This window comes from Microbacterium sp. SA156 (assembly GCF_049065455.1).
Classification (GTDB): domain Bacteria; phylum Actinomycetota; class Actinomycetes; order Actinomycetales; family Microbacteriaceae; genus Microbacterium; species Microbacterium barkeri.
The window spans coordinates 1-41,596 of record NZ_JBAKGU010000021.1 but is presented as its reverse complement, the minus strand read 5'-3'; the positions used below and the strand labels follow the sequence as shown (position 1 = coordinate 41,596).

Here is a 41,596-nt window from a genome sequence, read left to right as displayed (position 1 = left end):
ACCTCCGCCGCCGCAGCCGACGCCACCGCCCGCCGGAAACCCGTCAACGTCTCCCGCACATTCGACAGCACCCACCGCTCCTCCACCGTCGCATCCCACGACAGCGGATCCACAAACCGCGGCTTCCTGCTCGTCACACCCCCATCATCAACCCCACCACCGACATTCGAACGGGCTGGCGGAAGAGGTGATCCCGAGAATCCGACCAGCATGTCGGGGTGCCTCGGCGGCTCGTAGGAGGCCCCAGCCGCGCTCGGTCAGCGGCGAGGCGGCGAGGCGTCGAGAAACGGGAACGGGCCGCGGCAGGACTGCCCGGCCGCCTGGTCACTCCGCCGGCAGCGTCACCGTCGGCAGCGGCATCGGCGTGACCGGCGTATGGGTCTGCGACGGCGATGGCGACGGGGTGGACGGCTCGCTCGTCTCGGGGGATGGCGCCGGCTCGCTCGTCTCTGGGGATGGCGCGGGCGCGGTCGGCGGCGGGCTCGTCGCGGGCGGCTGCGTCGTGGGAGGCGGTGTCGTCGCGGGCGGCTGCGTGGGCGGCTGCGTCGTGGGAGGCGGCGTCGTCGCGGGCGGCTGCGTGGGCGGCGGGCTCGTCGGAGGCGGCGTCGTCGCGGGGGGCTGGGTCGTCGGCGGCGGTGTCGTCGGCGGCGTGCTCGGCTTCGGCGTCTCGCTCGGCTTCTCCGAGGGCTGCGGGTTCTCCGACGGCTTCGGCGGCTCGCTCGACTGCGGGCTCTCGGCGGGCTGCGGGTTCTGCGATGCGCGCGGATCAGGAGCCCACGGCGTGATGTCGACCGGCTCGCCGGCCCCGTCGAGGTAGCGACGCGGGTCGACCGGGACGCCGTTCACGTGCACCTCGAAATGGAGGTGGTTCCCGAAGCTGCGACCGGTGTTGCCCACGAGCCCGATGGGATCGCCCGCCTCGACCCAGTCGCCCTCCTCGACCACGCGGCTCCCGTGCGTCATGTGCCCGTAGAGCGTGCGCACGCCGTTGACGTGCTGGATCATGACCGCGACGCCGTAGCCGTAGTGGCTCTCGCTCGAGAGCACGACGATGCCAGGAGCGGCCGCGCCGATGGGCGTGCCGCCCGGCGCCGCGATGTCCATGCCCATGTGGCGACCGTTGCGTGCCCCGAACTGGTCGGTGAGCACGGGGTTCGCGATCGGCCACAGGAAGGTGTCGAGGGACGCGAGCTTGCCGTCGTCCCCGAGGCGCGAGAGGTCGACGTCGATGCCCGCGGCGATCGCCGCGCGGATGAGCTTCTCGCGCGCCTCGCGCCGCAGCTTCGTCACCTCGTCGACGGTCGTCGCGCCGTAGTCGCTTCCGGCGAGCGCGGGCACCTCGATCGCGCCGGCCTCGGCGAACGCCGCCGCCTCATCCGAGAGGCCCGCGGTCGGCGACTCGGGGCGCTCGAGGTCGTCGGACACCTCGCCGTCGTCGACCGCGATCGAGACCGCCGCGACCGGCTCGCTCTCGGGCGGCGCGCCGGCCGCCGCGAGGGCGCCGGCTCCGGTGGCCGCGGCGACGAGGGCCGCCACGATGACGCTCGCGTGCGCGGCGCGCGTCGAGCGCACCCGCGTCGCGGATGCGTCGTTCGACTCGCCGTCGGAAGTGTCCTGCTGCATGTTTCCCCCGCGCCTATACTGACCGGTTCTCGTCGCAGACGGAAGACCCGCGGCGAGATCGGCCGTGCGGGGTGCCCGCGCACCTCCTTCAGCTGCGGGCCATCCGATGCGAGGATGGCCCGCATGAGGCGGGTCAGGGTGGTCGTCGAGGGCGTCGTCCAGGGCGTCGGATTCCGGTGGAGCACGGCGCGTCAGGCGGAGCGCAGGGATGTCGTCGGCTGGGTCCGCAACGTGGGCGCGGATCGCGTGGAGGCCGAGCTCGAGGGCGGCTCCGACGCCGTCGACGCGGTCGTCGACTGGATGCGGCAGGGGCCGACCGGCTCCCGCGTGGACGACATCGCGATCGAGGAGATCGCCCCGACGGGCGCGACCGCGTTCGAGCTGCGCCCCTCCGTCTGAGCTACTCGACGAACGTGACGTCGACCTGGATCTCGGCGGCGATCCGCTCGAGGTCGGCGACGACGTCGGCGAGATCGACGTCGTCGGGCACCCGCAGCTCCGCCGTCGCCTCGAACAGGCGCCCGCCCGCCATGGCCGCGTCGCGCGCCTCGGTCGCCATCGACTCGATGCTCAGCGACCGGGCGCGCAGGGCAGAGGAGATCTCGCGCACGATGCCCGGACGATCGTGCCCCAGCACCTGGAGCGTGACGCTGCGGCCGCGCGGCGCGTGCACCTCCTCGGCGGCGCGCACGACCACCGTGAGCAGCCCTTCGAGGCCCTTCAGTCCCTCGCGGAGCGCGTCGACGCGCTCGGGCGGCACCGAGACCTGGATCACGCCCGCGAACGTGCCGTCGAGCTCGGCGAGCCGGCTGTTCTCCCAGTTGGCGCCGTGGGCGTCGACGACGTCGGCGAGGGCCGCCACGAGGCCCGCGCGGTCGTCTCCGATGACGGTGAGGACGAGCGATGTCACGCTCCCCACCCTACTGAGCGGCCCCGCCGCGCGCAGTCCCCGCTAGCGCGCGTCGCGACGAGCTTCAACCCCACGACAGGGCGCCCTCCGACGTGCGACCGTGAGGAGATGAACCACAGGTGGCAGCAGCTCGACGCCGAGTTCCGACGCGAATGGACGGGGCACCCCGTCGACGAGATCGAACCGCACGCGCGGAAGATGGTCGACCGGCTCAGCCCCGGGGTCTCGTCGGAGCTCGCGCGCGCCTACGCGATCTCGGTCTCGGAGGGCCGCCCGTTCGGCCTAGAGTGAGCCCCGCTCAGCTCACCACGGAAGCGGGCGCTCCGGCCCGCGCTCGCTGTCGTCGGGGAGGTCGGGCAGCTCGTACCCGCCGGCCCTTATGCAGAGCCACCGCAGCTGGCCATCCGATTCGGGGTGCGCGCGCCACGTTCGCCAGACGCCCTGCCCCACCCGGACGATCGTCCCGGGGCCGACGTCGACGACGTCGTCGTCGAGCCCCATCTGACCGCGCCCCTCGAGGAACACGTAGACCTCCTCGACGCGCGCATGGCGGTGCCAGTAGCCCGCCTGCTCCCCGGGCTCCAGCGCGTTCGCCGTGAGCCCGATGTACTGCATCGCGAGCTCGAAGTCGACCACGCGCCGTCCGTCGCGCGAGCTGTCGGGGCGGAAGCCGCCGAAGTGGTCGCGCCACTGGTCGAGGCCGCCGATCTCGCTCACCTGGTAGTCGCTCATGCCGCCACTCTAAGAGCGTCCGGGCGCATGGGGCTCTGCCCGCGCGCCGTTATCCAGCCGTGATGTATCAGATCCGGCGCTGACCTCTCCTCCCCTGTGACGGGAGGCGCCGGCGAGCGCGCGCCTCCCGGATGTCCACGGCGAGGCGCAGCGGGGAGACGCGATGTATTCCGGTATCGGGGAGCAGGGACCCACATCCGCCACGAGGACACCCGGCTCGCGCATGCGCCGTGGCGGAGGACACCGGTGACCGTGCTCGAGCGGGCGCTCGTCCTCGCGCCGAGCAGCCGTCTCGTCTCCCCCTCGCGGGCGAGCCGCGAAGCCGCTCCCGCGATCCGCACGCCGCGCATGGCCCCCTCGCTCGAGCGGAGACGGCGCCTCGAGCGCCGCCACACGGCGCGCGTGCTGCTCTCCGACGCCGGCGTCGTGGCCCTCGCGGCGCTCGTCGCCGGAGCCGTCTCCTCGACCGGCCCGTCGGCCGCCGCGACGCTCGCCGCACGCGGCACCCTCGCGCCGTCCTCCGCGGTCGTCGCCCCCGCGCTCCCCGTGCTCTTCGCGGTCGCGCTCGGCCTCTTCTGGTGGATCGGCCTCGCCATCGCGGCACCGCGGAGCGTCCACGACACCCGCGGACGCGAGCTCGCGCGGGTCGCCGCCGTCACGCTCGACGTCTTCGGGCTCCTCGGCCTCGGCCTGGTCGTGACCGGCGCCCCCGCGATCTGCGCGCAGCTGTTCGTCGCGGCGCCGATCGGGCTCGCCGGCCTCCTCGCCGCGCGCACCATCTGGCGACGCCGGCTCACGGCCGAGCGCGCCGCGGGCCTGCGTGTCTCGCGCGCCCTCGTCACCGGCCGCCCCTCCGACGTCGCGCGCGTGTCGTCGACGATCACCGGCAGCGACGCCTCGGGGTACCGCGTCGTCGGCGCCGTGGAGTTCGACGAGGCGCCGCGCACGCAGGCGGCCGCGATGCACATCGCGCAGGAGGCGGCTCGACGCGACGCGGACGCCGTGATCGTCGCGAGCACGGCCGCCTCGGACGCCGACTTCGTGAAGCGCCTCGGCTGGTGCCTCGAGGGCACGGCCGCCGAGCTCATCGTCGCGAACGGCGTTATGGACGTCGCGCGGGCCCGGATGTCGCTGGACGCGGTGGGCGGGCTCCCCCTCGTCCGCCTCCGGATGCCGGAGTACGACGGCGGCGCCCTCGTCCTCAAACGGGCGTTCGACATCGTCGTCTCGACGGTCGCGCTCGCGGGCATCGCGCTGATCACCCCCGTCATCGCGCTCGCGATCGCTCTCGACTCCCCGGGCCCTGTCTTCTTCACGCAGGAGCGCGTGGGGCGCGACGGGCGCACGTTCCGGCTCGTGAAGTTCCGGTCGATGCGAACGACCGCGGAGGCCGAGCTCGCGCAGCTGCGCGCGCAGAACGAGGGCGCCGGCCCACTGTTCAAGCTGCGCCGCGATCCGCGCGTCACGCGCGTCGGCCGCTTCCTGCGGCACTACTCGCTCGACGAGCTGCCGCAGTTCTGGAACGTGCTCGTCGGCGACATGAGCGTCGTCGGGCCGCGCCCGCCGCTTCCGAGCGAGGTCCTCGCGTACGACGACGCGACCGTGCGGCGGCTCTACGTGAAGCCCGGGATCACGGGTCCCTGGCAGATCGGCGGGCGCAGCGACCTGTCCTGGCAGGAGAGCGTCCGGATCGACCTCGGCTATGTCGAGAACTGGTCGCTCCAGGACGACATCTCGATCATGTGGCGCACCGTCAGGGTGATGGTCCGCCCGAAAGGAGCGTACTGATGTCCGTCATCCTCCCCGGCCACGCGCTGCCGGTCCCCTCGTTCGCCCGCGCCGCAGCGCTCAGCCGGCCGGCGGCGGCCGAGCAGGGCATCGGGCTCGGCGAAGCCCGCATCGTGGACGGCGTCCCCGTGCAGTCGCTCACCATGGCCGCCCTCGTCGACGCGATCGTCGCCATGACGCGCACGACGGGCGTCGACGTCCTCGTCGGCGTGAACGCGCACGTCGTGAACCTCGCGCGCCACGACGCGACGCTGCGCCGATTCCTCGCGACGACGACGATGAACTACGCCGACGGGCAGTCCGTCGTCTGGGCGACGCGCCTGCTGGGCGCGGCGCTGCCCGAGAGGGTCGCGACCACGGATCTCGCGGCTCCGCTGCTCGCGGCCGCCGCGCGCGACCGGCTGCCCGTGTACTTCTTCGGCGCACGCCCGGGAGTGGCTGCGGCCGCGGCCGAGCGGATGGCGCAGGAGCTGCCGGGTCTCGCGATCCGCACGAGCCACGGGTACATCCCCAACGAGGAGTCGGATGCGCTCATCCGCGACATCCGCGAGCACGGCACCCGGATCCTCTTCGTCGGGCTCGGCGATCCCGTGCAGGAGCGCTGGGTCGAGCGGCACCGCGATCAGCTGCCGCCGGTCGTCCTGACCTGCGGCGGGCTCTTCGACTGGCTGAGCGGCACGCATCGCCGGGCGCCGCAGTGGATGATCCGCGCCGGTCTCGAGTGGCTGTGGCGGCTGGGCCTCGAGCCGCGTCGGCTCGCGCGCCGCTATCTCGCGGGGAACCCCGCATTCGTCGCCGCCGTCGTCCGCCAGCGTCTCGCCGAGGCCTCGCGACGCCCGACCCGCATCGCGCACCACCGGGCAGCATGAGCACCGTCGCCGCATCCGACCGCGCCGCCCTCGCCCGGGGCAGCGCGCTGAGCTTCGCCGGGTCCGCGGCGAGCGCCGTCCTCGGACTCGCGCTCGTCGTGCTGCTCGGCCGGCTGCTCGGCGACGTCGGTGCGGGGATCGTGCTGCAGGTGATCGCGCTCTTCACGATCGCACTCGGGTTCGCCCGGTGGGGCGCCGACTCCGCCGCGCTGTGGATCCTGCCCCGCCTCGCCGACGGCGAGCGCGGCGCCATCCGCCCCGCGCTCGCGCACCTCATCGCCGTCGCGGGGCTCGGCGGAGCGGTCGGCGCGGTCGCGCTGACCCTCGGCGCCGCGCTTCTCGACGGCCCCGTGGCCGCGGCGCTTCCCGCGGCCGCATGGTGTCTCCCTCTCGCGGCGATGATGCTGACCGCGCTCGCCGGGGAGCGAGCGCTCGGCGGGGTCGGCCCCTACGTCGCGATCGGCGGCGTCGGGCTCCCGGCGCTGCGGCCGGCGGCCGTCGCCCTCGCCGTCGCCGCAGGGGGCGGCGTGGTCGCCGCGAGCTTCGCGTGGGCCGCGCCCGCGGCCCTCGCCCTCGCGGCGGCCCTGCTCGTCCTCCGCCGCCGGGTCGACGCGCTCGGCGTCGAGCCGATGACCGCGAGCGCGTTCCGGTCGTCCGGTCTTCCGCGGCGCCTGCGCCGCTACGCGCTCCCCCGTGTCGTGTCGGAGTTCCTGTCGCAGCTGCTCATCTGGCTCGACGTGCTCATCGTCGGCGCCATCGCCGGCCCGGCCGCTGCGGGGGTCTACGGCGCCGCCACGCGGATCGCGTCCGCCGGATCACTCGTGGACTCCGCCATCCGCGTGGTCGTCTCGCCCGTCTTCAGCCGCCTGCTGCACCGTCGCGACCACGCGGCCCTCGCCGACCTCTTCCGCGCCGCGACGACCTGGCTCGTGCTCTTCAGCGCACCGCTCTACCTGCTCCTGGCCGTGTTCTCGCCGCTCGCCCTGTCGCTGCTCGGGCCATCCTTCGAGGAGGGCGCGGTCGCGCTCGCCGCCCTCTGCCTCGGGTCGATCGTGACCTTCCTCGCCGGCAGCGTCCACTCGGTGCTCCTCATGAGCGGCCGCAGCGGTCTCGCCGCGACGAACAAGGCGATCGCAGTCACGGCTGACGTGGTGCTCCTGCTCGTGCTCGTCCCGCTCTGGGGCGTCACCGGCGCCGCCGTCGCGTGGGCCGCGGCCTGCCTCCTCGACGCGATCCTCGCGACCATCCAGGTGCACCGCGTCCTCGCGCTGACCCTGCCGCTCGCGGCGGGGGTGCGCCCGCTGCTCATCGCGCTCTCGACCGTGGGGGCTGCCGCCCTCGGCGCCCGGCTGCTGCTCGGCTCGACCTGGCTCGGCCTCGCGGTCGCCGCCGTCGTCGGCGGCGGCGCCCTTCTCACCTGGGCGCGGTTCGCCCCGCGCTCCCTTCACCTCGACGCCTTCGCCGATCTCGCTCGGATCCGGCGGAGCACCACAGGAGACCCCTCATGAGTCCATATCGCTCCCGGCTGTCCGCGACCGTGGCCGGCTCGGTCGCCGGCGCCGCCACCCTGCTCGTCGCGATCGGCGCCGCGCTCCTCGCGGGCGCCGTCGCGAACGCCGACCCCGGTGACGAGGCGGCTCCGCCCTCTCCGACGCCCACGGCATCCGCGACCCCGACGCCCACCGCATCCGCGACGCCGGTCGCGACCGAGGAGCCAGAGCCACCGCGGCGCGACCGCCCGGCTCCGCCCGCGACGACCCGTCCTGCTCCCGAGCCGGATCGCGACGAGCATGCGGAGGGGCGAGGCCGCTTCGGCGACCGGGATCTCGAGAAGGGTCCGGCCGAGGAGCTCGTGGAGGAGGTGCTCACCCCGCCCGACGCGGAGGATGCGGCCCGCCCCGGCGATCTCGAGGCGCTCCTCGCCGACGTGACCGCCGGCGCCTACCGCGCCGAGCTCGAGGCCCAGTGGCTTGAGCTCTCGGCGAACGGATGGTCGTACGTCGGGGAGTCCCAGGTCGTCGGGCTCGAGATCCTCGCGCTCGACGAGGAGGCCGAGCCGGCCACCGCGCAGGTGAAGGCCTGCATCGACGCGAGCGGCCTCGAGCTCGTCGACGCCGACGGCGAGCGGATCGGCTCCGAGAAGGACACCCACCCGCGGGCCGCCCACCTCTTCGACCTCGTCTACGAGGACGGCACGTGGCGCGTCCTCTCCCGCTCGTTCCCCGACGACCCCGCGTGCTGAAGAAGGGCCCGCTCATGACACTCCGCACCCGCCTCGCGGCGGTCGCCGCGATCGCCCTCATCGCGACGCTGGCCGCTCCGATCCCCGCGACGGCCGCCGATCCGACGCTGCCCGCCCCCGACGGGCGCACCGAGGCGACGGCCGCGGCCTCCTGCTGGGAGGTCGCGCAGGTCGACCCCGACGCCCCGAGCGGCGTCTACTGGCTCGCGACCGCCGCCATGGGCTCCGCGCAGCAGTTCTACTGCGACCAGGAGACGGATGGCGGCGGCTGGGTCCTCGTGGGGCGCGGACGCCAGGGATGGTCCGAGTCCATCCTCGGCTCCGGGACGCCCGCGCAGGTGCGCGAGCCCGCGACGGGCACCGCGGCGTTCACGCCCCGGCAGCTGCCCGGCGCCCTCATCGACCAGCTCAACAACGACCAGCCGATCGGCGCCCTCGCCGACGGCATCCGCCTCGTCCGCGCCGCGAACGCGGCCGGGACGTCCTGGCAGGACACGCGCTTCCGTCTCACCAGCCCGCGCGACGAGTGGACGTGGGAGTTCAACAACCAGCAGCGCGTGGGGTCGTTCCGGATCGGCAACCGCAACGGGACCGGCGGGACGACGAGCAACTTCGGGAACGACAACGGGCTCATCCGCGTGCGCACCATCACCGGCTCCGCCGAGGGCTGGGCGATGGGATTCGGGTACGGCTCCGACATCAAGGGCGCACCCGACGGCACGAGCTACCTGTGGTCGCCGAGCACGAACGCGGGCTACGCCCGGCCGTTCACGCAGGTCTTCATCCGACCGAAGCTCCTGAGCGCGGATGTCTTCGCACCGGTCCCGGCCGGCGGAACGCCCGCGACGGCCGGCACGGCGGTCGCGGAGGCCTTCGCGCAGACCCAGCCGTGGGGTGTCGCCGGCCTCGGCGCCGGCCCATCGACCCTCGAGGGCAGCAACGAGGTGTCGGCCTTCACCGAGAACGTCGACCGCGTCTTCGTGGGCGGCAACTTCACGAAGGTGCAGCGCTCGGCCGGCGGCTCGGGCGCGGTCGAGCAGGCGTATCTCGCGGCGTTCGAGCGCGACACGGGCACCTGGATCTCGACCTTCCGCCCGGTGTTCGACAACCAGGTGAAGGCCCTCGCGCCGCTCCCGGGCGGGCGCATCGCCGTCGGCGGCTACTTCTCGACCGTGAACGGCGAGAGTCACCCCGGCCTCGTCGTGCTCGACGCGACGACGGGCGCGGTGGACGCCTCGTTCACGGGCGCCCTGCTGAACTTCCTCTCCGGCGGCGTGCCCGTCGTGCGCACCCTCGATGTGCAGGGCGACTGGCTGTACGTGGGCGGGTCCTTCACGCACGCCAAGGCCGCGACCGGCGCTCAGGTCTATGCGCGCAACACGGTGCGGTTCTCGATCGCGAGCAGCGTGCCGGACGCGTGGAACCCCGAGTTCAACGGAACCGTCATCAGCCTCGACGCCTCGGCTCACGGCGACCGCGTGTACGCGGCCGGGTTCTTCAGCCAGTCGAAGGGGCGCCCCGCCGACAAGGCCGCTGTGCTGTCGACCGCCGATGAGTCGCTCACGCCGTGGCCGGTCGTGTTCTCCAATCGCACGAGCGGCCGCCAGGGCTACCAGCAGGCCGTGCTCGAGGTCGGAGATCGCGTCTGGCTCGGCGGCTCCGAGCACTCGCTCATGAGCTACCGCCGCGACACGATGGAGATGGCGAGCTCGAACATCACGCTCGCCGGCGGGGACTTCCAGGCGATCGCGTCCGACGGCGAGACCGTGTACGCCGGCTGCCACTGCTTCGGCACGAACTACGAGGGCGCGACCGTGTGGCCCGGCATCGGGACGGCGTGGACCGGCGCGCACGCGATCTACGGCAGCGGCGCCTGGAGCGCCGAGAGCGGCGAGTACCTCGAGTCGTTCAACGGCATCCTCAACACGCGCGCCGGCGCCGGCGCCTGGGCCCTCTTCGTCGACTCGCGCGGCACGCTCTGGCAGGGCGGCGACTACAGCTACTCGACCCGCGCGGGCTATGTGCGCCAGTGGTCAGGCGGCTTCGTGCGCCACGCCCCCTCCGACGTCACGAGCCCGTCGACGCCGGGCGCGTTCAAGGCCGTCAGGACGGCCGAGGGCGTGAACCTCACGTGGACGGCGGCGACGGACGACCGAGCCGTGACCGCCTACCAGGTGCTGCGGGCCGATCGCGTGGTGGCGACCGTCGGCGGGACGTCGGCGGCTCTCCCTCCCGCTCCCGACGGCACGCTCTACGCCGTGCGCGCCGTGGACGCAGCCGGGAACCGCTCGGCGAGCACCCCGGCCGTCCCCGCCGAGGCTGCTCCCGGGCCCGATCCGGCCTCGCCGACGCTCATCGACGCCGGCTCGACCTGGGCGACCCTCTGGTCGACCGCCGCGCCGCCGTCCGACTGGGCTGCTCCCGAGTTCGACGACGGCTCCTGGCTCAGCGGCGCGGCTCCCGTCGGCTGGGGGACGTCGGACATCGCGACCGCCCTCGACACGTCGCTGTCGCCTCGCCCGCTCACGAGCTACCACCGGCACGACATCGACCTCCCGGGCGGCGCGGTCGCGCTGCGCTTCTCGGTCCGGGTCGACGACGGGGTCGTCGTCTACGTCAACGGGACGGAAGTGCTCCGCAGGAACATCGACCCCGGCCCGGTCACCGCGAGCACCTACGCCAACACGGCGGTCTCGGGCACGACGGCGATGGCGCAGCCGTACGTGGCGGAGATCCCCGCGACCGCCTTCCGCACGGGGGCCAACACGATCGCGGTCGAGGTCCACTCCAACTACCGGACCGCGAACAGCCACAGCTTCGAGATGACGGTGACGGCGCCATGAACGCCCAGACGGCGTCGGCGCGGCCCGCGCGCGCCCTCCGCACCTCCCGCACCGCGCTCGCGCAGGCGCAGAAGAGCGGCGCCGGGGTCCCCGCGTACACGCGCTGGATCAATCGCCGCCTCGCGCGCGGCGTCGCAGCCGCTGCCGTGAGGATCGGGATGACGCCGAACGCGGTCACGCTGCTCAGCGCCGCGATGTCGGCGGCGGGCATCGCCGTGATCGCGGCCGCCCCGCCGTCCGCTGGCTCGGGCGTCGCCGCCGCCGTGCTCCTGGCGGCGGGATACGTCCTCGACTCCGCGGACGGCCAGGTCGCCCGGCTCAGCGGGGCGTCGAGCCCGGCCGGCGAATGGCTCGATCACGTCGTCGACGCGATCCGCTCCCCGGCGATCCACCTGGGCGTCGCGGTCGGATGCTTCGTGCACCGCCCTCAGGACGTCTGGCTGATGGGAGTCGCGCTCGGCTTCGCGCTCCTGACGTCGGGCCAGTTCATGAGCCAGATCCTCGCGGAGCAGCTCGCGTCGCGTCACGGCCGCTCGGTCTCGGAGCCGAGCGGCGTCGCCAAGTCGGTCGCGCTCATCCCGACCGACCCCGGCACGCTGTGCTGGGCCTTCGCGCTGTGGGGAGCGCACGCGGCCTTCGCCGCGGTCTACGTCCTCCTCTTCATCGCGAACCTCATCCACGCGGGCATCTCGATGCGCCGCAAGCACCGCCGTCTGAGGTGACGGCTTCACCGGGGGAAGCACGATGTCCGACACCGCACACACCACCACACTCGGTCTCGATCACTACGCTCGCGTGCTGCGCAGGCAGTGGCGCCTCGTCGTCGCCGCGATCGCGATCGGGGCGATCGCCGCGATCGCCTACCTGCTCGTCGCCCCGCAGCGCATCACGGCGACGACCGATGTCAACCTCTCCGTCATCACGACGGATCCCTTCAATCCGCAGCGCGCGGCGTCGGGTCTGCTGGACGACGCCACCGAGGCCGCGATCGCCCGCTCCTACGTCGTGGCCGAGCGCGCGGCGGCCCTGCTCGGCGACGCCGACGCGACGCGCGAGATCCACGACACCGTCGACGTCACGATCTCGGAGGGCGGCACGATCGCCCACGTCTCCGCGACGGCCGCGACGCGCGCGCTCGCGATCGAGCGTGCGGACTCCGTCGCGGCCGCCTACCTCGCCTACCGCAGCGAGCAGGCCGAGAGCCGGCTCGACGTCATGGTCTCGGGGCTCAGCACGCGCATCGACGAGCTCGACGCGCAGCTGGCCGAGGCGAACGCGGCGATCGCGGATGCGGGATCCGGCGCCGCGCAGGCGCAGGCGACGAGCGACCGGGAGCAGATCCTCCTCGAGCTCGAGGGCCTGCTGTCGCAGCGGAATGCGCTGCAGAGCGTCGACACCTCGGGCGGCAGCGTGCTGACGGGAGCCGCCGACAACCCGATCGACTCGGCACCGCCGCGCTACACGACGGCCGCGACCGGGATCGGGATCGGCGCGATCGTCGGCATCCTGCTGGCCTTCCTCCGCGAGCCCTTCGACGGGCGCCTGCGCAGCGGAGCCGAGATCACGCGCGCGCTCGGCGCGCGCGTGCTCGCCACGCTCCGCACGCCGCACCCGCGGACGCCCCTCGAGGCGCCCGACGCCGAGGCGATGCGCATCGCACGCGAGCGCATGCTCGCGGACCTCCCCGCCGGGGCGCGGGCGGTCGCGGTGCTCGACGACACGTCGTCGGAGGGGGCCGTCGCGACGGGGCTGGCGATGGCGACCGCGCAGAGCGGGTTCGCCGTGCGGCTCGTGCTCCCCCATCCTTCCGAGCGGCGCCTCGCGGTCCTCCGGTCGGCCGGAGCGGCGCCCCGGGCCGCCGTGCCCGGGCTCAGCGTCCGCTTCGGGCGCGCGGACCTGCACGGCGAGGCGCGCACCGCCGAGGCGCGGGTCGCCGTCGAGTCCGCGCCCGAGGGGACGCTCGTCATGCTCGCGGTCCCGGTCTCGGCCGGCACGGCCGACCTGCTCGCCGCGCTGCGCCTGGCCGACGCGGTGGTTGTCGTGCTGCAGGAGGGCGCGAGCCGCCGCACCACAGCCGCCGCCCTGCGCGACGAGTCCGCGACCGCGGGGGTGCCCCTCATCGGCGCCGTCGTCGTCCCCCGCGAGCGGCGGCGATCACGGCGCCGCGCAGGCCGACGGGAGGTCGCGCCCGCGACCGACGAGACGCCCGCTCGCGAGGAGTACGCCGATGCGGTCTGACACGGCGTTCGCCCCGGCTCCCGCGCGGCCGACCGCTGCGGAGGCTCGCGGCGACCTGCCTCGCTGGCCGATCACCTCGATGTTCGCGGCGTTCCCCCTCTGGTGGGCGCTCGGGATGGCCGAGATGGCGTGGATCCCGCTCGCCGCGGCCATGGCGGTGCTCCTGATCCGCCGCGGCGACGTCCGCGCGCCGCGGGGCTTCGGGATCTGGCTGCTGTTCCTCGCGCTCGTCGCCGTGTCGGTGATCGGGATCGACACCCCCGGCCGGCTCATCGGGTTCGTCTACCGCGCCCTGCAGTACCTCTCGATCACGATCGCCTTCCTCTACGTCTACAACGCGCGCCGCACGATCACGCTCGACTGGCTGCTCGGCATGCTCACGCTGTTCTGGCTCTTCGTCGTGGCAGGCGGGTGGCTCGGCGTGATCGCCCCCGAGTTCTCCTTCCGGACCCCGCTCGGCTACGTGCTCCCCCGCGGCCTCCAGAGCAACGAGCTCGTGGGCGAGATGGTCGTGCGGCGGGCGACGCAGTGGAACCCGGACGCCTGGACGGTCCTCGATCCGCGCCCGGCCGCACCCTTCCTCTATACGAACGGCTGGGGCAACGCGTACTCGATGCTCCTCCCGCTCGTCATCTCGCACGTGGCGCGCATCCCCCGGGACCTCCGGTTCCTCGGCCTCCTCGTCGCGATCCCGCTCTCGTTCGTCCCCGCGTTCCTCACCCTCAATCGCGGGATGTTCATCGGGCTCGGCGTCGCGGCGGTCTACGGGGGCCTCATCCTCCTCGCCTCCGGTCGCGTCCGCGCCGTCGCGGGCCTCGCTGCGGCGTGCGCCGTGGGCCTCGCCGCGGCCGCTGTGCTCGACGTCGGAGACCGGCTCCTCGGGCGCGTCGAGTCGAGCTCGTCGACCGAGGACCGTGCGGACCTCTACCACGAGACGCTCGTGCGGACCCTCCAGTCCCCGGTCTTCGGCTACGGGGCGCCGCGCCCGTCGTGGACGGAGGGCGCGCCGTCCGCGGGCACGCAGGGTCACGTGTGGATGGTGATGTTCTCGCACGGCCTGCCCGCGCTCGCGGTCTTCCTCCTCGCCCTCCTCTGGCTCGCGTGGTCGACGCGCCATGTGCGCAGGCGGATGACCGCTGTCCACGTCGTGCAGGTGGTGCTCCTCGTCGAGGTCTTCTACTACGGCGTGCTCCCGCACGGGCTCGTGCTGGCCCTCCTCCCCGCGGCCGCCGCCCTTCCCCACGACACAGCTCTCGAGAGGCCGTCCTCATGAACCCCCGCGTCACCGTCGTCATCGCCACCCGCGACCGCCCCGAGCTCCTGCGGCGGGCCGTGCGCTCCGTGCTCGCTCAGGACACGCCGCACCCGCTCGAGATCGTCGTGGTCTTCGACGGATGCGCGGTCGATCCGCTCGCCGACCTCCCGCGCGGTCGCCACCTCGTGCGGACGATCGCGAACGACCGGACTCCTGGACTCGCGGGCGGTCGGAACACGGGGATCCTCGCGGCCGAGGCGCCGCTCATCGCCTTCTGCGACGACGACGACGAATGGGCGCCCGGGAAGCTCGAGGCGCAGCTGCCGCTCCTCGAGGACCCCGACGTCGTCATCGCCGCCACCGGCATCCGCATCCTCTCGACGGGAGGCGCGCACGACCGGCTCCCGCCCGAGCGGGTCGCGCTCGCGGACCTCCTCCGCTCGCGCATCACCGAGCTGCACCCGTCCTCCTTCCTCCTGCGCACGGCCGATGCGCGAGGGCGCCTGGGTCTCGTCGACGAGGAGCTGCCCGCGTGCTACGGCGAGGACTACGACCTGCTGCTGCGCGCGGCCAAGATCGGCCGCATCGCCGCGGTCGCGGCGCCGCTGACGATCGTCCACTGGGACCGGCCGTCGTACTTCAGCGAGCGCTGGCGCGGCATCGCCGACGGCCTCAGCTACCTGCTCGACAAGCACCCCGAGTTCGCTCGATCCGCGCGCGGCCGCGCGCGGATCGAGGGTCAGATCGCCTTCGCGCACGGGGCGCTCGGCGCGCTCGCCCCCGCCCGGCGATGGGCTCGGGCGGCCATCCGCCACGACCTCCTGCAGCCGCGCGCGTACCTCGCGATGTGCGTCGGCCTCCACCTCGTCTCGGGCGGGCGCGTCGTCTCGGCCCTGAATGCGCGCGGACGGGGGATGTGACATGCCGCGGCTCTCCGTGCTCATGCCGGCGTTCGACGCGGCGCCGACGATCGACCGCGCCGTGCGGTCGACGCTGCGCGACCTGCCCGCCGACGCCGAGCTGGTCGTGCAGGACGACGGATCGTCCGACGGCACGCTCGCGGCGCTCGAGCGCATCGACGATCCGCGCCTGCGCGTGCTGACGGGCCCGAATCGCGGCGTCGCCCGGGCGCTGAACGCCCTGCTGGATGCCTCAGCGAGCGAGTTCGTCGCGCGGATGGACGCCGACGACGTCGTCCTCCCCGGCCGCTTCCGCCGGCAGCTGCGGGCGCTGAAGGCCGCGGACGCCGTCTTCACGACCGTCGCCTCCTGGCACGGAGCCGGGGTGCCCCGCCCGCCCTGGCCGTCCGGCATCGGGACCGCGTCCTTCCCGTTCCATCTCCTCCTGACGAACCCCGTCGCCCACTCCACCATGGCCGCTCGGCGCTCCGCGGTCGAGGCCGTTCGCGGCTACCGCGTCGTCCCGAGCGAGGACTACGACCTGTGGCTGCGGCTCGCCTCGTCGGGTGCTCGTCTGCGTCGCCTCGCGGCCCCGTCCCTTCTCTACCGCGTGCACCCGGGGCAGGTCACGTCCGCCGAGGGCTGGCGCCTGCGGTCGTGGAACGACGAGCGCACGCAGGCCGCCTTCGCGGAGCTGTCGGCTCGCGTGCTCGGCGCCCCGCTCCCGCGCCTCACGGCCCTCGCGGTCGCTCCGCTGCCCGCGGAGGAGAAGGCCGCGTGCCTCGACGAGTTCGAGCGGCGGTTCCGCTGTGCGGCGTCGCGGCTCCGGCCGGCGGATCGCGCCGCGGTGCTGCGGCGCCTCGCGCGGCGCGCGGCCTGGTGCCGTGAGCGGATCCGCGCCGCCGCGGACGAGCGAGCGGAGGCCGCGTCATGAGCGCCGCGCGCGATCGCCTCCGCGCGGCGCTCCGGGCCGACCGGGCGGCGAACGCGCGGTACCCGAAGAGCCGGTTCGTGCTCGGCTGGCTGCGCCGCTGCCAGCGCTGGCAGGGCAGCCGTCGGCCCCTCGGCCGCGCGATCTACCTCGCGCACGCCGCGGGATACAAGCTCGTGACGGAGTGGATCATGGGCATCGAGATCCCCCCGACGACCCGCGTCGAACCCGGACTCCGACTGCGTCACGGCATCGGCGTCGTCGTGAACCCCGCGACCGTGATCGGCCGCAACGTGATGCTCCGCCACGGTGTGACGCTCGGCAATCGCCGCACGCCGCATGACTGCCCCGTGATCGAGGACGACGTCGAGATCGGGGTCGGAGCCGTCGTCATCGGCGCGATCACGGTCGGCCGGGGCGCGCGGATCGGCCCCTACGCCGTGGTCGTCAAGGACGTGCCGGCCGGCGGCGTCGTGCGCTCGCCGCGGTCCGAGCTCGTTACCGAGTCGTGATGTATCAGCCGCCGCGGTCCGCGCTCTTCCCCAGTATGCGATCCGTTGAGAGCTCACGGGCACTGCCGCCGTCTGGGGCGGTCCGCGCGGTGCCCGTGGCCCCCGGCCGAGCGGCCCCAGACCCCGATGCCGATGCCGAACCCCCGGCGACGTCCGCATCGGTCGCCTCGGCCGTCCCGGCCGAGCCATGGGAGAGATCCGAGCTCTCTCCCATCGCCCCGGTGGTGCGCCCCCTGCGCCACCGGGGCACCTCCCGCCGTCCCGCCCGCGGGAAGGCGCCCGCATGACGCGCATCGGCTACGCGGCCGGCGCGTTCGACCTCTTCCACGTCGGCCACCTCAACCTCCTCCGCCACGCCAAGGAGAACTGCGACGTCCTCATCGCGGGCGTCGTGAGCGACGAGATGCTCCGCGCCGTGAAGGGCATCCGCTCGGTCGTGCCCACCGCCGAGCGCGCGGAGATCGTCCGGAGCATCCGGTACGTCGACGACGTCCACGTCGAGACGGTGCCGGACAAGCTCGATGTGTGGCGCGAGGTCGGCTTCACCCACTTCTTCAAGGGCGACGACTGGCGGGGCACCGAGAAGGGCCTCCGCCTCGAGCGCGAGTTCGGCGCCGTCGGCGTCGAGGTCGTGTACTTCCCCTACACCGCGCACACCTCGAGCACCGCGCTGCGGCGCGCGCTCGACGCCCTCGCGCCGGCCCTTCCCGTCGCGCGGTGACTCAGAAGCCCGAGCCGTAGCAGACGAAGGGCGCGACGTGCCCGGTCTGGGCCGTCGCCCGCATGAGCGCCTCGGCAGGGTCGAGCCCGCCGACGAGCCCCTCGTGCATCGCGCCCAGCAGCTCGCAGGCGACGTCGTCGGCCACGGTCACGGGGGCCGCGATGACGCAGTGCGACCCCGCGTGCAGCCACGCCCTCGCCATCCCGACCGCCTCCTCGCCCCACAGCGCCGATGAGCGGCCGAGCTCGCACGCCGACAGCACGACGACCGCAGGCGGGCGCGCGATCGCGTCGATGTCGTAGCCGAACAGCGTGCCGTCCGCGAGCTCGAATCCGGACAGGAGCGGCGAATCCGGCGAGTGCCGCCCGTGCGCGACGACGTGGAGCACATCGACGCCCTCCGCGAGAGCCGTCGCGTGCTCGATCCGCGACGCGTCGCCCGTGAGAATGCGCGCAGGGCCCCCGGCGCGCCGCCAGGCCCGCGCACCCGTGTCCGCCTCCTCGTCGCCGCGCGCGACGCCCGGACCCACGACGAACCCGGCCGAGGAGAGCGGCACCGAGCCGCGCGTGGCGACCCAGCGCGATGCCGAGCGGACGTGCGTCACGACCCGGCCGCGCAGCGCCGGCAGCATGCCCCACGGCGTTCCGCGCAGCTCGCCCGGCGCCGTCACGACGATCCTCCTCGGGTCTCCCGCGGCGCGCACGGCCTCCTCGACGAGTGCGCGCGACAGGCACGACAGCCGGGCCTCGAGCGACTCGCGGATGAGCCGGCTTCCGGGCCCCGTGCGCGTCGCCGCGGCCGCGTTGAGCTCGCTGTACAGACCGCGGCGGAGGTCGCGCACGCGCCCCCACGGGATGTCGATGAGCGAGGGCGCTCCGCGCCCGGGCACGACGAGGCACGTGAGCCGGCCCCGGACGTACACGTACGTGAGGAGGGCGGTGTCGCCGTCGAGCGCCGACCGCAGCTCGTCGAGGGAGACCACGGGAGGGCCGTCGGTCGAGGCCGTCGCGACCCACTGACGCTCGCTGATCCGCTGGCGCAGGGACGCCACGCGCGGGTCGGCGACCCAGTCCGACGAGGCGAGCTCGGCGCGCAGCGCACGCAGCTGCGCGAGGTCGGCCGCGTGCTCGGCGTCCTGCGGAGGGCGCACGGGTGAGACCTGCTGGCTGAAGTGGCGCGTGTACTCCGACCAGCGGAAGACCGTGTCGGGGCGGCCGGAGCGCACGCTCGCGGCGAGGCCCTCGATGAAGATCCCCGATCCGTGCACGGCCGTCGACGAGAGCACCTCGAGCGACCCGAACGACCGCTGCCAGGCCGACACCTCGTGGAGGCCCGCCTCGGCGTGCCGGCGGGCGTCCGCGTCGCGCCCGAGGGCCGCCGAGCGGGCGGCCCTCGCCTCGTGGGCGAGCACGCGGACGGACAGCGGGTCGTCGGGATGCAGGCGGGCCGCGCGCGAAGGCGGCCGCCCCGTGCGCGCGAGGGCCGCATCGAGCACGTAGCGGAGCGCGCGGGCCTCGACGCGGAACCCGAAGCGCGACAGCCGCCGCGCGACGCGCGCGCACTCCTCCTCGAGCGCCGAGGGGACGGGCTTCGCCGACGTGCGGTCGGCCGTGGGCGCGAGGAGCGCCCGCAGCCGGACGCCCTCCGCTCGCACCTCCCAGGACGAGCTGCCGAGCCCGCGGAAGCGCCGACTGGCGCGGAGCGCGACCCGGGCGGCGCGACCCGGCTCGTAGCCGAGCAGGGTCTGCGCGAGCTGGAGCTCGGCCTCGCCGCGCGCCTGCTGCATGCGCGCCCGGCCGAACGCCTGGGCGACCTGCTCGAGCAGAGCGGCCGACTCGCGCAGCTGACCCGATTCCCGGAGGACCTCGGCGCGATCGAGGTCGGAGATCGCCGCGGCGACGGCGGAGTCGCGCGCGATCTCCGCGCGCGCGACGGTCATCTCGCTGAGCGCGAGCACGAGGTCCCCCGCGAGGAGCGCCGTGTACCCGAGATTGTGGCGGGCCTGCGCTTCGCCGCCGCGGTCGCCGAGGTCCGCGAAGAGCGCGGCCGCCGCCCGGAACGCGTCGGCGCTCTCGCCGAGCCGTCGGCGCTGCAGAAGCGCGACGCCGCGATTCAGGACGACGTTGGCGCGCGAGGCGGGGCTGTCGATGAGCGCGACGGCCCGTTCGAAGAGCGGGAGGGCGGCGTCGACGTCGCCCCGGTGCAGGAGCAGCGTCGCCAGCTGACCGGAGATGATGCCGCGGGTCTCCTCCGGCAGCATCGGGAAGCGCAGGGCGGTGCGGCAGAGCAGCTCCGCCCCGTCCGGATCGCCGAGCTGCCCGAGCGCGTAGGCCAGCGACGCGCTGATCCGCGCGCGCAGGACATCGTCGTCGGCGGCCTCGAGGGCGCGCACGAGAAGCCGCCTCGCGGTGCGCAGCCGCTTCGCGTTGGCGGCGTCGACTCCCCGGCGGAGGAGCTCCTCGACGGGAAGCTCCGGGCGCGAGGCCACGTCATCCCCCTGACCGGTCCCGGGCGGCGAGCAGCTCGAGCGCGGCCGCCGTGGCCGCGCGGCTCTCGGCGCATGCATCGCCCGCCGCGCGGATGCCGGCCGCGGGCCATCCGAGCTGCGCGGCGATCGTCGCGGCGGCGAACGGGGCAGCGAACGACGTGCCGCTCCACACGGCGAAGCTCCCGAGGTAGCACTCGGGCGCGATCGTCTCCCGGCGCCGCTCGAAGCGGTCATCGCGCGACGACGCCTGCCGCCCGCCCTCGAACGCCGGCATCGTGCTCACCACCGCGGCGCCCGGTGCGTACACGCGCACCCACGGCCCCACGTTAGAGAAGAGCGCGACAGCGGCACCGCTCGGGTTCAGCGCGCCGACCGACACGTGCTCCGCCCCGTCATCGGGCTCGATGCCGTTGTCGCCGCCCGGCCACGGCCAGAGCGACGCAGGGAACGGCGGTCGGTCGATCGCGTCGTTGCCCGCGGAGCACACGACCGCGCAGCCGAGCTCGCGCGCCCTGCGCAGGAGCTCGAAGAGCACGGTCGAGAAGAGCCCGTCCTCCGGAGTCTCGTGGTAGTAGCCGAGCGACAGGCTGAGCACGTCGATCGCCCGTCCGCCCTCCCGCCCCGCGCGGTACCGCGCGAGCAGCTCGACGAGCCCCGCGAGGGTGTCGAGGAGAGCGCTCTCGTCGACGACGCCGAGGGCGTTCGCGACCCGCACGGAGAGGATGTCGGCCTCCGGGGCGACCTGCCGGACGATCCCGGCGATGAAGGTGCCGTGCCCGGCGACCGGATCGATCTCCCCGTCCAGCTGGCCGTAGAGGTCGGGGAACCGCTCGGGGTCGGCGTCGTCCGTGAGTCCGAGCGGCGCTCCGTCGAGCTCGACGCGCCGCGTGACGATGTCGTCGGGCAGCCAGTCGTGCGCGCCGCACCCCGTGTCGAGGATCGCGACGACGGGTCGCCGTCGCCCGCGCGGCGGCTTCCCCGCGCGCGTGGGCCCCGCGCCGAGGCGCGCGACGGGCTGCCGCCCGCCGTGCCCCGCCTCGGCGTACTGGTCAGCGCCATGCGGGTTGGTGCGCGTGAACGGGTTCGTCCGCGTGAAGGGATTCGTGCGCGTGAACGGATTGACGCCGACGGGGTCGATCGCGACGACGTGGTCGAGCGCGACGTCGCGCAGTCGGCCTCGAGAGAGGCGTCGCGCCCGCTGCAGGACGCGCCACGCGTCGGGCGGCACGGGCGCCTCCCCCCGCGACGGCCCGTCGGGCGCGACGAGCTGCGCGCGCAGCATCCCGAGGCCCGGCAGCAGCGGGGTCGGCTCCTCCGCCTCGCCGAGCGCGTCGCCGCGCAGCGATTCGGGGACGACCTGCCACCCGAACGACGCAGCGGCCTCGCGGACGAGGCGGAGTCCGTCGACCGCCTCCGCGTCGTCGTCGCGTCGCGCGATCAGGAGCCGGTCGGGAACGTACGCGGTCGGGAACGCGCGCACGCCGTCGACGGGCTCGACCGCCGGGTCGAGGACCCGCCCGACCGGGATCGATCCCGCGGCGCGATCACGCCACGACCATCCGTCGGGCTGGGATGTGGTCCGGCTGTCGTCGGGCATCGCGCACCTCCCCGGGCACTCGGCCAGGGGAGCACCGCTTGCGCGTATTCTGCCCCAGAACCGCCGTCACGGGAAGATCGACCTCACATGTCGAACCAGGGGGTCGCGACCTCCCGGAGACCCTCCTCCTGCCGCACGACCATCCGCACCTGCGCGCGCCCCGCGGCCACGCCCTCGAACGAGAAGCGGCCGTCGCCGACCGTGTCGGCGGCCCACTCGGCGTCGTCCTGCGCGAGGCGCGCCGCGAGCACCGCAGGACGGGACCATCCGTCGATCCGGCGCGCGCCGCCATCCGTCGGCGACACGTGCAGCAGCACCTCGGCGTCGTCGTCCGCGAACTGGAGCGTGCGGCGCTCGTCGCCCGCCCGCACGGCGGCCTGCGCGCCGTCGACGAGCGAGAGCAGCGCGAACTCGCGCGAGAGGTCGTCGACGGCCACGGCCGCGATCATGCGGTCGGCGAGTCCTGCGGGGACGGGGTCGGCCTGCTCCCAGGACGCGCGCAGCGCGTCGAGGAGCTCGCGGTCCTCTGCTCCCCCGACGTGGTCGTTCACGATCGCCCCTCGTCTCGTATATCGGGATTCAATCTGGCTCGAAGCTTAGCGAGGCAGCGCTGCCTCGTGGGCCCGATGCTTCCCACCGGCATGCGCAGATCGGCGGCGATCTGGGCGTAGTCCGGTCGGTCCTCGAAGGCGACGATCCGCAGCAGCCGCTGGCACCGCTCATCGAGCGCGCGCACGGCCAGCCACAGGCGGTCGGCCGTGTCGGCCTCGGCGACGTCGTCCTCGGCCGCGCGGCGCGACGGGAGCCGCGCCTCGAGCAGGTCGTCGTCGGTCGGATCGGCGCGACGGTCCGCGCGCGCGACGCGCCATGCCTCGCGGCGCGCGGTCACGCGCAGCCATCCGGAGACCGCGTCGGCGCTCGCGATCGTGTCGTGCTTGCGGACGAGCGTGAGCCACGTCGTCTGGATGACGTCCTCCGCCGCCGCCCGACGCAGGCCGTACGCGCGGACGACGTGCCACAGCACGGGGGTCATGATGCGCACCAGCTCGTCGATCGCCTGCGGGTCGCCGTTGCGCCAGCGCGCGAAGTGCGCGGCCGCCTGCTCCCAGCGCGCCGCGCCGTGGGCGTCGGCGACGTCGTCCGCATCATCCGCGGGCGACAGGGAGAGATCGTCCATGTCAGACACATTGTGTCCATACCTGCGACGAGGCGTGCAACACGCGGCGTGATACGTGATGCAGTCGATACCGAGGCGCTGCCCAGGCGGCGCTCAGCGCGCCTGCCCGGGCAGCGGCGCCTCGGCGGAGCGCGGCGACCTCAGCACGAGGACGACGACGATCGCCACGAGGATGACCGCGCTCAGCGCGAGCGGGAACGGCAGGAGCGCGTCGAGCAGGACGAGCACGGCGCCCACGGGCACCACCGTGTTCACGACGCGGTCGGCATGCGCGCGGATGGCGATCCACCAGATGCCGAGGACGAACAGCGCGATCGGGATGGTCACCGTGGAGGCAGCGGCGGGCCCCGTGAGCTCGCTGTGGTGGGTCAGCGCGTCGATCTCGACCTCGACGCCGGCCGAGAACGCCCCCGCCGCCGCGAAGACGACGTAGTGCACGTACCCGTAGCGGATCGACTGCGCGAGCGATCCGATCGCGGAGTGGTGCGGCGGCCAGAAGTAGATCCACCAGAGCGCGGCCGTCACGACGAGGGTCAGCACGGCGATCGCGATGAGCGGAGCCAGCGCGTCGGCGTCCTCGAGGGCCTCGATGATGGCGTTGGCCGACGCGAGCAGGCTCTCGCCGAGCAGGATGAGCGTGAAGAGCCCGTACCGCTCGGTGATGTGGTGCGGATGCCACGGGGTGTTCGCTCCGCGCTCGGCGATGATCGGGACGGCGAGCTCGAGCACGACGCCGATGAGGAAGGCCACGAGGAACGCGCCCTCGGGCACGAGCAGAGTGAGCAGCCAGTACACCTGCACGACCGCGATGCCGAGCGCGTACATGAGCGTCGTGCGCCGGGCGCGGCCGGCGCCCCGCGACGCGCGCAGCCACTGCGCCACCATCGCGACGCGCATGATGACGTAGCCGACGACGGGGATCGTGAAGTCGCCGTGGAAGGCGGGGCCCACCCCGGCCGCGAGCACGAGCACGCCGCCCATCTGCACGATCGTGAGCACGCGGTACAGCCAGTCGTCGGCGTCGAACGACGTCGCGAACCACGTGAAGTTCATCCACGCCCACCAGATGGCGAAGAAGACGAGCAGGTACGACACGACGCCGTCGAGCACGTGCGCCTCGACGAGGGCGTGGTGCAGGTTGACCGCCGCCGTGCTCACGGCGATCACGAACACGAGGTCGAAGAACAGCTCGAGGGAGGTCGCCGCCCGATGGGGCTCGCGCGGGTCGCGCGGGCGCATGGGGACCATCCGCAGACGGCCGAGCGCGGAGTGCGGTGCGTTCACACGCGACAGACTACGCGCGGGTCAGAGCTCGCTCCCCGGCACGGCGAAGGTGTCGCACGCGCGCTCTCCGCGCTCGTACCCGGTCTGGAACCACCGCATGCGCTGCTCGCTCGAGCCGTGGCTCCAGCTGTCGGGGTTGACGACGCCGCCGGACTCCTGCTGGATGTGGTCGTCGCCCACCGCGGAGGCGGCGTCCATCGCGTCGGCGAGCTGCCCGCGGGTGGGCGCCTCGAGGTACGGGACGCCGTTCTCGTCGACCTGCTCGGTCATCGCGCCCACCCAGGCGCCCGCGAAGCAGTCGGCCTGCAGCTCGGTGCGCACGCCGTCGCTCTCGGGCCCGGTTCCGCCGCCCTGATGCTCCTGCAGCACGCCCGTGAGGTTCTGCACATGGTGCCCGTACTCGTGTGCGAGCACGTACAGCTGCGCGAGGTCGCCCGCCTGCGCGTCGTAGCGCTCGCGCAGCAGGGAGAAGAACGTCGGGTCGATGTAGACCGTCTCGTCGGGCGGACAGTAGAACGGCCCCGTCGCGTTCGACGCGGTGCCGCACGAGGTCTCGGTCTGCCCGTCCACGATGATGAGCTCGGGCTCGCGGTACCCCTCGAGGGCGCCGGCCCAGAACTGGTCGAGCGCGAGCGATCCGGCCGCGAGCCGGCAGTCGTCGTTCTCGTTCGCGTCCTGGCCCGTCTCGCAGTCCGAGATCGCCGTCTCCTGGCCGGAGCCGCCGGGCGCGCCGGCGTCGGGCGACAGCAGCCCGAGCACCGACCCGAAGTCGCCGCCCGTGAGCAGCCCGACGACGAGCACGCCGAGCAGGCCGAGGCCGCCGATCCCGCCGCCCGCGATCGCCGCGGTCCGTCCTCGACGCCGTGCGCCGTGCCCGCTCACATCCGCGTTCTCGTTGAACGTCATGACGCCCACGGTACCGCTCCCGACCGGCGTCCTCACGGCCTGCTCGCCTACCCTGGATCCGTGCCCGCCAAGATCCTCCTCTACTACCTCTTCACGCCGATCGCCGACCCCGAGGCCATCCGCCTGTGGCAGCGCGACCTGTGCGAGCTGCTCGGGCTGCGGGGCCGGATCCTCCTGTCGGAGCACGGCATCAACGGCACGGTCGGCGGCGATATGCAGGCGCTCAAGCGCTACGTCCGCAAGACGAAGGACTACGCGCCCTTCAAGGGCATCGACTTCAAGTGGTCGTCGGGGTCGGGCCTCGACGCGGAGGGCCGCAGCCTCGACTTCCCGCGGATGTCGGTCAAGGTGCGCGACGAGATCGTGTCGTTCGGCGCGCCCGGCGAGCTGCGAGTCGACGAGAACGGCGTCGTGGGCGGCGGCACGCACCTCACACCGGGTGCGCTGCACAAGCTCGTCGAGGAGCGCGGCGACGAGGTGGTGTTCTTCGACGGCCGCAACGCGTTCGAGGCGGCGATCGGCCGCTTCCGGAACGCCGTCGTGCCGGATGTCGCCACGACGCGCGACTTCATCGCGGAGCTCGACTCGGGGCGCTACGACGACCTCAAGGGGCGGCCCGTCGTGACCTACTGCACGGGCGGCATCCGGTGCGAGGTGCTCTCGAGCCTCATGACGGCGCGCGGCTTCGGCGAGGTGTACCAGCTCGACGGCGGCATCGTCCGCTACGGAGAGACCTTCGGCAACGCGGGCCTGTGGGAGGGATCGCTCTACGTCTTCGACGGCCGCGAGTCGATGACGTTCGGCGACGGCGCGGCGGTGATCTCGCGCTGCGCGGCGTGCGAGAGCCCCACCGACCGGATGGTCGACTGCGTCGACGAGACCTGCCAGGTCCGCGTCGTCCTGTGCGCGGGCTGCGGCGACGTGCACCCGTGCGGGCGCCACGCGGCCGTCGCCGCGTAGCGCCCGCCGGGGCGGATGGCTCCGCGCTGCCTCAGGACAGGCGCGCGAGCAGGGCGCGCGCGACGGATGCGGACGACTGCGGGTTCTGACCCGTCACGAGCGCGCCGTCCTCGACGACGTGATCGGCCCACGGCTCGGCGGCGTCGACCGCGATGCCGCCGTCGCGCAGCGTCGACTCGAGCAGCCACGGCGCCTTCGGAGCGAGCCCGCCCTGGCGCTCCTCCTCGTCGGTGAACGCCGCGACGGTGCGCCCCGCCGCCGCGAGCGCGCCGTCCGACCGCTTCGCCGCGAGCAGCGCCGCGACGCCGTGGCAGACCAGCGCGAGGGGCGTTCCGGCGTCGAGCGCCCGCACGATCAGGGCGCCGGAGGCGGCGTCGCGCGCGAGGTCCTCCATGGGTCCGTGCCCGCCGGGGTAGAACACGGCGTCGAACGCGCCGGGGTCGACCTCCGCGAGCACGAGCGGGCGCTGCAGGCCGGGGATCGCGGCGAGCGCGGCCCGCGCCTCCTCATCGTCCGCGATCGATCCCTCGTCGACGACGGGGACGACGCCACCCGGGGTCGCGACGGCGACATCGTGGCCGGCCCCGACGAGCAGGCGGTACGGCGCGAGCAGCTCCTCGGCCCAGTATCCGGTCGGATGCGCGGTGCCGTCGGAGAGGGTCCAGGTGCGGGCTCCGGTGACGACGAACAGGACGGTGGACATGGCTACTCCTTCTCGATGGGACGGCCCGAGCGGGCCGGCACCGAGGACAACGCATGGAGACCGCGACTCTTCCGATATCTTCGCGATGTGAGCCATAGATCCTCTGATGGACTGGACGACCTCGCCCTGTGGCGCACCTTCCTCGCGGTGCACACGGCCGGATCCCTCTCGGGCGCCGCGCGCACGCTCGGCCTCACGCAGCCGGCCGTCACGGCGCAGCTGCAGACCCTCGAGCGGCGCCTGGGCGAGCGCCTCTTCGCCCGCGGGGCCCGCGGCGTCACGCCGACGCCCCGGGCCGAGGCGCTCGCCGCCCGGCTCGCGGAGCCGTTCGGCGCGCTCGCCACCGCGCTGTCCGGTGCCGACGCGGGAGGTGCGACGTCGCACGCGCCCGTGCGCGTGGGCGGGCCGGCCGAGCTCCTCGCCGAGATCGCGGCGCCCGCTCTCGCGCCGCTCGTCGCCGACGGCGTGCGGCTGCAGCTCGTGCCCGGGCTGAGCGGCGCGCTCGTCGACGGCCTCCGCGCGGGCGTGCTCGACCTCGTCGTGGCGTCCGAGCGCCCTCGCGGACGCGCGGTCGTCGCGGCGCCGCTCGCCGACGAGGCGTTCGTCCTCGTCGCGTCGCCCGCGTTCGCGCGCGCCCGCGGGCTCGCACGCGGCGCGGTCGTGCCCGATGCCCTCGCCGACGTGCCGCTGCTCGCCTATGCGCACGACGTGCCCATCCTGCGCCGGTACTGGCGGCACGTGTTCGGAACGCGACTCGAGCGCGAGCCCGCGCTCACGCTCCCCGACCTGCGCGCGCTCCGCGCGGCCGCGATCGCCGGCGCCGGCGTGACCGCGCTCCCCGAGCATCTCTGCCGCGCGGCGCTCGCGGGCGGCGAGCTCGTGGACCTCCGGCCGTCCGACGACCCGCCCCGCAACACCCTCCATCTCGTGCGGCGACCCGGCGCCCCGGCGGGCCCGCACGTCGAGCGCGTGCGCGACGCGCTGTCGCACGCCGTCACATCCGCCCTCGCGTGAACGGAGCGGTCTCGCGCGCCCGCTAGCGTTGTCTGCATGCACGATCCCACCCCCACGGAAGTTCTCGACGCCGTCGGGCGACTGGAAGCGGAGCAGGAGATCCCCGAGCAGATGCGCGCCGACGTGCGCCTGCTGGGCTCCCTCCTCGGCCAGGTGCTTCGCGAGAGCGGCTCGGCCGGCCTGTTCGACGACGTCGAGCGCCTGCGCGTCGCGACCATCCACGCGTACACGGACCCCAGCCCCGAGGCCTTCGACCGGGCCGTCCGGATCGCCGACTCGTTCTCGATCCAGCGGGCAGACGAGGTCGCACGGGCGTTCACGTGCTACTTCCACCTCGTGAACCTCGCCGAGGAGCACCACCGCGTGCGCGTGCTCCGCGAGCGCGACGGCCAGCCCGAGCGCGACCCGCGCGGCACGATCGCCGGCGCGTTCGCCGAGCTCGCCGGCGAGATCGGCGAGGACGCGGCGCGCGAGCGCCTGCAGGCGCTGCGCTTCCACCCCGTCTTCACGGCCCACCCGACCGAGGCCCGCCGCCGCGCGGTCTCGACGAGCATCCGCCGTCTGTCGGCCCTCGTCGACGAGCTGGGCGCCGCACCCGAGGGCGGCTCGGCCGCGCAGCGCACGCAGCGCCTCATGCTCGAGGAGATCGACACCCTGTGGCGCACCGCGCCCATCCGCCCCGAGAAGCCGTCGCCGACCGACGAGGTGCGCGCGGTCATGGCGGTCTTCGACGACACGCTCTTCACGGCCGTCCCCGAGATGTACCGCCGCGTCGACGACGCCATCCACGGCGGCGTCGACGGCGACCGGCCGCCCGTCGTGCGCCCGTTCGTCCGCGTGGGCAGCTGGGTCGGCGGCGACCGCGACGGCAACCCGTTCGTCACGGCCAAGGTGAGCCGCAAGGCCGCCGCGATCGCGAGCGAGCACGTGCTCCTCGGCCTCGAGCGCGCCGCGCAGCGCGTGGGCCGCGGGCTCACGCTCGACGCGACCTCCACGCCGCCGAGCGACGAGCTGCTCGCGCTCTGGGAGCGCCTGCGCAGCGCCGACGAGGACGCCGCCGCCGACATCGCCAAGCGCTCCCCCAACGAGCCGCACCGGCGCATCCTGCTCCTCATCGCACGCCGCATCACGGCGACCCGCACGCGCGACGCCGACCTGGCCTACCGCGACCCCGAGCACCTGCTCGCCGACCTGCGGATCGTGCAGACGTCGCTGGCCGACGCGGGCGCCGCGCGTCAGGCGTACGGCACCCTGCAGCACCTCATCTGGCAGGTGGAGACCTACGGCTTCCACCTCGCCGAGCTCGAGGTGCGCCAGCACTCGGCCGTGCACGCGAAGGTCCTCGCCGAGCTCGACGCGGGCGGCCCGCGCAGCGAGCTGGCCGAGGAGGTCCTCGAGGTCTTCCGCGCGATCGCGTTCATCCAGGAGCGCTTCGGGCCGCGCGCGGCCGGCCGCTACATCGTGTCGTTCACGCAGTCCGCCGACGACCTGGCGAACGTGCACCGCCTCGCGCGCTACGCGGTCGGCGACGCGGGGCCCGCGCCCGTGCTCGACGTCATCCCCCTCTTCGAGACGTTCGCCGACCTGCAGGCCGCGCCGCGCATCCTCGCCGAGATCGTCGAGCACCCCGAGTTCGCGTCGCGCCTCGACGCGACCGGCCGCCGCCTCGAGGTCATGCTCGGCTACTCCGACTCGTCGAAGGACGTCGGCCCCGTCGCGGCGAACCTCGCCCTGTACGAGGCGCAGGCGGCGATCGCCGCGTGGGCGCAGGAGAACCGCATCGAGCTCACGCTCTTCCACGGCCGCGGCGGCGCCCTCGGCCGCGGCGGCGGCCCCGCGAACAGCGCGATCCTCGCGCAGCCGCCGCACTCGGTCGACGGCCGCTTCAAGCTGACCGAGCAGGGCGAGGTCATCTTCGCCCGCTACGGCGACCCCGACATCGCGATGCGCCACATCGACCAGGTCGCCGCGGCCATCCTCACGGCGGGCGCGCCCTCGAACGAGGACCGCAACCGCACGGCCGCCGAGCGGTACGCCGACATCGCGCAGGTCATGGAGACGACCTCGCGCGCGCGGTTCTTCGACCTCGTGAAGGCCCCGGGCTTCGCGCCGTGGTTCGCCACCGTGACACCCATGGAGGAGATCGGGCTGCTCGCGCTCGGCTCGCGCCCGGCCCGCCGCGGGCTCTCGGTCGAGTCGCTCGAGGACCTCCGCGCCATCCCGTGGGTGTTCGCGTGGACGCAGGCGCGCATCAACCTCGCCGGATGGTTCGGGCTCGGCACCGCGCTCGAGTCGGTCGGCGACGAGGAGCGGCTGCGGGCCGCCTACGCCGAGTGGCCGCTCTTCCGCACGATGATCGACAACGTCGCGATGAGCCTCGCGAAGGCAGACGACCGCATCGCCCGCCAGTACCTCGCCCTCGGCGACCGCGACGACCTCGCCGCGCTCGTCATGGACGAGATGGCGCTCACGCGCTCGTGGGTCGTGCGGATCGTGGGCGGCGACGGGCTCCTCGCGAACAAGCCCGTGCTCCAGCGCGCGGTCAAGCTCCGCAGCCCGTACGTCGACGCGCTCTCGCTTCTGCAGCTGCGCGCCCTCCGCGCGCTGCGCGAGACGCCGGCGGGTGGGAACGCCGACCCCGAGCAGCAGCGCCTCCTGCTCCTGTCGGTCTCGGGCGTCGCAGCCGGTCTGCAGAACACCGGCTGATCCCGCCCGCTCTCCCCTGCGTGTCTCACTCGGCGCGGGAATGCCGGCGGCATTCCCGCGCCGAGTGAGACACGCACAGGGGGGCGTCTATTCTGAGCGGATGGCGAGGAGGGCGATGCGGGCCACCATGAAGGACGTGGCGGCGCTCGCCGGAGTGTCGCCGAAGACCGTCTCCAACGTCGTGACGGGCACGGTCTTCGTCCGCCCCGAGACGACCGAGCGGGTCGAGAGGGCGATGGCCGAGCTCGACTTCGTGCCCAACCTCAGTGCGCGCGGCCTCCGCAACGGCCGCTCGGGCACGATCGCGGTCGCGCTGCCGGATCTCGCGACCGCGTTCTCGGCCGAGCTGCTCGACAGCATCCTCGACGTCGCCCACGAGCGCGGCTTCGCGGTGCAGATCGAGGAGACGGCCGCCGAGCCCGGCCGCGAGTACGAGCTCATCTCGCGCGCCCGCGCGCACCTCATCGACGGGCTCATCCTCAACCCGATCCGCCTCGAGGACAGCGCGGTCGAGCACGCCGATCACCTGCCGCCCGTCGTGCTCATCGGCGAGGTCGAGCAGCACGTCACCGACCGCGTGTTCGTCGACAGCCTCGCGGCCTCGCGCGAGGTCACCCGCCACCTCCTCGAGCGCGGCGCGCGCCGGATCGCGGCCGTCGGGGGCGACGACGCGTCGGAGATCGCGACCGCCACGAGCCGGCTGCGGCTCGCCGGCTACCGCGAGGCGCTCGCAGACGCGGGGATCCCCCTCGATCCCGCGCTCGAGGTCAACCGCTTCCCCTGGACCATGGCGGCGGGCGCGGCCGGCATCGACGAGCTCGTCGCGCGCGGGACCCCGTTCGACGCCGTCGTCGCGTTCACCGACTCGATCGCGATCGGCGCGCTGCACGCCCTGCACGCGCACGGGCTCCGCGTCCCCGACGACGTGCTCGTCGCGGGGTTCGACGACGTCGAGCCCGCGCGCTTCGCGACCCCCGCCCTGACGACCATCCGCTTCGACCGAGGCGCCTTCGCGCGGGAGGCCGTCACGCTGCTCGAGAGCCGGATGTCCGACCGGTCGCAGGCGCCGCGCGCCGTGCAGGTCGCTCACGAGCTCATCGTCCGCGCGAGCACCGACCGCTCGTGAGCGGCTCGCCTCCGCGCGCCCCTTGCGCATCCATTACATCGATGTAATGATGGCGTCGTCTCTGTCAGACGGTCACGAAGGAGTGGCGATGGCATCACCACAGGTCCACATCACGCGGCGCCAGCTCTTCGCGGGCGCCGCGGCTCTCGCGGGGACGGCGCTCATCGCCGGCTGCACCCCGGCGAGCGCCGCCCGCGGCGCGCAGCAGCTGCAGTTCTGGCACCTGCTCTCCGGCGGCGACGGCGTGACGATGTCGGGCCTCCTCGACGGCGTCAACGCCGCGCAGGAGGAGTACCGCATCCGCCCCACCGTCCTCGCGTGGGGCTCGCCGTACTACACCAAGCTCGCGATGGCGGCGACGGGCGGGCGCGCGCCCGAGGTCGCGGTCATGCACGCCACGCGCGTGGCGGGCTACGCGCCGGGCGGCCTGCTCGACCCGTGGGACGTCGACCGGCTCGCCGAGCTCGGCGTCGACGAGAGCACCTTCCCCGCGCCGATCTGGGAGAAGGGCTTCGCGGGCGGCGAGCTCTACAGCGTCGCGCTCGACGCGCACCCGTTCATCCTCATGTTCAACACCGACATCTGCGACGCCGCCGGCGTGCTCGACAGCGACGGGCGGCTCCTGCCGACGTCGTCGCCCGAGGAGTTCCTCGAGCTCACGCGGGCCGTGGCCGGATCGTCGGAGAGCCACGGCCTCTCGTACGGGTACCTCGGCGATGGCGCTCAGATGTGGCGTCTCTTCTACACCCTCTACACGCAGCACGGGCTCGCGATGGAGCTGCCCGAGGGCGGGAAGAGCGTGCTCGACCAGGACGCGGCCGTCGAGTCGCTCACGCTCATGCAGAGCCTGCTGGACGGCGAGATCGCCGCCCCGCAGAACGACTACCAGTCGGCCGTCGCCGAGTTCGCGACGGGCCGCAGCGGCATGTTCCTCACGGGCGTGTGGGAGCTGCGGACCATGCAGAACGCGGGCATCCCGTTCGACGCGACGACCATCCCCACGCTCTACGGCACCGACTCCGTGTACGCCGACTCGCACTCGTTCGTGCTGCCGCACCAGACGAGCCCCGACCCCGTCAAGCGCGACCTCACGTACCGGTTCGTCGCCGACATCCTCAAGGGCTCGTTCGACTGGGCGGGGGCGGGCCACATCCCGGCCTACCTGCCGATCACGGAGTCGCCCGACTACGCCGATCTCGTCCCCCAGGCGCACTACGCGAATGCGGCAGAGAACGTCGCGTACGACCCGCCCGCGTGGTTCACCGGCTCTGGCTCGAACTTCCAGGGCGACTTCGGCGCGTCCGTGCAGGACGTGCTCCTCAGCGGCGGCGACCCCGCCGCCGCCATCGCGGCCTTCCAGGCGCGCGTCGACAGCATGCTCTCCAAGCCGAACCCGGCCGACCCCGAGGGGACGTGGCAGTCATGACGACCGCAGCTCCCACCACCCGCACGATCGTCACCGGCGGCGCGCAGCGCGGCGGACGCCGTCACGTCGGAGCCCAGCGCAGCGAGCAGCTCGTGAGCTGGGTCTTCCTCGCGCCGTTCCTCATCGCGTTCGCGCTCTTCCTCGTGTGGCCGATCCTCCACGGCATCTACCTGAGCTTCACGAACCAGTCCCTGACCGGCGCGGGCGGCGACCTCGTCGGCTTCGCGAACTACGCCGAGGCCCTCGCCGACCCCGTCATGTGGCGCTCGCTCGGGAACACCCTCTGGTTCACGGTGCTCTCGACCGTTCCCCTCGTCGTCATCGCGCTCGTCATGGCGGTGCTCGTCGACCGCGGCATCCCCGGCCAGTGGCTGTGGCGGCTGTCGTTCTTCATGCCGTTCCTCCTCGCCTCGACCGTCATCTCGCAGATCTGGGTGTGGATCTTCAACCCGCAGATCGGCGCGGCCAACAACATCCTCGAGGCGCTCGGGCTCGCCCCCATCGCGTGGCTGCAGAACCCCGACACGAACATGATCGCGATCGTCATCGCGACCGTATGGTGGACGGTCGGGTTCAACTTCCTGCTCTACCTCGCGGCCCTCCAGAACATCCCCGCCCAGCAGTACGAGGCCGCGTCGCTCGACGGCGCGGGGCCGTGGCGCCAGCTCTGGTCGATCACGATCCCGCAGCTCGGGCCCGCGACGGTCCTCATCGTGATGCTGCAGATCCTCGCGTCGCTCAAGCTGTTCGACCAGGCGTACCAGATGCTCGGCGGCGTCGCGAGCGACACCACGCGCTCCATCGTGCAGTACATGTACGAGGCCGGCTTCGTCGGCTACCGCTTCGGCTACTCGGCAGCCATCTCCTACGTGTTCTTCGCGCTCATCGTCATCATCGGCGTCGCCCAGGCGGCGATCATGTCCCGTGGTGCCGCCGCCGCGCGCAGGAAGGAGCAGCGATGACCACCGTCACGCAGACCCTCGTCACCCCGTCCACCGCGCGCCGCGCCGAGCGCAAGCCCGGGGCGCGGCGGTTCGGCCCGCTGCGGATCGTCGCGTTCGCGGTGCTCCTGCTCCTCGCGATCGGATGGCTGCTGCCGTTCCTGTGGGCGGTCGCGACCGCGTTCAAGACCGAGACCGACGCCGCATCGGGCGACCCCTCGTGGATCGGGCCGAGCGGCCCCACGACCGACGCGTTCACGGCCATCCTCTCGCAGGGCAACGTGTGGATCTGGGCCTTCAACAGCCTCTGGACGTCGGCCGCCGTGACGGCCATCACGCTCGCGATCTCCGCGATGGCCGCCTACGCGTTCTCGCGGCTCGACTTCACCGGGCGGCGCTGGCTCTACGTGGCCGTCATCGCCGCGATCGTCGTGCCGCCGCAGGCGCTCATCATCCCGCTGTTCTACGAGATGCTCGCGTTCAACATGATCGACACGCACTGGGGCCTCATCCTGCCGCAGGTCGTCGCCCCGGCGATGGTGTTCATCCTCAAGCAGTTCTTCGACGCCGTGCCGATCGAGCTCGAGGACGCCGCCCGCGTGGACGGCGCGAGCCGCTTCCGCGTGTTCTGGTCGATCGTGCTCCCGCTGTCGCGGCCCATCCTCGCGTCGGTCGCGATCTTCGTGTTCATCGGCGCGTGGAACAACTTCCTCTGGCCGTTCCTCGTCATCAACGACACGACGCTCATGACGCTGCCGGTCGGCCTGCAGACCGTCATCAGCGCCTACGGCGTGCAGTACGCGCAGGTGATGGCGCAGGCCGTGCTCGCCGCGCTGCCGCTCATCATCGTGTTCCTCATCTTCCAGAAGCAGATCGTCAAGGGCGTCGCGACCACCGGCTTCGGCGGCCAGTGACACCCGGAACCAGGAGAGAAATGACCCGCGCCCGCATCACCATCGACCGCGACTTCACGATCGCCGACGTGCCGCGCCGGCTCTTCGGATCGTTCGTCGAGCACATGGGACGCTGCGTCTACACCGGCATCTTCGAGCCCGGCCACCCGCAGGCCGACGAGCGGGGCTTCCGGCGCGACGTGCTGCAGCTCGTGAAGGAGCTGGGGCCGACCGTCGTCCGCTACCCCGGAGGCAACTTCGTCTCGGGCTACCTGTGGGAGGACGGCGTCGGGCCGGTCGACCAGCGCCCGCGCCGGCTGGACGGCGCATGGCACACGATCGAGACCAACGCCTTCGGCCTGCACGAGTTCGTCGAGTGGGCGGAAGAGGCGGGCGTCGAGGTCATGGAGGCCGTGAACCTCGGCACGCGCGGCGTCGAGGAGGCGCGCGCGCTCGTCGAGTACGCGAACCACCCCGGCGGCACCTACTGGTCGGACCTGCGCCGCCGCAACGGCGCAGCCGACCCGTTCGACATCCGCCTGTGGTGCCTCGGCAACGAGCTCGACGGGCCGTGGCAGATCGGCCACAAGACCGCGCACGAGTACGGCCGCCTCGCGCAGGAGACGGCGAAGGCGATGCGCCTGGTCGACCCGACGATCGAGCTCGTCGCGGTGGGATCGTCGAACCGGCAGATGCCGACCTTCGGCACGTGGGAGCACACCGTGCTCACGCACGCGTACGAGGAGGTCGACTACATCTCGATGCACGCGTACTACCAGGAGCGCGACGGCGACGCCGCGTCGTTCCTGGCCGAGGGCGTCGACATGGACGCGTTCATCGACGGCGTGATCGCGACGATCGACGCCGTGAAGGCCGCGGGCAAGCACCGCAAGCAGGTCGACATCTCGTTCGACGAGTGGAACGTCTGGGACCAGGACCGGTACAACGACCACGAGGCGCGCGAGATCGAGGCGGCGGGATGGCGCGAGCACCCGCGCCTCATCGAGGACACGTACGACGTCGCCGACGCCGTCGTCGTCGGCACCCTGCTGCACAGTCTGCTGCGCCACGGCGACCGCGTGCGCATCGCCAACCAGGCCCAGCTCGTCAACGTCATCGCGCCGATCCGCTCGGAGGAGGGCGGGCCCGCGTGGCGCCAGTCGATCTTCTGGCCGTTCGCGCGGATGGCGCGTCTCGCGCAGGGGCGGATCCTGCGGCTCGCGGTCGACTCGTCGCAGACGAGCACGCGCAAGTTCGGCGACGTCGACGCGATCGACGCGGCCGCGACGTGGGACGAGGCGAGCGGGACGATCGCGCTGTTCGTCGCGAACCGCTCGCTCGAGGAGGCCGGCGACGTCACGGTCGACCTGCGCGGGCTCGCAGCCACGGCCATCCGCTCGGCCGAGGTGCTGACCGTGCCCGAGGGCGGCGACCGGCGCTCCGCGAACGTCGCCGACGATCAGGACCGCGTGGGGCTCGTCCCCCTGCGCGACGCGGGCATCGCCGACGGCGCCGTGCGCGCCACCCTGCCGCCGATGTCGTGGGCGGTCATCGTCCTCGACGCCGCGACGGCCTGATCCGACGCGTCACCCGCGGTCGAGCCACGCCAGGATGCGCTCGGCCGCGGGGGCGCCGTCGCGGATCATCGTCTCGTGCCCGTGGCCGGGGATCTCGATCGAGGTCGCGTCGGGCACGAGCTCCGCGACGCGGCGCACCCACACGGGCGGGCAGACGACGTCGTTCGCGCCCCGCACGACGAGCGTGCGCGAGCGGATCCTCTCGTACGCGTCCTCGGGGCGATGCGACAGCATCGCCTTCATCTTGCGCCGCAGGTTCGGGCCGGCCCGCAGGTACTCCCTCGCACCGAGCACGAGCACCTTGAGGCTCTCGCCGAGGAGGTCGCGCCCGAGCCGCAGCAGCTGGGGGACGGCGCGGCGCGCCTCGGAGTCGACGGTCGGGGCGACGAGGACCACCGGCCCCGCGAGATCCGGGTGGCGGGCCGCGATCTCGGCGACGACCTGCGTGCCCATCGAGTGCCCGATGAGGACCGGGCGCTCGAGACGGCGATCGCGGATGAACGCCGCGATGAGGTCGGCGACGCGCTCGATCGACGGCGTCCGCGGCGGCTCGGGCGCCTCCCCGTATCCGGGCTGGTCGATCGCGATCGCCCGCCCGCGCTCGGCGAGGTGGACGGCGACGTCGGCGAAGACGCGGCGGCCCATGCCGATCCCGTGCACGAGGAGGAAGACGGGCTCGCCCGCTCCGCGCTCCTCGGCGACGAGGGTCGCGCCCTGCCACGTGAAGCGCGAGATGCGGCCGTCCTCCGGCGCCCCCGCCAGCTCGTCGATCACGTCATCCGCGGCCTCCGCCGCGTCCTCGAGCGCACCCATCCTCTCAGCCTACGATCGCGCGGACCCCCCGCCCCGCAGCGCGCGTAACCTGGAAGGCATGACGACTTCCGCCACCAACGAGATCACCATGTTCGGCGCCGAGTGGTGCCGCGACTGCCGCCGCACCAAGGCGCAGCTCGATGAGCTCGGCGTCGCGTACACGTACGTCGACCTCGAGGCCGAGCCCGCGGCCGCCGAGGTCGCCAAGGAGATCTCGGGACGCACGAACATCCCGGTCGTGGTCTACCCCGACGCGACCCACCACGTCGAGCCGTCGAACGCCGACGTCGAGGCGAAGCTCAAGGAGCTCGCCCTCATCTGAGGCCCTCGCGCGATCAGGCGTCGTGGAGGTGCTTCTGGCCGTGGCCGAGCACCTTCACGACGACGCCGCGGCGCGAGAGCTCGGCGATCGTGCGCACCTCCTCCGCCGCGTCGCGGCCCAGCGCGTGCACGCTCGCGACGACGACGACATCGCCCGACTTCAGGCGCGAGAAGAGGCGCTGCAGGCGCTCCTCCCATGATTCGAGGATGTCGGGCGCGGGGTGCCGGAAGCCCTCGATCGGCACGCCGAAGCGCGTGAGGTCCTCGCGCTGCTGGATCACCGACGGCATGTCGTCGCGCTGCACGACGAGGCCCACGAGACGCGATCCCGCAGGACGCGCCTGCCACCATCCGCCGTCCCGCTGGAGCTCGACGAAGCACTTCGGGCACTCCGAAGCCTGATGGATCTCGGTCTCGGCGGTGTCTGCGTGGCTCATGGTGCTCCTCCACGTCCATTGTGCCGTGCCCGCGGTGCGGATGCCCACCCCCGGCGCGCCGGTCAGCCGCCGACGCACGCGACGGCGGGCTCGGAGCTCGTCCCGCTCGCGCGCCGGAGCACCACCTCGACGCACGTCTCGCCGTCCGCGGCCGGCACGGTCACCGTCGGCTCGACGGTCCGCTCGTAGTCCGGCTCGCCGGCGACGCTCGCGATGGTCCAGAGGTAGCTGTCGCCCTCCTCCGGCTCGGGGTTCGTCCAGGTGAACACGACCTCGTCGCCCCGCACGGCGCCCTGGAGGTCGGCAACGGACGGGACGGCGACGATCGGGTCCTGCGGCGCGACCGTCTGCGCCGGCGTGTCCTCCGGCTCGGGCTCGGCGAGCAGCGCGGGCAGCCCGAAGCCGATGACGGCGACCGCGGCGAGCGCGATCACGCCGACCGACACCCACCATCCCCACCGACCCCGCCGCGGCGCCTCGGCCGCGATCTCGCGGCGCGGGATGGTCGACTCGGGAGCCGACGCGGGCACGGGAGGGCGGATGACCGTGGCGTCGTCGGGATGGATGCTGCGGGCCCCGCGCACGACGGTCGCCTCGTCCTGCGCGCCCCGGCGGATGGTCTCTGCCGCCGCCGGGCGCGGCGACGTCGCCACGTCGGCGGCGTCGGGGGCGATGCTCATGACGGCGCGGACGCGCGTGAGGCCGCCGTCCTCGTCCTCGTCGCGGTCGCCCCTGGCGCCCTCGTCGATGATGTCGATCGGCGTGACCGCGTGCGCGAGCTCGATCTGCACCTTCTGCAGAGCGCGCGCGAAGGCCAGCGCACTCGTGTGGCGGTCGGCCGGATCCTTGGCCATCGCGCGCTCGAGCACGCTCTGGAGCGCCTCCGGCACGTCCGGTCGATCGAGCGACGGCAGCGGCATCCGCTCGATCCGGTCGATGAGGTCGGCGCTCGCGTTGCTCTGGCCCGCGACCTCGAACGGCGAGCGGCCCGCGAGCAGCGTGTAGACGGTCGCGCCGAGCTGGTACACGTCGGAGCGCGGGCCGCTGCGCGCGACGTCGCCGAACGACTCGGGCGGCGACCAGGGGATCGACATGCCGGTCGTCTCGGTCGGCCCGTGCGCGGTCGCGGCGATGCCGAAGTCGGTGAGCGCGGGCCGCCCGTACTCGGTCACGAGGATGTTCGCGGGCTTGATGTCGCGGTGGAGCACGCCCGCGCGGTGCGCGGTCTCGACGGCCGCGGCGATCGGGATGCCCACGCGCAGCGCCTCCGCGACCGAGAACGGCTCGCGTCGGTACCGCACCTGCAGGTTCGCGCCGGGGCAGTACTCCATGACGAGGTAGGGCCGACCGTCGTCGGAGACGCCGGCCTGCAGGATCGTGACGATCGCGGGATGGCTCGAGAGCATCGCCATGGTGTTCGCCTCGGCGGTGAACTGGCCTGCGGTCGCGCCCATCCGATCGGGCAGGAGGACCTTGATCGCGACCTGGCGACGCGGGAGCTCCTGCTCGTACCGGTACACGTCGGCGAAGCCGCCCGACCCGAGCAGCTCGATGCACTGGAAGCCCGGGATGCGCGGCGGAGGGGCGGGCGGCCGGCGCTGGTTCACGGCAGGTCCTCGAACGCGAAGGAGACGCCGTCGCCGAGATCGACGACGTCGCCCGTCACGACCACCGTGTGCTCGCCCGGGTGGAGCTGCACGGGCTCCTCCCCGCCGCGCAGGAGCGTCGTGCCGTTCGTCGAGTGGAGGTCGACGACGACGACGCTGTCGGCGTCGGGGATGACCTCGACATGACTGCGCGAGATGTCGAGCGACGGGCTCTCGACCGAGACGAGGTGCGGCAGCTCGGCGCCGGTCGATCGGGTCGCGCGCGGACGGCGCCCGATCACGATCGGACGATCGAGCGCGACGACCTCGCCGCTCGAGAGGCGGATGCGGGCGCGTGCCGTCCGCGTGGGAGCGGCCGAGCGCTCGCCGCGCGGGATGGTCGTGCCGTCATGGTCCCCGCGCAGGCCCCGGAGGTCGGCGGCCGAGATCGTCGCGCCGTCGTGGTCGCCGAGCCCGTCTCCCGTCGGGGCGATCGTGTCGGCCGCCGCCTCGCGCTGATCGCCGGCCGTCATGCCCGTCGACCCCCCACCGGCTCGCGCGGCCGCGTGTCGGCGTCGATGTCGCGGGTGCCCGTGTCTCCGTCGTGCCATGCGACGTGCACGGCGTCGACGACGATCACGGAGACGTTGTCGCGGCCGCCGCGTGCGACGGCCGCCTCGACCAGTCGGCTCGCCGCCGCCTGCGGGTCGTCCTCGGCGCTCAGGATGGCCGCGATCTGATCGCGCCCGACCTCGCGCGGCAGGCCATCCGAGCAGATGAGCAGGCGGTCGCCGCGGCTCGCCGGAAGCATCCAGAAGTCCACCCGCTCGCTGCTGCCCGCTCCCAGGGCGCGCGTGATGACGTTGCGGCGCGGGTCGCGCTCGGCGTCGGCCTCGGCGAGGCGCCCCGAGTCGACGAGCTCCTGCACGAGCGAGTGGTCGACGCTGATCTGCTCGAGGCGGTCGCCCGCGAGCCGGTAGGTGCGCGAGTCGCCGATGTTGAGCGCGAGCCAGTAGCCCGCTCCGCGCACGTCGACGATGACGACCCCCGACAGGGTCGTCCCCGCGCCCGTCTCGCGGGAGGACGAGAACGCGTCGATGCGCCGGCGGGCGGCCTCGACGGCCTCGCGCACCTCGTCGACCGTGAGGTGATCGCGCCCGACGAGGTCCGCGAACGCGGCCACCGCCATCCGCGATGCCACCTCGCCCGCGTCGTGCCCGCCCATCCCGTCTGCGACGAGGAACACCGGGGCGGACGCGAGCAGCGCGTCCTCGTTGATCGCCCGGCGGCGACCGGTGTCCGTTGCGGCGCCGACCGCGACCGTGATCGGCGCGGTCATGCGGGCGCCCCGTAGGTCGCCGTCCGGTCGCCCATCTCGAGCACGTCGCCCTCGACGAGCGGCGTGCGCTCTCCGGGCACGACGTCGATGCGGTCGCCGCCGCGCACGATGACGACGCCGTTGGTCGAGTGGCGGTCGGTGATCCACGCGCCGTCGCCGTCGACGTCGAGCGCGAAGTGCGTCTTCGACAGCGAGAGGCTCTCGTCGCGCACGGCGACGGTCTCCCCCTCCCCCGAGGGGTTCCGGCCGAAGAGCGTGAAGCCGTCGACCGTGTGCACGGCGCCGTCGTCCCACACGAGCGTCGCGGTCGGCCGCGGCGGCTCGCGGCGCACGACGATCGTGTCATCGAGAAGGGGGTCGTATCCGTCGGGCGCGTCGCCTCCCGGCACGATCGTGTCGTCGGAGACCTCCTCCGCCGGGGCCGGGGCGGGCGCGGGGGCCGGGGCCCGTGCGGGCGCCGGGGCCGGGGCGGGCGCGGGGGCCGGGGTGGGCGCGGGCGCCGGCGGGTCCTGCGTGATGCCGGGAACGTACGCGATCACGCCGAGAGGGGCGCTCGGCTCCGAGCGTGGTGGCGGGGGCGGCGTCGCGGGCGCGGGAGGAGCCACTGGAGCGGAACCGCCCCCCACGCGCGGGGGTGCGGGTTTCGAGGTTCTGCCATCCGACCCACCGAGGCGTCCCGTATCCCTGCCATTGCTGGAAGAGCAGCACGATCGACTGGAGGAGTGGGTAGACGGTGAAG

General features: G+C 73.7%; 39 protein-coding genes. 23 read left to right on the top strand and 16 right to left on the bottom strand.

Annotation, left to right across the window (positions count from 1 at the left end; translation table 11 throughout):
- Positions 1-324 precede the first annotated feature (324 nt).
- Entirely contained in the window at positions 325-1,623 is a 1,299-nt protein-coding gene (locus ACOWU6_RS15620) for a M23 family metallopeptidase (protein ID WP_421076250.1), read from the bottom strand.
- A 123-nt stretch (positions 1,624-1,746) separates the two neighbouring features.
- Between ACOWU6_RS15620 and ACOWU6_RS15615 the strand changes: the two genes are divergently transcribed.
- Positions 1,747-2,022 (top strand): acylphosphatase, encoded by a 276-nt coding sequence (locus tag ACOWU6_RS15615; RefSeq protein ID WP_421076249.1) that lies wholly within the window; start codon positions 1,747-1,749, stop codon positions 2,020-2,022.
- A 1-nt stretch (position 2,023) separates the two neighbouring features.
- Here the strand turns inward: ACOWU6_RS15615 and ACOWU6_RS15610 are convergent, their stop codons facing one another.
- Positions 2,024-2,533: a glycine cleavage system protein R gene (locus ACOWU6_RS15610; RefSeq protein ID WP_324012726.1), complete on the bottom strand. Its 510-nt coding sequence runs from the start codon at positions 2,531-2,533 to the stop codon at positions 2,024-2,026.
- A 108-nt stretch (positions 2,534-2,641) separates the two neighbouring features.
- Between ACOWU6_RS15610 and ACOWU6_RS15605 the strand changes: the two genes are divergently transcribed.
- Positions 2,642-2,824: a hypothetical protein gene (locus ACOWU6_RS15605; protein ID WP_271174693.1), complete on the top strand. Its 183-nt coding sequence runs from the start codon at positions 2,642-2,644 to the stop codon at positions 2,822-2,824.
- 12 nt (positions 2,825-2,836) lie between these two features.
- Here the strand turns inward: ACOWU6_RS15605 and ACOWU6_RS15600 are convergent, their stop codons facing one another.
- On the bottom strand, positions 2,837-3,265 hold the full coding sequence (locus tag ACOWU6_RS15600; protein ID WP_282980465.1) for a cupin domain-containing protein: 429 nt from the start codon (positions 3,263-3,265) through the stop codon (positions 2,837-2,839).
- A gap of 246 nt (positions 3,266-3,511) precedes the next feature.
- Between ACOWU6_RS15600 and ACOWU6_RS15595 the strand changes: the two genes are divergently transcribed.
- The 12 genes from ACOWU6_RS15595 to ACOWU6_RS15540 all read left to right on the top strand — a co-directional run bounded on the left by ACOWU6_RS15595 (position 3,512) and on the right by ACOWU6_RS15540 (position 17,563).
- Positions 3,512-5,053, top strand: a complete 1,542-nt coding sequence (locus ACOWU6_RS15595; RefSeq protein WP_421076248.1) for a sugar transferase — start codon at positions 3,512-3,514, stop codon at positions 5,051-5,053.
- Positions 5,053-5,922 (top strand): WecB/TagA/CpsF family glycosyltransferase, encoded by an 870-nt coding sequence (locus ACOWU6_RS15590; RefSeq protein WP_421076247.1) that lies wholly within the window; start codon positions 5,053-5,055, stop codon positions 5,920-5,922. The genes ACOWU6_RS15595 and ACOWU6_RS15590 overlap by 1 nt, the downstream gene beginning before the upstream one ends.
- Positions 5,919-7,430: a lipopolysaccharide biosynthesis protein gene (locus tag ACOWU6_RS15585; protein WP_421076246.1), complete on the top strand. Its 1,512-nt coding sequence runs from the start codon at positions 5,919-5,921 to the stop codon at positions 7,428-7,430. The genes ACOWU6_RS15590 and ACOWU6_RS15585 overlap by 4 nt, the downstream gene beginning before the upstream one ends.
- Positions 7,427-8,164, top strand: a complete 738-nt coding sequence (locus ACOWU6_RS15580; protein WP_282980472.1) for a hypothetical protein — start codon at positions 7,427-7,429, stop codon at positions 8,162-8,164. The genes ACOWU6_RS15585 and ACOWU6_RS15580 overlap by 4 nt, the downstream gene beginning before the upstream one ends.
- A 14-nt stretch (positions 8,165-8,178) precedes the next feature.
- Positions 8,179-11,007: a fibrinogen-like YCDxxxxGGGW domain-containing protein gene (locus ACOWU6_RS15575; protein WP_421076245.1), complete on the top strand. Its 2,829-nt coding sequence runs from the start codon at positions 8,179-8,181 to the stop codon at positions 11,005-11,007.
- Positions 11,004-11,729, top strand: a complete 726-nt coding sequence (locus tag ACOWU6_RS15570) for a CDP-alcohol phosphatidyltransferase family protein (RefSeq protein WP_282980476.1) — start codon at positions 11,004-11,006, stop codon at positions 11,727-11,729. Before ACOWU6_RS15575 ends, ACOWU6_RS15570 begins: the two co-directional genes overlap by 4 nt.
- Before the next feature lie 22 nt (positions 11,730-11,751).
- On the top strand, positions 11,752-13,245 hold the full coding sequence (locus ACOWU6_RS15565; RefSeq protein WP_421076244.1) for a hypothetical protein: 1,494 nt from the start codon (positions 11,752-11,754) through the stop codon (positions 13,243-13,245).
- Positions 13,235-14,518 carry an O-antigen ligase family protein gene (locus tag ACOWU6_RS15560; RefSeq protein WP_421076243.1) on the top strand — a complete coding sequence of 428 codons (1,284 nt, stop codon included), beginning with the start codon at positions 13,235-13,237 and terminating at the stop codon, positions 14,516-14,518. The genes ACOWU6_RS15565 and ACOWU6_RS15560 overlap by 11 nt, the downstream gene beginning before the upstream one ends.
- A complete protein-coding gene (locus ACOWU6_RS15555; protein ID WP_421076242.1) occupies positions 14,515-15,420 on the top strand; it encodes a glycosyltransferase family 2 protein in 906 nt (301 codons plus the stop codon). Before ACOWU6_RS15560 ends, ACOWU6_RS15555 begins: the two co-directional genes overlap by 4 nt.
- A 1-nt stretch (position 15,421) precedes the next feature.
- Positions 15,422-16,333, top strand: coding sequence for a glycosyltransferase family 2 protein (locus tag ACOWU6_RS15550; protein ID WP_421076241.1), 912 nt, complete (start codon positions 15,422-15,424; stop codon positions 16,331-16,333).
- Entirely contained in the window at positions 16,330-16,842 is a 513-nt protein-coding gene (locus ACOWU6_RS15545) for a serine acetyltransferase (RefSeq protein WP_421076240.1), read from the top strand. The genes ACOWU6_RS15550 and ACOWU6_RS15545 overlap by 4 nt, the downstream gene beginning before the upstream one ends.
- 283 nt (positions 16,843-17,125) lie before the next feature.
- A complete protein-coding gene (locus ACOWU6_RS15540; RefSeq protein ID WP_271174706.1) occupies positions 17,126-17,563 on the top strand; it encodes an adenylyltransferase/cytidyltransferase family protein in 438 nt (145 codons plus the stop codon).
- Position 17,564: 1 nt separating this feature from the next.
- On the opposite strand, the gene ACOWU6_RS15535 is transcribed toward ACOWU6_RS15540, so the two are convergent.
- The 6 genes from ACOWU6_RS15535 to ACOWU6_RS15510 all read right to left on the bottom strand — a co-directional run bounded on the left by ACOWU6_RS15535 (position 17,565) and on the right by ACOWU6_RS15510 (position 25,015).
- A complete protein-coding gene (locus tag ACOWU6_RS15535; RefSeq protein ID WP_421076239.1) occupies positions 17,565-20,051 on the bottom strand; it encodes a CHAT domain-containing protein in 2,487 nt (828 codons plus the stop codon).
- Between the two features lies 1 nt (position 20,052).
- A complete protein-coding gene (locus ACOWU6_RS15530; RefSeq protein ID WP_421076238.1) occupies positions 20,053-21,648 on the bottom strand; it encodes a S8/S53 family peptidase in 1,596 nt (531 codons plus the stop codon).
- An 83-nt stretch (positions 21,649-21,731) separates the two neighbouring features.
- A complete protein-coding gene (locus ACOWU6_RS15525) occupies positions 21,732-22,199 on the bottom strand; it encodes a hypothetical protein (protein WP_271174709.1) in 468 nt (155 codons plus the stop codon).
- Positions 22,196-22,825 (bottom strand): RNA polymerase sigma factor, encoded by a 630-nt coding sequence (locus ACOWU6_RS15520; protein ID WP_421076237.1) that lies wholly within the window; start codon positions 22,823-22,825, stop codon positions 22,196-22,198. Before ACOWU6_RS15520 ends, ACOWU6_RS15525 begins: the two co-directional genes overlap by 4 nt.
- Positions 22,826-22,918: 93 nt before the next feature.
- Complete coding sequence (locus ACOWU6_RS15515; protein ID WP_421076251.1) at positions 22,919-24,064, bottom strand: low temperature requirement protein A; 1,146 nt, start codon at positions 24,062-24,064, stop codon at positions 22,919-22,921.
- Positions 24,065-24,130: 66 nt separating this feature from the next.
- Entirely contained in the window at positions 24,131-25,015 is an 885-nt protein-coding gene (locus tag ACOWU6_RS15510; protein ID WP_324012751.1) for a neutral zinc metallopeptidase, read from the bottom strand.
- 60 nt (positions 25,016-25,075) lie between these two features.
- On the opposite strand from ACOWU6_RS15510, the gene ACOWU6_RS15505 reads away from it, so the two are divergent.
- Positions 25,076-25,975 carry a rhodanese-related sulfurtransferase gene (locus ACOWU6_RS15505; protein ID WP_324012752.1) on the top strand — a complete coding sequence of 300 codons (900 nt, stop codon included), beginning with the start codon at positions 25,076-25,078 and terminating at the stop codon, positions 25,973-25,975.
- Positions 25,976-26,006: 31 nt separating this feature from the next.
- On the opposite strand, the gene ACOWU6_RS15500 is transcribed toward ACOWU6_RS15505, so the two are convergent.
- The gene (locus ACOWU6_RS15500; protein WP_421076236.1) at positions 26,007-26,678 is read right to left on the bottom strand and encodes a type 1 glutamine amidotransferase domain-containing protein; all 672 of its coding nucleotides are present in this window, start codon (positions 26,676-26,678) and stop codon (positions 26,007-26,009) included.
- 87 nt (positions 26,679-26,765) lie between these two features.
- Here ACOWU6_RS15500 and ACOWU6_RS15495 point away from each other — a divergent pair, with 87 nt between their 5' ends.
- The 7 genes from ACOWU6_RS15495 (at position 26,766) to ACOWU6_RS15465 (ending at position 36,361) form a co-directional block, all read left to right on the top strand.
- The gene (locus tag ACOWU6_RS15495; protein ID WP_421076235.1) at positions 26,766-27,692 is read left to right on the top strand and encodes a LysR family transcriptional regulator; all 927 of its coding nucleotides are present in this window, start codon (positions 26,766-26,768) and stop codon (positions 27,690-27,692) included.
- Between the two features lie 36 nt (positions 27,693-27,728).
- Entirely contained in the window at positions 27,729-30,398 is a 2,670-nt protein-coding gene (locus ACOWU6_RS15490; protein ID WP_421076234.1) for a phosphoenolpyruvate carboxylase, read from the top strand.
- 100 nt (positions 30,399-30,498) lie between these two features.
- Positions 30,499-31,524, top strand: a complete 1,026-nt coding sequence (locus tag ACOWU6_RS15485; RefSeq protein WP_421076233.1) for a LacI family DNA-binding transcriptional regulator — start codon at positions 30,499-30,501, stop codon at positions 31,522-31,524.
- 88 nt (positions 31,525-31,612) lie between these two features.
- On the top strand, positions 31,613-32,950 hold the full coding sequence (locus tag ACOWU6_RS15480; RefSeq protein ID WP_421076232.1) for an extracellular solute-binding protein: 1,338 nt from the start codon (positions 31,613-31,615) through the stop codon (positions 32,948-32,950).
- Positions 32,947-33,912: a carbohydrate ABC transporter permease gene (locus ACOWU6_RS15475; RefSeq protein ID WP_271174717.1), complete on the top strand. Its 966-nt coding sequence runs from the start codon at positions 32,947-32,949 to the stop codon at positions 33,910-33,912. The genes ACOWU6_RS15480 and ACOWU6_RS15475 overlap by 4 nt, the downstream gene beginning before the upstream one ends.
- Positions 33,909-34,805: a carbohydrate ABC transporter permease gene (locus ACOWU6_RS15470; protein ID WP_271174718.1), complete on the top strand. Its 897-nt coding sequence runs from the start codon at positions 33,909-33,911 to the stop codon at positions 34,803-34,805. Before ACOWU6_RS15475 ends, ACOWU6_RS15470 begins: the two co-directional genes overlap by 4 nt.
- A gap of 20 nt (positions 34,806-34,825) precedes the next feature.
- On the top strand, positions 34,826-36,361 hold the full coding sequence (locus ACOWU6_RS15465; RefSeq protein ID WP_282980497.1) for an alpha-N-arabinofuranosidase: 1,536 nt from the start codon (positions 34,826-34,828) through the stop codon (positions 36,359-36,361).
- A 9-nt stretch (positions 36,362-36,370) separates the two neighbouring features.
- Here the strand turns inward: ACOWU6_RS15465 and ACOWU6_RS15460 are convergent, their stop codons facing one another.
- The gene (locus ACOWU6_RS15460; RefSeq protein ID WP_421076231.1) at positions 36,371-37,174 is read right to left on the bottom strand and encodes an alpha/beta fold hydrolase; all 804 of its coding nucleotides are present in this window, start codon (positions 37,172-37,174) and stop codon (positions 36,371-36,373) included.
- 58 nt (positions 37,175-37,232) lie between these two features.
- Between ACOWU6_RS15460 and ACOWU6_RS15455 the strand changes: the two genes are divergently transcribed.
- The gene (locus ACOWU6_RS15455) at positions 37,233-37,496 is read left to right on the top strand and encodes a glutaredoxin family protein (protein WP_271174721.1); all 264 of its coding nucleotides are present in this window, start codon (positions 37,233-37,235) and stop codon (positions 37,494-37,496) included.
- A gap of 13 nt (positions 37,497-37,509) precedes the next feature.
- On the opposite strand, the gene ACOWU6_RS15450 is transcribed toward ACOWU6_RS15455, so the two are convergent.
- The 5 genes from ACOWU6_RS15450 to ACOWU6_RS15430 all read right to left on the bottom strand — a co-directional run bounded on the left by ACOWU6_RS15450 (position 37,510) and on the right by ACOWU6_RS15430 (position 41,396).
- Positions 37,510-37,932 (bottom strand): recombinase family protein, encoded by a 423-nt coding sequence (locus tag ACOWU6_RS15450; protein WP_271174722.1) that lies wholly within the window; start codon positions 37,930-37,932, stop codon positions 37,510-37,512.
- 62 nt (positions 37,933-37,994) lie between these two features.
- Positions 37,995-39,539: a serine/threonine-protein kinase gene (locus tag ACOWU6_RS15445; RefSeq protein WP_421076230.1), complete on the bottom strand. Its 1,545-nt coding sequence runs from the start codon at positions 39,537-39,539 to the stop codon at positions 37,995-37,997.
- On the bottom strand, positions 39,536-40,051 hold the full coding sequence (locus ACOWU6_RS15440; RefSeq protein ID WP_421076229.1) for an FHA domain-containing protein: 516 nt from the start codon (positions 40,049-40,051) through the stop codon (positions 39,536-39,538). The genes ACOWU6_RS15445 and ACOWU6_RS15440 overlap by 4 nt, the downstream gene beginning before the upstream one ends.
- Positions 40,048-40,857: a PP2C family protein-serine/threonine phosphatase gene (locus ACOWU6_RS15435; RefSeq protein WP_282980501.1), complete on the bottom strand. Its 810-nt coding sequence runs from the start codon at positions 40,855-40,857 to the stop codon at positions 40,048-40,050. Before ACOWU6_RS15435 ends, ACOWU6_RS15440 begins: the two co-directional genes overlap by 4 nt.
- The gene (locus ACOWU6_RS15430; RefSeq protein WP_421076228.1) at positions 40,854-41,396 is read right to left on the bottom strand and encodes an FHA domain-containing protein; all 543 of its coding nucleotides are present in this window, start codon (positions 41,394-41,396) and stop codon (positions 40,854-40,856) included. Before ACOWU6_RS15430 ends, ACOWU6_RS15435 begins: the two co-directional genes overlap by 4 nt.
- Positions 41,397-41,596: the final 200 nt, after the last annotated feature.

Bases quoted from the DNA above. Each gene is read 5' to 3' on its own strand.
- ACOWU6_RS15530 (WP_421076238.1), bottom strand. From the start codon at position 21,648: ATGCCCGACGACAGCCGGACCACATCCCAGCCCGACGGATGGTCGTGG.
- ACOWU6_RS15545 (WP_421076240.1), top strand. From the start codon at position 16,330: ATGAGCGCCGCGCGCGATCGCCTCCGCGCGGCGCTCCGGGCCGACCGG.
- ACOWU6_RS15460 (WP_421076231.1), bottom strand. From the start codon at position 37,174: ATGGGTGCGCTCGAGGACGCGGCGGAGGCCGCGGATGACGTGATCGAC.
- ACOWU6_RS15455 (WP_271174721.1), top strand. From the start codon at position 37,233: ATGACGACTTCCGCCACCAACGAGATCACCATGTTCGGCGCCGAGTGG.
- ACOWU6_RS15485 (WP_421076233.1), top strand. From the start codon at position 30,499: ATGGCGAGGAGGGCGATGCGGGCCACCATGAAGGACGTGGCGGCGCTC.
- ACOWU6_RS15510 (WP_324012751.1), bottom strand. From the start codon at position 25,015: ATGACGTTCAACGAGAACGCGGATGTGAGCGGGCACGGCGCACGGCGT.
- ACOWU6_RS15620 (WP_421076250.1), bottom strand. From the start codon at position 1,623: ATGCAGCAGGACACTTCCGACGGCGAGTCGAACGACGCATCCGCGACG.
- ACOWU6_RS15440 (WP_421076229.1), bottom strand. From the start codon at position 40,051: ATGACGGCCGGCGATCAGCGCGAGGCGGCGGCCGACACGATCGCCCCG.
- ACOWU6_RS15565 (WP_421076244.1), top strand. From the start codon at position 11,752: ATGTCCGACACCGCACACACCACCACACTCGGTCTCGATCACTACGCT.
- ACOWU6_RS15615 (WP_421076249.1), top strand. From the start codon at position 1,747: ATGAGGCGGGTCAGGGTGGTCGTCGAGGGCGTCGTCCAGGGCGTCGGA.
- ACOWU6_RS15570 (WP_282980476.1), top strand. From the start codon at position 11,004: ATGAACGCCCAGACGGCGTCGGCGCGGCCCGCGCGCGCCCTCCGCACC.
- ACOWU6_RS15475 (WP_271174717.1), top strand. From the start codon at position 32,947: ATGACGACCGCAGCTCCCACCACCCGCACGATCGTCACCGGCGGCGCG.
- ACOWU6_RS15580 (WP_282980472.1), top strand. From the start codon at position 7,427: ATGAGTCCATATCGCTCCCGGCTGTCCGCGACCGTGGCCGGCTCGGTC.
- ACOWU6_RS15600 (WP_282980465.1), bottom strand. From the start codon at position 3,265: ATGAGCGACTACCAGGTGAGCGAGATCGGCGGCCTCGACCAGTGGCGC.
- ACOWU6_RS15590 (WP_421076247.1), top strand. From the start codon at position 5,053: ATGTCCGTCATCCTCCCCGGCCACGCGCTGCCGGTCCCCTCGTTCGCC.
- ACOWU6_RS15515 (WP_421076251.1), bottom strand. From the start codon at position 24,064: ATGCGCCCGCGCGACCCGCGCGAGCCCCATCGGGCGGCGACCTCCCTC.
- ACOWU6_RS15540 (WP_271174706.1), top strand. From the start codon at position 17,126: ATGACGCGCATCGGCTACGCGGCCGGCGCGTTCGACCTCTTCCACGTC.
- ACOWU6_RS15520 (WP_421076237.1), bottom strand. From the start codon at position 22,825: ATGGACGATCTCTCCCTGTCGCCCGCGGATGATGCGGACGACGTCGCC.
- ACOWU6_RS15435 (WP_282980501.1), bottom strand. From the start codon at position 40,857: ATGACCGCGCCGATCACGGTCGCGGTCGGCGCCGCAACGGACACCGGT.
- ACOWU6_RS15470 (WP_271174718.1), top strand. From the start codon at position 33,909: ATGACCACCGTCACGCAGACCCTCGTCACCCCGTCCACCGCGCGCCGC.
- ACOWU6_RS15575 (WP_421076245.1), top strand. From the start codon at position 8,179: ATGACACTCCGCACCCGCCTCGCGGCGGTCGCCGCGATCGCCCTCATC.
- ACOWU6_RS15450 (WP_271174722.1), bottom strand. From the start codon at position 37,932: ATGAGCCACGCAGACACCGCCGAGACCGAGATCCATCAGGCTTCGGAG.
- ACOWU6_RS15550 (WP_421076241.1), top strand. From the start codon at position 15,422: ATGCCGCGGCTCTCCGTGCTCATGCCGGCGTTCGACGCGGCGCCGACG.
- ACOWU6_RS15605 (WP_271174693.1), top strand. From the start codon at position 2,642: ATGAACCACAGGTGGCAGCAGCTCGACGCCGAGTTCCGACGCGAATGG.
- ACOWU6_RS15500 (WP_421076236.1), bottom strand. From the start codon at position 26,678: ATGTCCACCGTCCTGTTCGTCGTCACCGGAGCCCGCACCTGGACCCTC.
- ACOWU6_RS15555 (WP_421076242.1), top strand. From the start codon at position 14,515: ATGAACCCCCGCGTCACCGTCGTCATCGCCACCCGCGACCGCCCCGAG.
- ACOWU6_RS15480 (WP_421076232.1), top strand. From the start codon at position 31,613: ATGGCATCACCACAGGTCCACATCACGCGGCGCCAGCTCTTCGCGGGC.
- ACOWU6_RS15490 (WP_421076234.1), top strand. From the start codon at position 27,729: ATGCACGATCCCACCCCCACGGAAGTTCTCGACGCCGTCGGGCGACTG.
- ACOWU6_RS15560 (WP_421076243.1), top strand. From the start codon at position 13,235: ATGCGGTCTGACACGGCGTTCGCCCCGGCTCCCGCGCGGCCGACCGCT.
- ACOWU6_RS15585 (WP_421076246.1), top strand. From the start codon at position 5,919: ATGAGCACCGTCGCCGCATCCGACCGCGCCGCCCTCGCCCGGGGCAGC.
- ACOWU6_RS15465 (WP_282980497.1), top strand. From the start codon at position 34,826: ATGACCCGCGCCCGCATCACCATCGACCGCGACTTCACGATCGCCGAC.